Raw genomic sequence first — 54,709 nt, forward strand, 5'->3', positions numbered from 1 at the left:
CCAAGCCAAGGAAGAAGGGTCATGCACGTGCGTCGCAAGCTGGTTGTCGGCAATTGGAAGATGAACGGCAGCCTGGCCCAGCTTTCGGAGCTGAGCGCGATCGCCGCCGCGGCCCGCAAGGCGCAGGGGGCGGACGTCGCCATCTGTCCCCCTTTCACACTGATCGCGCCCGCCCGCGCCCGCGCCGCGGGCCTGCCGATCGGCGGCCAAGATTGTCACGGCAAGGAGAGCGGCGCCCATACCGGCAGCATCTCCGCCGCCATGCTGAAGGAGGTCGGCGCCCGCCTCGTCATCGTCGGCCATAGCGAGCGCCGCGCCGAGCAGGGTGAGAGCGACCAGATCGTCCGCGGCAAGGCCGAGGCCGCGCTCCGCGCCGGGCTCCAGGCGATCGTCTGCGTCGGCGAAAGCGAGGCCGAGCGGGAGAGGGGCGAGGCGCTGAACGTGGTCGGCGCCCAGCTCCAGGGCTCGCTGCCCCAGACCGCGGAAGGGGAGGGCGAACTCGTAATCGCCTATGAGCCCATTTGGGCGATCGGCACCGGCAAGGTCGCCACGCCTGAGGATGTCGCCCAGATGCACGCCGCGATCCGCACCGAGCTCAACCAGCTGCTCGGCCATCGCGGCGCCACCGTTCGCATCCTCTACGGCGGCTCGGTCAAGGCTGACAATGCCGCCGCCTTGTTCGCAGTCGAGGATGTCGACGGCGCCCTCGTCGGCGGCGCCAGCCTCACTGCCGCCGATTTCGTCCCGATCATCGAAGCCGCCGCGCGCGGTTGAACCCCCTCCCTTTCAAGGGAGGGGCTGGGGGTGGATGCGAGCGCAACGCGCGAGCGACAGCGGTTGAACCCGCGCCAGCCTTGCCCTAGATCGCACCCAATCACGTCATCCCGGCGGAAGCCGGGATCTCAGGCCGGAAGAGGCTCAGCCCTGCCCACTGAGATCCCGGCTTCCGCCGGGATGACGATCAAAGAAAGATCGTCATGTTCACCTTCCTCCTGATCGTCCAGACCCTCGTCGCGGCCGCGCTCGTCACCGTGATCCTGATGCAGCGCTCCGAAGGCGGCGGCCTCGGCGTCGGCGGCTCGACGTCGGGCCTGATGACCGCCCGCGGCGCGGCCGACTTCCTGACCCGCGCCACCGCGATCCTCGCCACCCTGTTCGTGGTCCTGTCGATCGCGCTCGCCGGCCTCGCCGCCGTCGACCGCGCGCCGACGACGATCGACCCGAGCCTCGCCCGCCGCCCGGCGCCGACCACCCCGATCGGCCAGCCAGCCCCGGTCCCGGGCGCCGTCAACACCGGCCAGGTCCCGCTCGCCGACGATCCGCTCGCCGGCGCCGCCGCGACCGCGATCAACCAGAGCGCGCCGCAGGACCAGATCCGTCCGACGCCGACCCCGGCGCCCGCCGGCAACACCGCTCAGTAATTCCACCTTTCCGGGCGGAAGGGGCTTGCCCTATCCGCTTGGCCGGTCTTAAGCCTCGACTCCCATGGCGCGGTTCATTTTCATCACCGGCGGCGTGGTGTCTTCGCTCGGAAAAGGCCTTATGGCAGCGTCGCTTGCGGCGCTGCTGCAGGCGCGCGGCTACACCGTTCGCATCCGCAAGTTCGACCCCTATCTGAACGTCGATCCGGGCACGATGTCGCCCTATCAGCATGGCGAGGTCTACGTCACCGACGACGGCGCCGAGACCGATCTCGACCTGGGGCATTACGAGCGCTTCACCGGCGTCCCCGCCCGCCAGAGCGACAACATCACCACCGGCCGCATCTACCGCGACATCATCGCCAAGGAGCGCCGCGGCGACTATCTCGGCGCCACCGTCCAGGTGATCCCGCACGTCACCAACGAGATCAAGGCCTTCGCCCGCGCCGAGACCGACGGCTGCGACTTCATCATCTGCGAGATCGGCGGCACCGTCGGTGACATCGAGAGCCTCCCCTTCATCGAGGCGATCCGCCAGCTCCGCAACGACCTCAGGAACGAGGATCCGGGCACCAACCGCTCGGTCAGCATCCACACCACCCTCATCCCCTACATCGCCGCGGCGGGCGAGCTGAAGACCAAGCCGACCCAGCACAGCGTCCGCGACCTCACCAGCCTTGGCATCCAGCCCGACGTCCTCCTCTGCCGCGTCGACCGCCCGCTCCCCGACGGCGAGCGCGCCAAGATCGCCCAATTCTGCAACGTCCGGAAGGAAGCGGTCATCCCCGCTCTGGACGCGAAGAGCATCTATTCGGTCCCGCTCCAATATCACCGCGAGGGACTCGACGCCGAGGTGCTGCGCGCCTTCGGCATCATGGACGCGCCGGCGCCCGACGTCTCCCGCTGGAACGACATCATGGACCGCCTCGACCATTTCGAGGGCGAGGTGACGATCGGCGTCGTCGGCAAATATGTCGGCCTGCCGGACGCGTACAAGAGCCTCACCGAGGCGCTGATCCACGGCGGCCTCGCCAACCGCGTCAAGGTCCGCATCAACTGGCTCGACGCGGAGCTGTTCAGCGAGAACGGCAGCGACGTCGCGCCGATGCTGGAGCCGGTGCACGGCATCCTCGTCCCCGGCGGCTTCGGCGAGCGCGGCAGCGAGGGCAAGATCGCGTCCGTCACCTTCGCCCGCGAGCGCGGCGTGCCCTTTTTCGGCATCTGCCTCGGCATGCAGATGGCCTGCATCGAGGCGGCCCGCAGCGTCGGCCTCGAAAAAGCGAGCACCACCGAATTCGGCCACACCGACGAGCCCGTCGTCGGCCTTATCACCGAATGGATGAGCCCTGAGGGCTTGCTCCAGAGACGGGATGCCGCAGGCGACCTTGGCGGCACCATGCGCCTCGGCGCCTATGAGGCGAAGCTTACCGGCAACAGCCACGTCGCGTCGATCTACGGCGACACCAGCATCAGCGAACGCCACCGTCACCGCTACGAGGTCAACGCCCATTACAAGGAACCGCTGGAAAAGAGCGGCCTCCTCTTCACCGGCATGAGCCCCGACGGGGCCCTCCCCGAAATTGTCGAGCGCCCCGACCATCCCTGGTTCGTGGGGGTGCAGTTCCACCCGGAACTGAAGTCAAAGCCATTCGACCCGCATCCGCTTTTCGCGAGCTTTATCGAAGCGGCGGTGAAGCAGAGTCGGTTGGTCTAAGATCCTCCCGGTGTCGGGCACGCGGAGCTTCGGATCACCTCGCTCGCAGAAGCGGCATCAATGCTTCGTCTTGCACATTCTGTTCTGCTTTCATGGTAGCGAACTCCACGCCCTGCACGGCTTCATCAAGAGGGCGCGCAAAGCGTCCGTCGATCTGCGGGGCCGTCTGGTAGGTGGTCGGGAGCGCCGTGTAGAACTCATAGGTGAAGGACGTACCGGTCCACGGGGTATAAGCGGCAAGTTCGTCGCGTTATTGAGATTGCCTTTCATTCGACGTCCTCCCCAAGAAGATGCTTCAGGAAGCCGCGGGAGAGCCGCGCTACGTCGCGGTGCACATCCCAATATGGCTTACCCGTCACAGGATCGGTGACCGCGTCCTCGGCAATCATGCTTCGTGCATCGCTTCCCGCGACGATCACGCTGGGCCGGTCGATGAAGGCCTCGTATGCTTTGCTGCCTCTGGTGGCGGTGAGTGTCACCCGATAGCCTTCGGGGCGTTCACCTAGCGAGATCCGCTGGCGAACGAGCATATCGTTCAGGCGGTCCGGGCAGTCCGCACGATCAACGCCAATATGGCCGGCCTCAAGGATTCTGAAGTCGCCGGGATATTTGCCGATCTGGCCCACTGCCTCCTGGGTCCTCAATTCGCGGTCCAAATTCGAACTGGTGATGCCGTTCAGCGCGACGATACGTTCCGGTGAGAGCCGTTCGCCCGACGCTTCGACGATTGGCTTCACTGCAGGATCGAGTGTGGTGATCACGCAAAAACCTGTTGCCGCTCTCACCTCCAGACGGTCGGCCCGCACGACCCGCAGCGCCTCGCCCGCTCCTGCCCCGGGGCGAACGGATCGATCAGGGATTGGCTGTGCGACCGCACATGCAGTCGTCACATGCAAGGCCAGGATTGCCATTATCCGCTGCGCTCTCATTCTTCTCTCCTGGCGAAAGTGGCCGATCGGGGACATGTCTGAATAGATGACCGACGACTAAGCGGCGCTGGTCGAAAGCGCGGTGTGACAGCCCCAGGCTCGAGCAGCCAAATTTCCGGTGACATCCAAGCTCCGAGCACACCGCAATTTCCGGGCGAAATTCCGGAGGCTACGCCGCTGCAGGAAGTGGCTTGACCCTGATGCGCTTCCCAATCACCCGCGCCTGCGCCAGATCGTGCGCCGCCTGCATCCGCATCAGCGTGTCGGCGCGCAGACCCAACGCCTTTTTCGAAGCGGATTGCCATTTCGACGGAGAGGCCGGCATTGCCGTTGAGGAGGTTGCTCATCGCCTGGCGGGTCACGCCCAGCTTCTCGGCCGCGGCGGTGACGCTGAGGCCGTAAGGTTCCACGATCTCAGTCCTGAGCCACGCGTTGGGATGGACGGCGAAGCTCGCATGAAGCTTGGTGGCCATCAATGATAATCCTCTAGGTCCAACGAGGGCCTTTCCATCAATGGTATGTGCTGAGGCAGGTACCTTGCAATGCAGGACGTCGTCTGAAACGTTGGCATGTTCCGATCTTGTTCCAGCGAGGTCAGCCTGTCCGATCGCCGCCAGCTTGTGCCCTCAAAACTCCTCTCGCCGGGGAGGGGCGCTTGCGGAAGGAAATCCCCCGCGATTCCATGTGATTTTCGTCCAGTCGTGACCTTCCGCGCCGTCGTTGACCCCCTCATTGGGAGCAGAGCCGCACACCCGAGGAGGGCCTTCACGATTTTCGCGGGACATCGTGAACTTCATGAACTTCACCTCGCCGCGGCCGCCCTCCCGGAAGAGCGCACCGGCTCCCAAGTCGGGAACGCGAGGGGCTTCAAAGGGTTGGATCGACGTTGCCCCAGCTTCGAAAGTTCGCGTCCATGGTCGATGAGCAGGAAGTCGCTGCCATTCCGCTCGTCGAGGAGCGCGTCCTCGTCGACAAGCGCCAAATCGAGGCCGGCCGCACGCGCATCCGCGTCTCCGTCGCCGAGCGCGAGGAGCAGGTGCCGGTCGAGCTCACCCATGACGAAGTCGAGATCGAGCGGGTGCCGAAGAACGTGGCGCTTGCGAGCCTGCCGAGCGTCCGTCTCGAAGGCACCACCACCATCATCCCGGTCGTTGAGGAAGTGGTGGTGGTCGAGAAACGCCTCGTCCTCGTCGAGGAGATCCACGTCCGCCGCAGGAGCCGCACCGACCGGCACGAGGTCCCCGTCACGCTCCGCGCCGAGCAGGTCGACATCGACCGGGAACCCTCTGCTTCGCCCGCCGCCGCACCTCCACCCTCATAGGGAAGACCGCCACATGACCCGCGTCGTCACCGCGCTTTACGAGTCGCTTCCCCAGGCCGAGCTGGCGCTCGCCCATCTCAACAGCGAAGTGGGGATCGAAGAAGGTGACATCGTCGATGGCAGCGTCGCCGGCCGCACCCGGCTAGCCCGCATGAACATCCCCGCCGAGGAGCGCGCCGCCTGCGAGCGCGAGCTGGGGCAGGGCGGCTTCCTGCTGATCGCCCAGGTCGACGAGGCCCACGACCGCAGTCGCATCGACAAGCTCCTCAAGGCCATCCCGCGCGACGGTCTCGGCAAATCGGATGCGCACAAGCAAGGCGCGGGCGGTTTCTTCGACTTCCTCTTCGGCGAACAGAAGGCGCCCGAGCCCGCCGCGTCGGCGCCCATGCCGGCGCCTGCCGCCCGGCCGGTTTCGTCGCCGCCGCACGGCACGGTCGGCGAGTTCGAGGGCTTCCGTGTCGAGGACCCGAAGGCGCCGCAGCCCGCCGCCGCTCCGGCCGCCGCGAGTGCAAGCGCGCCGCCCGCCGCACCGCCTCCCGAGCCCCGCCTCGGCCCGACCGAAGGCTTCCGCGTCGAAGATCCTGCCGAGAAAGCGCCGGACCCGCCCGAGCCGGAGGAAACGGAGCAGCGCATCCCGATCGTAGAGGAGGAGCTCAGGATCGGCAAGCGCGAGGTGCTGCGCGGCGGCGCCCGCGTCCACGCGCGCATCGAGGAGCATCCGGTGCGCGAGGAGGTGGAACTGCTCGCCGAGCTGACCAGCATCGAGCGCCGTCCGGCGGCGCGACGCCTCAGCGAGCAGGAGCTCGAGGAAGGCGGCCTGCTGCGCGAGCGCGTGATCGAGATCACCGAGATGCGGGAGGAAGCGGTGGTCTCCAAGGAGGCCTTCGTCCGCGAGGAGCTGGTGGTCAAGAAGACCGTCGAGCGCCGCACCGAGATCATCGAGGACACCGTCCGCCGGACCAGGGTCGAAACCGAGCGCCTCCCCGCCGCCGAGGACCGGCCGGCCTTCGGCGGCTTCAGCGCGAGGAGCCGGGACGAGACCGGCGGCCGCTGACGCATCGACTGGCGGGGCGGGGGCGGGGAACCTCTTGAGTTCCCTCCGGTTAACCGTGGCACCCACCGCCTACGGAGTTCCCGCCAAGTGCTCGCCATGGATTACAGGGGCCCTTATCGGGTCCGCACCGAAGAAAAGCCGATGCCGAGGATCGAGCATCCGCGCGACGCCATCGTCAAGGCCACGCGCTCCTGCATCTGCGGGTCGGACCTCCACCTCTATCACGGCATGGTCCCGGATTGCCGCGTCGGCACCACCTTCGGCCACGAATTCACCGGCATCGTCGAGGAACTGGGCGAGGAGGTCACCAATCTCAAGGTTGGCGATCACGTCCTGGTGCCGTTCAACATCGCCTGCGGCCAGTGCCATTTCTGCAAGCAGGGCCTCTACGGCAATTGCCACGAATCCAACCCGATGGCGACCGCGGTGGCCGGCATCTACGGCTATTCGCACACCGCCGGCGGGTATGACGGCGGCCAGGCGCAATATGTCCGCGTCCCCTATGCGGATTTCGGCCCGACCGTCATTCCGGACTGGATGGACCCGGACGACGCCGTCCTCCTCACCGACGTCGTCCCCACCGGCTACCAGGCGGCGGAGATGGGCGGCATCCAGCAGGGCGACACCGTCCTCGTCCTCGGCGCCGGCCCGGTCGGCCTGCTCGCCGCGCGCTCGGCCTGGCTGTTCGGCGCCGGCCGCGTCATCGTCCTCGACCAGTTCGACTATCGCCTCGAATTCGCCCGCACCTACTGCCCGGCCGAGGTCTACAATTTCAAGGAGTTGGACGACGTCGTCACCTTCATGAAGAAGACCACCGACGGCCTCGGCGTCGACGTCGCGATCGATGCGGTCGGCGGCGATGCCAAGGGCAATTTCCTCCAGACCCTGTTCGGCACCAAGATGAAGCTGGAGGCCGGCAACGCCATCGCCGCCCACTGGGCGATCAACTCGGTCAAGAAGGGCGGCATCGTCTCGATCGTCGGCGTCTACGGCCCGACCGGCAACATGGTCCCCTTGGGCAACATCGTGAACAAGGGCCTCACGATCCGCGCCAACCAGGCGGCGGTGAAGCGCCACATCCCCAAGCTCATCGAGCATGTGAAGGAAGGGCGGATCGACCCCAAGGGCATCATCACCCACCGCGTGCCGCTGGAGGATGTCGCCGACGCCTACCACATCTTTGCGGCCAAGCTCGACAATTGCATTAAGCCGGTGCTGCTGCCCAATGGCTGAGGGAAATCACATGACCGACGAACGCACCCGCATCGCCGCCCGCCAGGGCCAGATCGACCCCAGGAGCGTCATCGGCTGGGGCGTCGATGCCAATCCGGAGAACGACCCCACCTACCCCTATCGCGACCGCTCGGTCGACGAGGGGCTGACCAAGGACTGGCAGCGCCCGCCGCAGCAGGAGAGCGAGGTCGAGATCCTCCAGTCGATCGAGCATATCCGTACCCCCGCCGTGTTCGGCACCTCGACGCCGCCTTCGGGCGTCAGCGGCATGATGCGCCGAGCCGCCTTCCGCTGGAGCGAGTCCAACTGGCTTCACTGGCTGCTGCTGATGGGCGCCGATCGGGTGAACGTGGCCGAGGGCGTCGCCCAGGATCTCGCCCGCGGCAAGATCCCGAACATCCCCGCCGAAATGGGCGCCAAGTCCGAATGGCGGCACAACAAAAAAGGCTTTGTCATCAAGACGGCGGTCGTGCTGGGCGCCACCGCCGGCCTGGTCGCGCTGGTGCGGTCGAGGCGGCGGAGCGAGCCGTCTACGCGGGACTTCGAGCGATATGATGAGGCGATGGGCGACCTCGGCGATGCCGGCGGCGCGCCGAGCATCGGAGGGCCGGCGGTTTAGGCGGCAGAGCAGCGGCTTTCCTTCCGCAGGGCGTCGGCTCCACCGCAACTCCCGCGATCGTGACTAGCTCAAGCGGTCCGGATTGGCCGCTTGCCCTCGTCTCTCGCGATGATAAAGCCTCGGCAGCGTAGGACCGACAATCATCAATGCTGTCGGCGATTTATTCCATATCCCTGTCCGCTAGCGTCAAACCAGGCTCGGTTCGATCTTGTCTCGCTAAGAAATATGAGAACCATTCCGAACGTGCTCTGCTCTGCCGTCATACTGGCAGGACTGATGGTAACGGCGCCGGCGCCGGCCCAGAACACCCCCGCCAAGCCTGACTCGCCGGAGGCCGAGCACCTCGAGGATCATGAGGAGGAGGTCGAGGAGATCATCGTCCAGGGCACGCGCACACGCCGCCGCATCCAGGACGAACCGATCCGGGTCGAGGTGATCGTGCGCGAGGAAATCGAGGAAAAGCTCCTCATGCGCCCCGGCAACATCGCCATGCTGGTCAACGAGACGCCGGGCATTCGAGTCCAGGTCACTTCGCCTGCGTTGGGAGCGGCCAATATTCGCGTGCAGGGACTGGAAGGGCGATACACGCAGCTTCTGGCGGACGGGCTTCCGCTCTACGGCGGCCAGGCCTCTTCGCTCGGGCTCCTGCAAATCCCACCGACCGACCTTGGCCAAGTCGAGGTGATCAAGGGTGCCGCCTCGGCCCTATACGGGCCGTCAGCGCTCGGTGGCGTCATCAACCTCGTCTCGCGCCGGCCGAGCGACACGCTGGAAGCCGAGGCCCTGCTGAATGCCACGACCCGCGACGGCCAGGACTTCACAAGCTACGTTTCCGGTCCGCTCGGCGGCCGGTGGGGCGTGTCATTGACTGGCGGCGCGCACCGTCAAGGCCGTGACGATCTGGACGGCGACGGGTGGATCGACATCGCTGCCTACGAACGGTTTACCGCGCGCCCGCGCCTGTTCTGGGAAGGCGCGAACGGCGCTTCCTTGTTCGTCACGCTCGGCGCGCTGACAGAGGACAGGTCGGGCGGGACTCTGCCGGGCCGCACGACACCGGATGGGAGACCGTTCCCGCAGGCCCAGGAAACGGAGCGGCTCGATGCAGGGCTTGGCGCCGAACTTCTGCTGGAAGGGATTGGCACGCTTGGCCTGCGCGCATCGGGCATGACCCAGGACCACCGCCACACCTTCGGCGAAGTGATCGAGGACGACCGGCACAACACGATGTTTGCCGAAGCCACGCTCGCCCGCCGCTCAGGCGCGACCTCCTGGGTCGGCGGTATCGCATTCCAGCGCGATAGCTACCGTTCCGACAGCTTTCCCGCCTTCAACTACAGCTATGCAGTGCCTGGCCTGTTCGCGCAGCTTGAGCATGAGGCTCGGGACAATTTCACGCTTGCCGCGAGCGGCCGGGTCGACTTCCACAGCGCATATGGCACTCAATTCAGCCCGCGCTTATCGGGGCTCTGGCGCCCCGGGCCGTGGACCCTGCGCGCCTCCTACGGCCGCGGCTTCTACGCGCCGACGCCGTTCGTCGAGGAGATAGAAGATGCCGGCCTTTCGCGGCTCGAACCGCCGCAGGGCCTGACGGCGGAAACGGCGGAGAGCGGCTCCCTCGACATCGGTTATGCGCGAGGACCCATCGAGACGAGCCTCACCTTCTTCACCTCAACCATCAATCATGCGACCCGGCTGGTGCCGACCGCGGCCGACCGGGTGCGGCTGGTGAACGTCGAAGGCGACACGAAGGTGCGTGGCTCCGAACTGCTGCTCCGATATCGCCGAGCGCCGTTCACCGTCACTGGAAGCTACGTCTTCATGGACGCCAGCGAGCCGGGTGAAACCGGCAGCGCGCGCCGGCCAACTCCACTCGTGCCACGCCACGCCGCCGGGCTGGTGGCAGTGTGGGAACGCCATGGGCGCGGCCGCATCGGTGTTGAGGCTTACTACACCGGCAAGCAGCCCCTGGAGGACAATCCGTACCGCACAGAGAGTCGTCCATACCTCCACGTCGGCATCCTAGGCGAGCTTGCCGTGGGCCGTGTGCGCCTGTTCGCCAACGCTGAGAACATCCTCGGTGTTCGCCAGACCCGCTATGATCCGCTACTCCTGCCGCAGCGCCTGCCGGACGGGCGCTGGACCGTGGATGTTTGGGCACCGACCGAAGGTTTTATCTTGAACGCCGGACTGCGACTCCGTTTCGGCCGCGAGGAATAACAAGCGGGATCGGTGCCGCCCCGGCTGCCCGCGCCTAGCTGCGATCGACTTCGCGCTTAGCAATGTCCGTCGTCTCGGTACGGGCGACGTTCGTCTGCGAGAATGCCAGGGTCCAGCGCGGCTGGGAGGATCCGCCGACCGCTCAACCCTCCTCCCGCAACCGCGCCGCCAGCTGTTCGATCTCATCCGGGTTGAGCAGCCACGTCCTCGTCTTCTGGCCTTCGCGGGGGACGGGCTGGGTCAGCAGGATGCGGGCCTGCGCCTTCGCGAAGGGCTTGAAGATCGCGAAGTGCATGGCGCACTCGCGGACTGTGCCAATTACCGGCGCCTTGCCGTCGAGGTCGATCAAGGTCGCGGGCTGATCCCAGGGAATGGCGGGCATGTGCGTCTCCGATTGCCGCGCTCCGACACCAGCAAAGCGGCCGGAGATCAAGCCTCGGGCTCGCCGCGTCACGGGTTCGCCGCTTCAGGCCGGGCGGTCGCCCATCTTCTCGCCGAGGCGCACCGGCCGTTCCGGCGCCCAGTCCGGGTTGAAGGCGATCGTGCCCGGCCGGAACAGCATCACGATGGTCGAGCCGAGCAGGAAACGGCCCATTTCCTCGCCTTTCCTCAGCAGGATCTCCTGGTCGCCATATGTCCATGCGGAGACCTTGCCGGTGCGCCGGGGATTGACCACGCCGTGCCACACGGTCGCCATGCTGCCGACGATGGTGGCGCCGACCAGCACCATCACGAACGGGCCGTGCTCCGGCGATTCGAAGACGCACACGACGCGCTCGTTGCGCGCGAACAGGTTCGGCACGCCGCGCGCGGTGACGGGGTTCACCGAGAACAGGGCGCCCGGCACATAGATCATCCGCGTCAGCTGGCCGTCGCAGGGCATGTGCAGGCGGTGATAATCTCTCGGCGAGAGATAGAGGTTGGCGAAGCTGCCGTGGCGGAACTCGGCCGCCAGCGCGGCGTCGCCGCCGACCAGCTCGGTGGTGGTGAAGCGGTGCCCCTTTGCCTGCAGCATGTGATGGTCGTCGATCGCGCCGAGCTGGCTGATCGCGCCGTCCACCGGGGAGACGAAATCGGCGTCCGCCAGCGGGCGGGCGCCGGTCTTGAGCGGGCGGGTGAAGAAGTCGTTGAAGCTCTTGTAGCTGGCGATGTCGGCATTCTCCGCCTCGTCCATGGCGACATTATATTTGCCGACGAACCAGCGGATCAGCCGGGTCGTCATCGCGCCGCCCTGCGCCCCGGCGACGCGGCCGGCGAAACCGGTCAGATGCTGCTTGGGCAGGACGTATTGCAGCAGGACCTTCAGGCGATCTGACATGATGAGCCTCGTGAACTGGATACCCGACCTAGAGGGTAACCAAACGCGCGGCCACCGTCAGAAGGCTCCACGGCTGCGATGCACTTCATGAACGTCCGCAGGGCGGCGCTCGGGAAGGCCGCGGTCGGCAGTCGGCTTCGTCGCGCGGATTTGCGTCTCTGCCGACAGGTCGAAGCGGAACGGGGCTTCGTCGCCCGGCGCTACCCTCTCGGCGCCGCTCGGGCACAATCGCCGCCTCCAACATGGGGTAGACCGCATGCCGATCGAACCGCCGCACGCCCAGGCCGCGCTCCAGGCCTATCTCGCCCATATCGGCTATCGCGGCGAGCCGGAGCCCTGCCTCGCCACGCTCGCCGAATTGAGCCGCCTCCACATGGACGCCTTCGTCTACGAGAATGTCGACGTCCAGCTCGGCCGCCACGTCACGCGGGATCCGCGGGCGGCGTTCGCCAAGATGGTCGGTGAGGGGAGGGGCGGCTGGTGCTTCGAATATAACGGCCTGTTCGCCTGGATGCTGGAGCTCGCCGGCTTTCGCGTGCTCCATCTCGCCGGCGCGGTCATGCGCGAGGCGGCCGGCGACAAGATGGTCGGCAACCATCTCGTGCCGGTCGTGGTGCTCGACCGGCTCTACATGGCAGACGTCGCGATGGGCGTGATGCCGGTGCCGCTCGTCGAGGGGCCGATCGAGCAGGACTGGCGCCGCTACGCGCTCGAGCGGACCCGGGACGGCTGGTGGCGCTTCCGCAACCATAAGGGCGTGCTGCCGCCCTCGTTCGATTTCTCGCTCGATTGCCAGGACGGGGCCCTGCTCGATGCGGGGAGCGATTTCCTGCAGACCGATCCCGCCTCGCCGTTCGTGCGCAACGCGATCGTCCAGCGCTTCCTGCCCGACCGGATCGAAACCCTGGTCGGGCGCAGCCTGAGCGTCATCGACGCCGCCGGCGAGCGCGTCACCGAGCTCCATTGCCGCGACGCTTATGGCCGGGTGCTGCGCGAGAAATTCGGCCTTTATTTGCCGGAGCTGGACGCGCTCTGGTCGCGGGTCAGCCTCGCCTCGGGCGCCGGCTTTCTAGACGGCATGGACGAGGCCGCCTGAGGCGCGGCTTACGGCTGGGCGGCCGCTTCCGGGAGCTTGTCGTCGGAGGCGTTGGCGGAGGCCGTGAGGGCGCCGGTCAGGCATAACGCGGCGACGGCCACGAACAAAAAGGGAAGGTGCTTCAACTGCAACTGCATAACGCCCCCGAACAGGAGAGATAAGTCTCTCTGTAGCCACGGTGAATCACCGGAATCTTGCGATCAATGTGAAAACCCGCGCTAAGCATTCTTCGCTGTCGATTTTGCCCACCTGTTGCGCCGGCGCAACGAATGGCGGCCACGGCGGCTCGCCGGTTGCAATGTAGGACCTCGCCTGTCAGCCTCGCCGCGATCCAAGCTCGAAGAGGTCCGCATGCCCGATCGCCTCCCGCTCCCGCCTTCGGCCGCTCTCGCGCGGCGTGGACGCCTGAGGCGGGGGGCCCCCGAAATTTCATGGGCCCTTAGTGACTTTCGTGACTTTTGCGCCACGCCTGGCGCAGTCGCGCATGACTTCGGATCGCTCGTGCAACGAAAAGGCTCTGCGAAGGTTTGGCCCCGCATGAAGAGCCTCATCCCGGCAGCCTGCGCCTGCCTCCTCGCCATGTCCTTCGTTGCACCCGCCGCCGCCCAGGAGCGGCGCAGCATCGACGCCCGCGTCGGTCTCGGCGTCGAAGTGAAGCCCGATTATCCGGGCGCGGACGAGGTGAGCTTCGGCCCGCTCGTCAATGTCGACATCCGCCGCGGCGACGACGAGTTCGAGTTCGAGGCGCCCGACGAGAGCTTCGGCTTCTCGGTCGTCTCGGCCGGCGGCTTCAAGTTCGGCCCGGCCCTCAACATCGAGGGCAGCCGCAGGCCCAGCGAGGTCGGCGCGGAGGTGGACAAGGTGTCGACCACCTTCGAGGCGGGCGGCTTCGCGCAGATTGCGCTCGGCGAGTCCTTCCGGTTGCGCACCGAGCTGAGGCAGGGGATTGGCGGCCATGACGGCCTGGTCGGCAATGTCGGCGCCGACTTCATCGCCCGCGACGGCGACAAATATGTGTTCTCGCTGGGGCCGCGGCTGCTGTTCAGCGACGGCAAGTATCAGCGCGCTTATTTCGGCGTGACGCCCGAGGTCGCCGTCCGCACTGGTCTGGCGCAATTCCGCCCCGACGGCGGCATCTACGGCGTCGGCGCGACCGCCGGCTTCCTCACCCAGCTCGGCGGACCCTTCGGCCTCTATGCCTATGCGCGCTACGACCGGCTGCTGGAGGACGGCAAGAACTCACCGATCACGCGCGGCTTCGGCTCCGCCGACCAGTTTTCCGGCGGCCTGGCGCTCACCTACACCTTCAGCGTGAGGCGCTGAGCGCCGCAGCTATTTCGAAGCGAACTGGCCTGCTTCCGCTCCGAAATGCGTCTTTGCATGGGCCCGGGCGGCGTTGGCGGTCTTGAAGCTTTCCTCGACCATGGTCGTGGTCACCAGGGGATAGCCCTGGCTGTTGTAGCGCGTCTCGCGGACGGTGAGGCGGACATTGCCCGTCTCGTCCTTGGCGATGAGGAAGGGGCGGATCGCGGCTCGTGACATCTGATGTTCTCCAAAGAAAGGCTCCTCCCCACTAGGACGCGGGAAGGAGCGGGAAGTTGCTAGCCGATCGTTGCGGCGACGATGCGCCGGATTTCGTGATCGGGAAGGATGCCGGAGCGGATCGCTGCGGCGCTGCAATTCGGGTGGGTCGCCATCTGGCGCTCGATCCCGAAGGGCAGGAAAAGCTTCGGCCGGTTCGGCCGGATCGTGTCGATATTCATGATTTCCTTGGGCGGCCTCTTGCCGCCGTCTCAGTGTAGGTGCCGATGCACCGCGGCTCCTTACCGCCGGAAAGTCCGGCGCGGGCCGCCACCGCCCTGGCCGGGCGTCTTCTCGCGGAAGATGATCCGCCCCTTGGAAAGGTCGTAGGGCGTCATCTCGACATGCACGCGGTCGCCGACCACGGAGCGAATGCGGAACTTGCGCATCTTCCCCGCCGTGTAGGCGATGATCCGGTGCTCGTTGTCGAGCATCACGCCGAAGCGTCCGTCGGGCAGGATCTCGTCGATCTGCCCTTCCATGGTGAGAAGTTCTTCCTTGGCCAATTGCGGTCCTTTGCGCTCGGCATCGTTCATCCGGCGCGCGCACATCGCGCGGCGGAGCCAGGCAGCATGTTAGGGAAGGCGGGGCCGGCAAGCGGCCGTCGAAATCCGTCGCAGGCGACGTCAGCCCGACCGATATGGGCGCATCGTCCCTAATTTGCAATGAACGGCCGCTTCCCGAGCCACCCACTGCTTTCGCCCGCGCCGTTACGGGGTTCGTGACGCTCGTCGAACGAAACCGGCTGCTTGTCGAGGAGCCTCTGTGACGGCGCCCGCGCCCCGTGAAGGGTTCGCCGGGGCGTAGCGACGGGAGCTTGATAGCATGCGTTCGAACGACAAGGGCATCGTCCGCTGGCTGGCCGCAGCAATCCTGGCCGCCGCCGCCGTGCCGGCCGCCGCCCAGCGGGCGAGCGAGAATGCGGTGCGCTCCGCCGACGACGCCTTCGGCACCAGCGTCGGCAATGAACGGGTCGGCCTCTATTCCCCGTTCGGCGCGCGCGGCTTCAGTCCCGTTCAGGCCGGCAACGTCCGCATCGAAGGCCTCTATTTCGACTATCAGGCGGATCTGAACGAGCGGCTCATCGCAGGCTCGAACGTTCGCGTCGGCCTCTCGGCGCAATCCTATCCGTTCCCTGCGCCGACGGGTGTCGGCGACTTCTCGCTCCGCAAACCGGGTGACGAGGCGGTGTTGAGCGTGGTCGGCGGCTTTGGCCCGTTCGGCGGCCTGCGGTTCGAGATGGACGGCCAGCTCCCGCTTGGGGAGACGCTCGGCATCGCCGCGGGCGTGGGCGTTAACAAGGAGGAGATGTTCTTCGGCGGCGATCGGACGGTGCTGAACGCCGCCGTCATTTCGCGCTGGCGCCCTACGGAGAACATCGAGATCATGCCGTTCTGGAGCATCGCCGACTTTTCCGGCTCGGAGCCGCAGCCGATCATCTTCACGGCCGGCGATTTCCTGCCGCCCCGGATCGAGCGCCGCGTCTATGTTGGCCAGCCCTGGGCGCGCAGCCGCTTTCGCGGCACCAATTACGGCGTTCTTTCCAGCTTCGGGCTGGACGAGGCGACGACGCTGCGGGCGGGTCTGTTCCGCTCGGATTTCGAGAATGGGCTGAACTTCACCGACCTCGCCCTGAACACCACCGCGGACGGCATCGCAGACCGGCTCCTGATTGCGGAGGCGGACCGGCGCTTCGCATCCACCTCCGGCGAGGTTCGCCTCTCGCGCCGCTTTGACGAGGGCGACCGCCGGCACATTCTCCACCTGGCCGTGCGCGGTCGGGAGCAGAAGAGGCGCTATGGCGGTGGCCAGACGATCTCTCTCGGCCGCGCCCGGATCGACGAGCCCATCTCGTTCGCAGAGCCCGAACTCGAGTTCGGGCCGCAGACCCGGGACCAGGTCCGGCAGTTCACCGCCGGTCTCGGCTATGAGGGGCGGTGGCGCGATCGGGGCGAGCTCAGCCTCGGCCTTCAGAAGACCGACTACCGAAAGGAGGTCGAGACGCCCACGGGAGCGCTGCCGGTCAGCACCGACAGCCCCTGGCTGATGAACGGCACGCTGTCCGTCTATGCCGGCAAGAGCCTGATCTTCTACGCAGGCTACACCAAGGGCCTGGAGGAAAGCCCGGTCGCGCCGGAGGTCGCGCGCAACAAGGATGAGGCGCCGCCGGCCATCATCACCGAACAGATGGATGCGGGGCTGCGCTACGTCATCTCCGACGGTCTTCGCCTGGTCGCAGGCGTCTTCGACGTGAAGAAGCCCTATTATGCGCTCGACAACAGCCTGCTCTTCGCCAACCTCGGCACCGTCCGCCATCGCGGCGTCGAGCTGTCGCTGGCGGGCCAGATTGCGCCGCGGGTCAATGTGGTCGCAGGCACCGTCTTCCTCGACGCCACGCTGAGCGGTGAGGCGGTCGGACAGGGGCTGGTCGGAAAGCGGCCGGTCAACGCTATCGGCCGCGTGAGCAGCGCGGCGCTCGAATATAGCGTGCCATGGGTCGAGGGCCTGTCGGTCGACCTCTATTATGAGAGCACCAGCGACCGGACCGCGAACCGCCAGAATACGCTGGAGGTGCCGGCCCGCTACATCGTGTCGCCAGGCGTCCGCTACCGCTTCAATATCGGCGACAAGCCAGCCTCGTTCCGGGCGCAGGTGGCGAGCGCCAACAACGTCTACGGCTACAATGTGATCGGCGAGGGCGTTTACTATAATGTCCCGCGGCGCTTCTCCATGAGCCTCGTCGCCGACCTCTGAGGCGTTAACAAGGGTGTCGGGCGCACTGGTTCGCACGCAATTTACTAACCTTTGTGTGCGATGCGGGCGCAATGGGCAAAGGATTGCGCGCGTCGGATAGCGAGGGGAAGAAGCGGGGGTCGCCGCGCTTCCGCCTGCTCGCCTGGTCGCTGCTGGTGGCCCTGATCTTCGGCATCACCGATATCGGCAAGCCGATCGAGGACGCCCTGCGCAACGGCCGCGACCTTATCCGCAAGCACGACGCCAGCGGCGAGATCGTCGTCGTGGCGCTCGACGATCGCAGCATCGAGCGGCTGGCGCGCTGGCCCTGGCCGCGCCGCCATCACGCTGCCCTAGTCGACGAACTCAGCCGGCTCGGCGCGCGCCGCATCTTCTTCGACCTCGACTTCGCCGCCGCTTCGGATCCGAAGGAGGACCGGCTGATGGCCGAGGCTCTTGCCCGGCACCGTGGCAAGGTAGTGCTCGCGGTCCAGGCGATCTTCGATCCGGAAACGGGCAAGAAGACCTTCAACTATCCGATCCCCGCTTTCGCGGCCAACGCGGACAAGGCATCGATCACCGTCGACTACGACTTTCGCGGCATCGTCTGGGACATTCCCTACGGGCTCAACACGGGCCTCAAGACCTATCCCTCCTTCGCCGCCCAGCTGGCGGGAAAGAGGGGGCCGATCGAAGCCGGCGTGCCGATCGACTATTCGATCGACTATCGCAGCATCCCGACCGTAAGCGCCGTGGACGTGATCGATCGCAAGCTCGACACCGGATCGCTCGCCGGCAAAACGGTGATCGTCGGGCCGACCGCAATCCAGCTCGGCGATACCTGGTTCGTCCCCGGCGCGGGCCGGCTGGGCGGCGTCTACCTGCACGTGCTCGGCGCGGAGACGCTGAAGGCGGGCGCGCCGCGCGCCATTGGCTGGCTGCTTCCGCTGGTCTTGGCGCTGGCGCTCAGCGCGGCGGCGCTTCTGCCGCGTCGCGCGGCGGCGGCGCTGGCGGTGCTCGGTACCGGCATCGTGGCGGTGCTGACTGTGCCGCTGCTGCTCGAAAACCTCCGCATCTACGCGAATATCGTGCCCTCTCTGCTGCTGCTGACCATCATCGCGGCGCGCGTCAGCTGGCTCGCCTTCCGCCAATCCTATAGCGAGAAGGCGGTCACCCACCCGCTGTCGGGCCTGCCCAATCTCAACGCTCTTCGCGCGGAGAATGGCGGTCTCCAGCGACCGCTGATCGCGGCGCGCATCACCAATTATGCGGAGATCACCTCCTCGCTGCCGGCTGAAATGGAGAAGAGCCTGGTCGAGCAGATCGCGGCCCGCCTGCGGCTGGGGAGCTCCGGACAGACGCTTTACCAGGGCGACGAAGGCGTGTTCGCCTGGTTCGCCGACGACGAGATGGCGGTGACGCTCACCGACCACCTCAACGCCTTGCACTCCCTGTTCAGGAGCCCGATCGTCGTCGACGGCACGCAGCTCGATCTCGTCGTGACCTTCGGCATCGAGCGCGGCAGCGCCCGCTCGGTCGCGAACCGCCTCGGCAGTGCCCTCGTCGTTGCGGACGAGGCTGCGGCCGAGGGGCACAAGTGGAAGGAATATGATGCGGCGCGGCTCAAGGAAGCGCCTTGGCGGCTCTCTCTGCTCAGCCAGCTGGACGCGGCGATCGATGCCGGCGAGCTCTGGGTCGCCTATCAGCCCAAGCTCGACCTCAAGACGCGGCGGACGATCGGCGCCGAAGCTCTGGTGCGCTGGACGCATCCGGAGAAGGGGCCGATCAGCCCAGCCGAGTTCGTGCTCGCCGCCGAACAGAGCGGCCGCATCCAGAAGCTGACCAGCTATGTGCTCGAGCGGGCGGTGCAGGCCGCGGCCGAGATCAACGCCCACGGCATCCCCTTCGGCATCGCCGTCAACCTCTCGGCCCGCCTGATCGACGATCCCCAGCTCCCGGAGAAGATCGGCCGGGTGCTGCGCGCGCACGGTCTCGGGCCTGAGCTGCTGACGCTCGAGATCACGGAGACGGCCGCGCTCGGCACGACCAGCGCCCACCTCGAGAATCTCGCCCGGCTGCGTGAGCTCGGCATCCAGATTTCGGTGGACGATTATGGCACCGGCTTGTCGACCCTGGACTATCTCAAGAAGATCCCGGCAAACGAGATCAAGATCGACAAGAGCTTCGTCCAGGCCATGCATCGCAACCAGGGCGACCGCGTGATCGTCGATTCGACCATCCAGCTCGCCCACTCCCTGGGGCGCCGGGTCGTTGCCGAAGGTGTCGAGGATCGGGAGGCGCTTTACGCCCTCAGCCTCATGGGCTGCGACGTTGCCCAAGGATTTTTCATTGGCAGACCAATACCTTTAGGCTCGTTGATGCGTCAGCTTCTCGACGAGCAGGGGGAAAGGGTTGCTGCTTTGGGTTAATGGCTTGCTAACCTTACCCGTAACGGTTAAAAGATCTCTGTCGACCGCGGCAATCGTGACGCGTGCGAACAGGGGATCGACCGATGGACAAGGATCAGGTCAAGCAGCTCGAGTGGAGCTTCTGGGACTGGCTCTTCGGTGGCAGCGGTAGCGCAGGCGCCGGCGGCAAAGGCTGAAGACAAGGTAAAAACCCCGGCCTAGGCTGGGGTTTTTCGTATCTGCGTCGCTCGACATCACCGCACGCCGGCGGCGCTGCGGCCTTGTTCCATATCTGAGTTCCAGCGCGGACTCTGGTCGTGCGGTGTGTTCAAGCGCGCTGTCGCTTCGCACCCCTCACTCTTTCGCTCATCTGATGGCCTAAGAGCTGGGCCGCAGCGCCTCGGCGCAGCTCCAAAAAACAAGTGCCCGGACATTGCTGCCCGGGCACCCGCGTGACGATCTTTCGATCGTCATCCCCCTTGTAAGATGCTTCGGCCCGCGCGCAGTCCCACCTCGCTTGGCACTGCGGGACCGAAGCCTCCCCGAACCCAGGCCAATAGCCTTCGCTCGTGAGCAAACGGCTAGGCGCGCAGCTTTTTCTTGTCACGGCGAATCCGCCGCGGCGTGGCTTTTGCGGCGTGCCTGTGACGATCCTGCCACAGGGCCGGTTGCCTTGCCGCCATGGCGTCCGTAGAGCGTGGCGACCCCGACCTTTCGACGGATCTCACGCCGAGCCCATGCGCCTGTCCCGCTACTTCCTGCCCGTCACCAAGGAAACGCCCGCCGACGCCCAGATCGTCAGCCACAAGCTGATGCTCCGCGCCGGGCTCATCCGGCAGACCGCCGCCGGCATCTATGCCTGGCTGCCGCTCGGTCTCCGCGTCCTCAACAAGATCGAGCAGGTCGTGCGCGAGGAGCAGGACAGGGCCGGCGCGATCGAGCTCCTCATGCCGACCATTCAGTCGGCCGACCTCTGGCGCCAGTCCGGCCGCTATGACGCCTATGGGCCCGAAATGCTGCGCCTCAAGGACCGGCACGATCGGGAGATGCTCTACGGCCCGACCAATGAGGAGATGATCACCGTTCTCTTCCGCGACGCGGTCAAGAGCTATCGCGACCTGCCGCGCACGCTCTACCACATCCAGTGGAAGTTCCGCGACGAGGTGCGGCCCCGCTTCGGCGTGATGCGAGGCCGCGAGTTCCTGATGAAGGACGCCTACAGCTTCGATCTCGACGAGGAGGGGCTGAGGCGCAGCTACGAGGCGATGTTCGTCGCCTATCTGCGCACCTTCGCTCGGCTCGGCCTGCAGGCGGTGCCGGTCAAGGCGCCGACCGGCCCGATCGGCGGCGACCTCAGCCACGAATTCCATATCCTGGCCGACACCGGCGAAAGCGCAGTCTTCTATGACGCCGCCATCGAGGAAGTGAGCCGCGAGGAGCTGCTCAGCGCCGACGCGTCCACCATCGCACGCCTCACCGGCCTCTACGCGATGGAGGAGGAGGAGCATGCGAAGGTGGCGGACTGCCCCGTGCCTGCCGATCGGCTGCGTACTCGCAGGGGGATCGAGGTCGGCCACATCTTTGCTTTCGGGACGAAATACAGCGCCAGTATGGGCATGTCGGTCCAGACCAAGGACGGCGGACAGGTCCACCCGCAGATGGGCAGCTACGGCATCGGCGTCTCTCGCCTGATGGGCGCGATCATCGAGGCGAGCCACGACGAGAACGGCATCGTGTGGCCGGAAAGCGTCGCTCCGTTCCGTGTCGGCCTCGTCAACATGCGAGCGGACGACGGCAACGTCACCAGCGCGGCCGACGACATATATGCTAAGCTCACCGCCGGCGGCGTCGAGACGCTCTATGACGACCGCGACGAACGCGGCGGCGCCAAGTTCGCGACCATGGACGTGATCGGACTGCCCTGGCAGCTGATCGTCGGCCCCAAGGGCCTCGGGAAAGGCGTCGTCGAACTCAAGCAGCGCGCTACCGGCGAGCGGCAGGAACTGTCGGTCGAGGGCGCTCTGGCGAGGCTCGCTGCATGATCCTCTCCCGCTACGAGCGGATGATCGCCAAGCGCTACCTCCTCCCGGGCAAAGGGGAGGGGTTCATCTTCCTCGTCGCGGGGATCAGCCTGTTCGCGGTCATGCTTGGGGTCGCCGCGCTCATCATCGTGATGAGCGTGATGAACGGCTTCCGCGCCGAGCTGTTCGACAAGATCGTCGGCCTCAACGGGCATGCGGTCGTGCAGGGCTATGGCGGCCGGCTGCCCAACTGGCAGGAGATTGTCCGCCAGGCGCAGGCGACGCCCGGCGTTACCGAGGCCGTGCCGCTGATCGAGCAGCCGCTGATGGCGAGCTATGAAGGCCGGGTGGAAGGCGTGCTGGTGCGCGGGATGCGGCGTCAGGACATCCTCGACAACCCCACCTTGCAGGGCAAGGTACTGTCGGGCTCGCTTGAGGCGCTTCAGCCGGGCGCCGGCAAGGTCGCCATCGGCGTCCGCCTCGCCGAGGCGCTGGGTGCGACGGTCGGCGGCTCCATCACCATCATCAGCCCGCAGGGTCAGACGACGCCGTTCGGCACCGTGCCGCGCATCGTCGATTACGAGGTTGCGGCGATCTTCGAGGTCGGCGTCTACGATTACGACAAGGCCTTCGTCGTCATGCCGATCGAGGACGCCCAGACCCTTCTATTCCTCGGCGACGCGGTCGGCATGGTCGAGATCGAGACCGAGGACGCGGAGCAGGTGGGGGAGATTTTGGCCCCGCTCGCTGCGCAGGTGGCCGGCCAGGCGCAGGTCGCCGACTGGCGCCGGATGAATGCGAGCCTGTTCGAGGCCCTCGCGGTCGAGCGGGTGGCGATGTTCGTCGTTCTCTCGCTGATCATCCTGGTCGCCGTGTTCAACATCCTCTCCTCGCTGATCATGCTGGTCCGCGCCAAAACCCGCGACATCGCCATCTTGCGCACCATGGGGGCGACGCGGCGGGGGCTGATGAAGGTGTTCGTGACTGTCGGCGTTACGATCGGCACGCTTGGCACCATCGCCGGCCTGATCCTGGGGGCGATCTTCCTCTTCTTCCGGCAGGGCGTGGTGAACTTCATCCAGGTGGTGACCGGCCAGAACCTCTGGGACCCCTCGATCCGCTTCCTGACCGAGCTTCCGGCTAAAACCGATCCGTTCGAGGTCATCGCCGTCACGTTGATGGCGCTGGTCCTGACCTTCCTCGCCACGCTCTACCCGGCCTGGAAGGCGGCGAGCACCGATCCGGTGCAGGTACTGCGCTATGAGTGACGTCCTTGTGGTGCGCGGGCTGAAGCGCAGCTTCCGCCAGGGCGAGGCGGTGATCCACGTCCTCAACGGCGTCGACCTGACCGTCGGCAATGGCGAGATCGTGGCGCTGCTCGGCCCCTCGGGTTCGGGGAAGTCGACCTTGCTCCAGGCGGTCGGCCTGCTGGAAGGCGGCTTCGAAGGTTCGATCCGCATCAACGGCGAAGAGGCGGCCCAGCTCGATAATGACGGCCGCACGCGCCTCCGCCGCGACGCACTGGGTTTCGTCTACCAGTTCCATCACCTTCTGCCGGACTTCAACGCGGCCGAAAATGTGATCATCCCGCAGCTCATCCACGGTGCGGACAACCCCGCCGCTCGGGAGCGCGCTGAATCGGTGCTCAGCTCGCTCGGCCTCGCGCACCGTCTCCACCACCGCCCGAGCCAGCTTTCCGGCGGCGAGCAGCAGCGCGTCGCCGTCGCCCGGGCGCTTGCGAACCGTCCCAGCCTCGTGCTCGCCGACGAGCCGACCGGCAATCTCGACGAGAAAACCGCCGACGTCGTCCTCGCCGAATTCCTCCGTCTGGTGCGCGAGGAAGGCAGCGCCGCGCTGGTCGCCACACATAATGAGCGATTGGCTGCAAAGATGGACCGAGTTGTGCGTTTGCATGAGGGCGTGCTGGAGTAGCCCCAGGCGAAGAGCTCCCGCGCCTCCTGTTGTTTACGAGGGCGAGTGCGATGGATAGACGCAAATTGTTCCTGGCCGTGGCGGCCCTGGTGGTCGTCGTGCTGGCGGCGTTCGGGCTGGCAACCAACAGCGACCGCGGCATCACCCGCAACCCGGACAGGGTCGATACGGCCGACGCGGGGGAGACCGCGGGCCCGTCTCTCGACGAGCGCCAGCTCCAGCAGCTGTGCGCGTCGAGCGCCACCGCCGCCCGCCTGAAGCAGGTCGCGTTCGAGGAGGCCTTCCGCGTCCGCAACGCGGATCCCACCAATCTCGATCGGCTCGCCGCGAGCTCGGTCGTGCGCATGGAAAATACCGAAATGCGCAGCTTCGACGACAGCTCGGCCGTGGTCACCTGCGCCGGGCGCTTCGTGCTCGAGCTCCCGCCCGGTGCCGAGCGCGCCTTCAACGGCGAGCGCCGCCTCGTCGCGGACGTCGAATATTCGGCTCAGACCGGAACGGCAGACGGCACGGTCTTCCAGCTGAACGGCGCCGAGCCGCTGATCTACCGTCTCGCCTCCTTCGACATGCAGAACGCGCCGCCCCAGCCAGTGCCGCTGGGCGAGGAGGTCGAGCTGGCAGAGGCCGTTCCTCCCGCGATCGGCGGACCCGAGGACGAGGAGGAGATTGAGGAGCCTCAGGAGGCGCCGACCCCGCGTGCCACCGCGGAGCCGACGCCACGGCCTTCCCCGCGCGCGACGAGCCGTCCCACCCCGAGACCCACACCCCGCGAGACTCAGGCTGCGAAGGAGCGTGAGGAGCCGCCGGCGCGTCGCCGTGCGTCGTCCAATCCAAGTTTCAACTGCCGCTATGCGCGCTCCCGCAGCGAAACGATGGTCTGCGAGAGCTCGCGTCTCGCAGCGAAGGATCGGGCGATGTCGTCGGTTTTCTATTCGGCTCTCGACAATGCCGATCCACGCCAGCGGCGTGAACTGCGCCGCACCCGCGACCGTTTCCTCGCCTATCGTGACCGCTGCCCAAACGAGGCCTGCGTCGCCGAAGCCTATGACGGCCGGATCGAGGAGATACGCGACATCATGCGCGACCTCGAGTGAGGCGGCCGAAAGCTGTGGAAAAGTAAGGCGCTGCGGTTTCCTTGATCGGCCGCAGCGCCCATAACATGGCTATGGCCGCGCCCTACGTCCCGCTCCGGATCTTCTCCTGCTACACGATGCTCGAAGGCGCGATCGAGCCGAAGGCGATCGCCAAGCAGGCCAAGAAGCTCGACTTCCCCGCCGCCGCGCTCACCGACCGCAACGGCCTCTACGCGGCAATGGCCTTCACCGAAGCATGCAAGGGCGAGGGAGTGCAGCCGATCGTCGGAGCCATGCTCGGCGTCGCGAGGCCCGGCACGCCGGAGGGGAAGCCGGCCCTAATCGACTGGCTGGCGCTCTACGCGCAGGACGAAGCCGGTTATCAGAATCTCTGCGCGCTCGTCTCCTCTGCCCATCTCGATCGGCCGCTGGAGGAGGAGCCGCATGTGCCCTTCGACGCGCTCGAAGGGCGGACCGATGGTCTGATCGCGCTCACCGCCGGGGCGGAAGGCGCGCTGGCGCGCCTGCTGGCGGAGGGGCAGAAGGCGCCGGCGCTCGATCTGCTGACGCGGCTCGAAAGGCTGTTCCCCGGCCGTCTCTACATTGAGCTCAGCCGGCGCGGTGAGGAGGTCGAGCAGCGGGCCGAGGCCGAGCTGATCGACCTTGCCTATACGCGCGACCTGCCGCTGGTCGCGACCAACCCCGCCTCCTTCGCGGACGCGCAATTCCACCGCGCCCACGACGCGATGCTCTGCATCGCCCAGTCGAGCCAGATCGATCGCGACGACCGCAGGAAGTCTTCGCCCGAGGCATGGATCAAGCCGCCCGACGAGATGCGAAGGCTATTCGAGGACCTGCCCGAGGCGATCGAGAATACGTCGGTGATCGCCCGGCGCTGCGCGTTCGGCGCGCCGAAGCGGAAGCCCATCCTCCCCAGCGTCGCGGGCGACCTGGAAGGGGAGGCGGAGCAGCTCAGGATCGACGCGCGCGCGGGGCTCGAAGCGCGGCTCGCCGGCTATAACGATCTCGGTGAGGAGGCGCGGAAGGTCTATTTCGACCGGCTCGACTTCGAGGTCGATGTCATCGTCCGGATGGGCTTTCCGGGCTATTTCCTCATCGTCGCCGATTTCATCAAATGGGCCAAGCAGAACGATATCCCCGTGGGCCCGGGCCGCGGCTCGGGAGCGGGTTCCGTCGTCGCCTGGTCGCTGACCATTACCGATCTCGATCCGATCAAGCTCAACCTGCTGTTCGAGCGCTTCCTCAATCCCGAGCGCGTGTCGATGCCGGACTTCGACATCGACTTCTGCGAAACCCGGCGCGGCGAGGTGATCCGCTACGTCCAGCAGCGCTACGGCACCGATAAGGTCGCGCAGATCATCACCTTCGGAAAGCTGAAGGCGAGGGCGGTGCTGAAAGACACAGGGCGCGTGCTCCAGATGAGTTACGGCCAGGTCGATCGTCTCGCCAAGCTCATCCCCAACCATCCGACCGATCCCTGGACGCTCGACCGCGCGCTGAACGGCGTCTCCGAACTCGCCGCCGAATATAAGAACGACAAGGACGTCCGCCGCCTCTTCGATCTGGCGATGAAGCTCGAAGGCCTGCCGCGGCACAGCTCGACGCACGCCGCCGGCGTGGTGATCGGGGACCGGCCGCTCGACCAGCTTGTGCCGCTCTACCGCGACCCGCGCTCGGACATGCCGGTCACCCAGTTCGATATGAAATATGTCGAGGGCGCCGGCCTCGTGAAGTTCGACTTCCTCGGCCTCAAGACGCTGTCGGTGCTGCAGAAGGCCGTGCAAATGCTCAGCAAACGCGGCATCTCGGTCGATCTCGACCGCCTCGCCTGGGACGATCCCAAGGTCTACGAGCTGCTGAAGCGCGGCGACACGGTCGGCGTGTTTCAGCTGGAATCGGAGGGCATGCGCCGCACGCTCGCCGCGGTGAAGCCGACCAGCTTCGAGGACATCATTGCGCTCGTCTCGCTCTACCGGCCGGGCCCGATGGACAACATCCCGATGTTCGGCGCGCGCAAGAACGGCCGCGAACCGATCGAATATCCGCATCCGATGCTCGAGGAGGTGCTGAAGGAGACCTACGGCATCTTCGTCTACCAGGAACAGGTGATGCAGGCCGCGCAGGTGCTCGCCGGCTACAGCCTCGGCGAGGCCGACCTCCTCCGCCGCGCCATGGGCAAGAAGATCAAGGCGGAGATGGACGCGCAGCGCGACCGCTTCGTCACCGGCTGCGCCGCCAATGCCATCGCCAAGCCGAAGGCGAACGAGCTGTTCGACTTGATCGACAAGTTCGCCGGCTACGGCTTCAACAAGAGCCACGCGGCCGCCTACGCGCTGGTCGCGTACCAGACCGCCTGGCTGAAGGCGCATTACCCGGTCGAGTTCTTCGCCGCGTCGATGTGCTACGACATGGCCCAGACCGACAAGCTCGCCATCTTCGTCGAGGACATGCGGCGGATGGACGTCGCCTGCCTGCCGCCCTCGATCAACGCCAGCGAGGCGGAGTTCGCCGTCGAGGACGTGAAGGAGGGAAGGGGGGTCCGCTACGCGCTCGGCGCGCTGAAGGGCGTCGGCGAAAAGGCTATGGAGCAGCTCGTCGAAGAGCGGCGCGGCAACGGAGCCTTCAGGTCGCTTGACGACTTTGCCGACCGCGTCGATCCGCGCCTGCTCAACCGCCGCCAGATTGAGAGCCTGGCGGGCGGCGGCGCGTTCGACGTGGTGGCGCCGAACCGGGCCGCGGTCCATGCCTCGGCCGAGACGATCCTTGCCCATGCCTCCAGCGCCGCCGATGCGCGGACGAGCGGGCAGGGCGGCCTGTTCGGCGGCGAGTCCAACGTCGTGCCGATCCGCATGCCCGCCAACGCGAGCTGGACTCTGGCCCAGCGGATGGCGGCCGAGAAGGAGAGTTTCGGCTTCTATTTCTCCGCGCATCCGGTCGACAATTACCGGCACCTGGCGCAGGCGCACGGCGCGCGGAGCTTCGCCGAGCTTGGCGCTCTCCCCGCGCCGGCCGACGGTGGCCGTTCGGCGGGCGTGATGGCAGGCCTGGTCGAGGAAGCGCGCTGGCGCACCTCCGCCAAGGGCCGGCGCTATTTGATGGCGACGCTCTCCGACGCCTCAGGCCAGTTCATCGCCACCGTGTTCGACGACGCCGTCGCCGCTCAGGTCGAGGAAGCGGCCAAGGCAGGCGGCTGCGGGCTGCTCAACGTCGAGCTCGACCGCCGGCCCGGGGAGGAGGCCCCGCGCGTCACCATCCGCTCGATCCAGTCGTTCGAGAACCTCTCCCGCCGCACCCGCCTTCAGCTCGAGGTGGAGGTGGAGGGGCCCGATGTCGTTCACCGGCTCGCCGAAGCTGTCGCCGACGAGCGTGGCGGCAATGGGCAGCTCCGCCTTCGCGCCCGGCTGGAGCAGGGCGAGGCGCAGCTCATCCTCGGCCGCGATTTCCTGCTCGACGCCGAGATGGCAGCGAGGATCGAGCGCATCGAAGGCGTGACGTCGGTGCGGCTCTCCGTTGCCGAGCCGCCCCGGCTTGCGCTGGTCTCCTGACGCGACATAGACTGCTCCTCAAAAGAGGAGAGGATATGCTTGGCGGGATGCAGGACTGGCCGCTCAGGATCATGCGGCTGCTCGACCATGCGGAGCGGGAGCATGGGCCGCGCGAGATCGTGTCGCGTTACGCTGCCGGCAATGTCGAGCGCACCAACTGGATCGGGATCGCCCGCGACGCGCGGCGGCTGGCCAAGGCGCTGGAACGGCTCGGCATCGGGAAGGGTGACCGGGTCGCCACGCTGGCAATGAACCACGCCCGCCACCTCGTCGCCTGGTACGGCGCGATCGGAATGGGCGGCGTCCTCCACACCATCAATCCGCGCCTGTTCGAGGATCAGCTCGCCTACATCGCCAATCACGCCGAGGATCGCGTGCTCTTCTACGACCGGGCCTTCGCGCCGATCGTCGAGAAGATGAAGCCGCATTGGCGGACGATCGAGCATTATGTCTGCTTCGATCCCGCAGACGGGGCGAGCTTCGAAGACCTCATCGCGACCGAGGATGACGATTATGCCTGGGTGGAAGGCGACGAGCGCGAGCCGGCGATGCTCTGCTACACCAGCGGCACCACCGGAAATCCCAAGGGCGTGCTCTACGAACACCGTTCGACCGTACTCCATGCCATGGCGGAGGTGAGCGCAGACTGCCTCGACCTGTCCGCGCGCGCCGTCGCGCTCCCGATCGTGCCGATGTTCCACGCCGCCGCCTGGGGCCTGCCGTTCGCGGCGCCGATCACCGGGACCAAGCTGGTCTTCTCAGCCGACTACACGCCCAACGTGATGTGCGACCTGATGCGCGAGGAACGGGTGACGCATAGCGCCGGGGTCCCGACCGTGTGGCTGGCGATGATGCAATATGTGGAGGCGACCGACACCGACCTCGGCGACCTGCGGGTCGTGACGATCGGCGGGTCGGCCGCGCCGCGCGCGATGATCCGCTTCTTCATGGATCGCGGCATCCGCGTCGGCCATGCCTGGGGCATGACCGAGATGTCGCCGATCGGCACGGTCGGCTCGCCCCCGGCTCAGTGGGACGATTTCGGCGAGGAGGAGAAGCTCGACTATATTGCGCGGCAGGGGCGGGTGCCGTTCGGCGTCGAGCTGCGCATCGTCGACGACGAGGGCAATGTATTGCCGCGCGACGGCATCGCCTCGGGGCGCCTCCAGGCTCGCGGGCCCTGGATCATCGAACGCTATTTTCAGGATGAGAGCGGCCCGGCCGCCGCCCCGGACGGATGGTTCGACACCGGCGACGTCGCCATACTCCACCCCGACGGCACGATGCAGATCACCGACCGCGCCAAGGACGTCATCAAGTCGGGCGGCGAGTGGATCAGCTCGATCGAGCTGGAGAATGCCGCCGTCGGCTGCCCCGGCGTCGCGGAAGCGGCGGCGGTCGGCGTCTACCATCCGAAATGGGATGAGCGGCCGCTGCTGCTGGTGGTGCGGAAGCCCGGCGCAGAGTGCACGGCCGAGGCCATTCGCCAGCATCTCGGCACCTGCGTCGCCAAATGGTGGCTGCCCGACGAGATCTTGTTCGTCGAAAGCCTGCCCCACACCGCGACCGGCAAGTTGCTCAAGACGGCGCTGAGAGACCAGTACAAGGATCACAAGCTCGCCACCGCGGCTTGACGCCGAGCGCCCTCAGGTTGGCTGCGTCGCAACAATTGTCGGTTTCGTCGACAGAAGTGCCAATCTGACACTTCCCGAACATTAACTATTTGTATCGCTGGAAAAAGGTTTATAAGGCGCTAACCAATTGGGGGGTGCCGGGGGACCGGAGCGCGTGTCGCTCCTTTGATCAGCACCCAACAGACTGAGCGAGCTTCGTCCTTCCCGTGCGAGCTGCTTCATGTTGGTTGGCATCGGGGAGTGAGGGAGCTTTAACATGCTGAGTTTCAAGACGAAGGCCGCCTTTGCGGCCGGCGCAGCGATGGCCTTGGGAATGGCCTCGCCGGTCAGCGCGGCGTCGATCATGGGGCTATACGACACCGGCGTCGACAATTCGAGCAAGGTGCTCGCACCGGGTGCTGCAGAGCAGCATTATGTGATCACGGCGACCAGCAATGGCTCGCTTGCGCTTCCGAATACGCCGACCGTCGCCACCAGCACGTCATGGTCCGCCAACGATGCGATCGGCAGCTCGGGCTCGTCCTGGATTTCGCCGTTCACCAATGCGGCTGGCGTCGCGACCAAGAGCACGAGCTATCCCAGCCTCGAAACCTACGACTATGTGCTGACCTTCAGCCTGGGCTCGCTCAGCGCCGCCAGCGCGATGATCTCGGGCCAGGTGCAGTCGGACAATTTCGTCACCATCCTGCTGAACGACGTTGCACTGCCGACGCAGGCGCAGACGCCGGTCGGGGTTCCGGGCTCGGTGTCCTACTTCCGCAACTTCTCGGCCTTCGGCGCTGACGGCGGCTTCCTCAACGGCGTCAACAAGCTGACCTTCCGCGTCACCGACTATGGCGTCATCAGCGGCCTCAGGGTCAGCGACCTCGTCGGCACCGCGGTTCCGGAGCCGGCCACCTGGGCCATGCTGATCGTCGGCTTCGGTCTCGTCGCCGGCCAGATCCGCCGTCGCCGCCGCAGCGAAGGCACGGCCGCGCTCGCCTGATTGGAAAGCGCGTGAGTTAATGGGAAGGGGCCGGTGTCGATGACGCCGGCCCCTTTTCTTTGTCCGTCTCCAGTCGCTGCCAACAGACCCTAGAAGAGCCGCATCTGCGGACCCTCCGGCGGCCTGAACAGGTCGGTGCGAAGCTGCATCCTCTGCTGGGGGAGGCCGTATCGCTTCACCGCCTTCTCGAAGCGCGTGCGCAGCAGGTCGGCCCAGGGGCCGAAGCCCTGCATGCGGGTGAACCAATTGGGGTCGTTATCCTTGCCGCCGCGGAGCGACTGGATGATGCTCATCACCTTGCCGGCGCGATCCGGGAAATACTCGTCCAGCCAGGCGCGGAAGAGCGGCGCGACCTCGTGGGGCAGGCGCACCGGCAGGTAGAAACAGCCGCCCGCACCGGCCTCGGCCGCAGCCTCGACGATATGCTCCAGCTCATAATCGGTGATGCCCGGCACCACCGGGGCGATCGCGACCCAGACCGGCACGCCAGCCTCGCTCAGCCGTTTCACCGCAGCGAGCCGCTTCCTTGCCGCCGGGGCGCGCGGTTCCAGCGTGCGCGAGATTTCAGGGTTCAGCGACGTTACCGACAGCGCCACGCTGACGATGCCGAGCCGCGCCATCGGCTCCAGCAGGTCGAGGTCGCGCAGCACCCGGTCCGATTTGGTCGTGATCGTCAGCGGGTGGCGCGTCTCCAGCAGGATCTCGACGCAGGAGCGGGTGATACGCCAGCGTCCTTCGATCGGCTGATAGGGATCGGTGTTGGTGCCCATCGCTATCGGTCTGGGGCTGTAGCCCTTCCTGCCGAGCTCTTCGCGCAGCAGCCTTGCCGCATCGGGCTTGGCGAACAGATTCGATTCGAAATCCAGTCCGGGTGAGAGATCGTGAAAGGCATGGGTCGGCCGCGCGAAGCAGTAGATGCAGCCATGCTCGCAGCCCCTGTAGGGATTGATCGAGCGGTCGAAGCCGACATCGGGCGACACGTTGCGGGCAATGATCGTCTTCGGCTTCTCGATCGTCACCGTGGTTCTAAGCGGCGGCGGCTCGTCGTCGACCGTCTCCCGCTCGTCCAGCCAGTTGCCGTCCACCTCCCGAACCGGCAGGTTGAAGCGCGTCGGGGTCCGGTTCTCGGGCGCACCGCGGCCTGCGACTGCATCAGGACGACTCATCCCGGGACATTGCACCGGGTATGAGAACAGATCAAGAACGAATGGCGGTTTACTTCGGTTCGTTCAGCGCCGTCCGCTGCCGCTCGTCGAGGCGGACGGCGGACGCTCCAGGCAAACCGGGGAAGCGCGGCCACATGCCCTGCGCGAGCGCCGTGCGGCTGCCGGAATCCTTCCCGGCCTTCTGCTCATAGATCCAGTAGTTGCGAAGCACGATCGGCACGTAGCCGCGCGTCTCCCAATAGGGGATCGACTCGATGTAGAGGAGCGGGTCGCCCTTATCCATGGCGCGGGCGTTCCACTCGGCGACCGGCGCCGGACCGGCATTATAAGCGGCGATAACCTTGGGCAGCAGCCCGCCGGTGGCGTGATAGTCGCGCAGATATTCGAGGTAGGACTGGCCGAACTCGAGGTTCGACGCCGGTTCCGTCAGCTGCGACGGGCTGAACGGCTCACCCCGGCCGCGTGCCATGTCGCCCGCGGTGCCCGGTCGCACCTGCATCAGGCCGACGGCTCCGGCCGGGCTCACCACCTTGGTGCGGAAGCTCGATTCCTGCAGCGCGTGGGCGAAAGCGAGCGCCTTGTCGACGCGCCAGCCGCGCGCCGGCTGCCAGTCCGGCATCGGATAGCGTGCGGCGAAATTGACGCTCGCGCCGCGCGGCGCGTTATGCGCCAGCCAATACTGGGTCGAGGCGAGATTGAGGTCGTCGGCGAGGTGGAGAAGCGCGTCATGGTCCCGCGGCTCGATCCTCGCCTGATGCTTGATATAGTCCTCGGCTAGGGCATCCTCGCCAAGCTCGGCGAGCGCGATCGCGGCCTTTACGTTCGGCTTCTCGGCGATGCGCCGCCACTCGGCGTCACGGAAATCGTGAAGCCCATCCGGGTTGCGCGCGGCGATGCCGAGTGCCCGCTGCGAGAGCATGCCGTAAAAGGTTTCCTTCAGCCGCGACGCCGTCCTGAGCCGCTGCTGCACCCGTTCCGGACGTCCGCACATCATGTCCGCGCGCGCCGCCCAGTAATTGCCGGCAGCCATCAATTCGACGTCGCCGGACCGCGAACCGACCAGCGCGAAGGCGTCTGCGGCGGCGTTGCAGTCGCGCATCCGCCATGCCGCGAGGCCGGACACCCAAGCGCCCTGGATCGCCCATTCGCCCATGCCGACCCGCGCCCGCTCCGCCAGCCGCCGCGCCGCCGCATCGTCGCCGACGATGTAATAGGACCAGGCGACGCGCTGCTCATATTCGGTGCGGGACTCGGGGATCAGCCGGTCCTGCCATTGGGTGAGGATCGCCTCGGCCTCGGTAGCGCGATTATCGACGATGAGAGGCTGGATGATGGTCTCCAGCTCCGTGGCGAGCGGATCGCCGCTGACCCGCCTCGCGCGTTCCCGCCGCGGCTGGCTGCCGGCCCAGACCAGGTCCGCCGGGCTCGGGATCAGGGGCAGCTCGGTCGCGCCGCGGCGTTCGGCCAGCCGGCCGAGCTGCGCCGCCTGCGGCAGTTCCGGCGCCTGCGCCAGCAGCGGCATCAGCTGGTCCAATGTGACCGTGGGCGATCCCTTGGCAAGGTAGAGCTCCGCACGCGCCGTCGGGTGGAGCGGCCCATTCCCCATTGCGTCGAGACGCGCGGCTGCCGACGCCCAGTTGGAGGCCTTCAGGGCCGCGAAAAACTCGCGATAGTTGCTCCGCTCGGACGGGCTCAGGATGCTCGGTTCGGCGGCGGCGCGGGCGACCTGGCCGGGCGTCGCAGACGCGTCTGCGGCCAGAGCCGGCGCTGCCGGCAGTATGAAGGCTGCGCCGAGCAGTAGGGTGGAAAGCTTGGTCATCCTTGCAGTCCTTGCATCAACAATTGGAGGTCGGCCCAAGCATGCGCCTTGGCCGAGGGCTGCTTGAGCAGAAAATCGGGCGGCAGGGTTACGATCGTCCTAATCGGCCCGGCATGGGTTGCCACCTCGTGCCAGCGCCCGCGCGCCTGCGACATCGCCATGCCCAGCAATGCCTTCGACGGCGCGTCGCCGAACAGGAGCAGCGCTTTCGGCGCGGCGAGGCCGATATGATGGCGCGCCAGCGCCGCGCATTGGCCGGCGGCTTCCCCGGAGAAGCGCCCGTCCGGCGAGCGCAGGCAGGAGAGGGAAGCGAGGTAGATCGAGCTGCGGTCGCGCCCGATCGCGGCAAGCATCCGGTCGAACAGCTGCCCGGCGGCACCGGACAGCAATGTCCCCGCGCTGCAATCCTCGGCAGCTGGCATGTCGGTGAGCATCATCAGGCCGGAGGCGGGGTCGCCGGAGGGGCAGATGCGGCGGGCGCCCGGAGACGCATAAGGAAGCTCTTGGTGATCGCGCAGCCAAGCCTGGAACAGCTCGAGTTGATCCGGCAGCGCCTCGGAAGGCGGCTTTACGGGAGCAGCGGCAGGGGCGGGCTTGCTCTTCGGGCGCAGCCAGTCGCGCGGAGCTTCGTCGATCATCACGTCGACGCCCGCATCGGCCCACCATTGCAGCGCGCTCGCCACAATCGGGGAAATTGGATCGCCTGCCCGCTCCATCCGCCGGCATTGAGTCAGCTTCTGCCGGGCTGGTCAACCGCAAGGCACCCGCTTATCTGCCAGTCGTTGGTCGTTTGCGACCAAGGGACGGCGCCGAAACGGAGAGCATGAATGGCCGAACGGGAATCGATGCCCTACGACGTGGTGATCGTCGGCGCGGGGCCAGCGGGTCTCGCCGCGGGTATCCGCCTGAAGCAGCTCGCCGAAGAGGCCGGCCGCGAGCTTTCGGTCTGCATTCTCGAAAAGGGCTCCGAGGTCGGGGCGCACATATTGTCCGGCGCGGTGATCGATCCGCGGGCGATCGACGAATTGCTGCCCAACTGGCGCGAGCTTGACAGCCCGCTGACCGTGCCGGTGGTCGAGAACCACCATTGGGTGCTGACCGCGACGAAGAAATACGATTTCCCGCACGCGATCATGCCGCCCTTCATGAGCAACAAGGGCACCTACACCGCCTCGCTCGGCAATGTCTGCCGCTGGCTGGCGGGGCAGGCGGAAGCGCTCGGGGTCGAGATCTTCCCCGGCTTCGCCGCGGCCGAAGTCCTGTTCCACGACGACGGATCGGTGAAGGGCGTTGCCACCGGCGACATGGGCGTGGCCCGCGACGGCACCCACAAGCCGGACTACCAGCCCGGCATGGAGCTCCACGGCAAATACACCTTCTTCGCCGAAGGCGCGCGCGGCCACCTCACCAAGGAAGTGAAGCGCATCTTCAATCTGGATGCGAACAGCGAGCCGCAAGTCTATGGCATCGGCCTGAAGGAATTGTGGGACATCGATCCGGACAAGCATGTGCCGGGCCGCGTCATTCACAGCCAGGGTTGGCCACTGGACGATGCCTGGGGCGGCGGCTTCATCTACCATCAGGCGAACAACCAGGTCGCGATCGGCTTCGTCGTCGCCCTGAACTATCGCAACCCGTACCTGTCGCCGTTCGAGGAATTTCAGCGCTTCAAGCAGCATCCTGAGGTGCGCGCGATCCTGGAGGGGGGGCGTCGCATCTCCTACGGCGCCCGCGCGATCAACGAGGGCGGCTACCAGGCCATCCCGAAGCTCGCTTTCCCAGGCGGCGCCCTGATCGGGTGCTCGGCCGGCTTCGTGAACGTGCCGCGCATCAAGGGCAGCCACACGGCGATGAAGTCCGGCATGCTCGCCGCCGAAGCCGCATTCGAGGCGATCGGAGCCGGGCGCGAGGCCGACGCGCTGCAATCCTATGAGGATGCGCTCCATTCCAGCTGGGTCGCGGACGAGCTCAAGACTGTGCGCAATGTCGAGCCGATGGTGGCGAAGTTCGGCGGCACCGCCGGTACTCTCCTCGCCGGCATCGACATGTGGATGCGCACGCTGAAGATCGGGCTGCCCTTCACCCTGCGGCACCATCCGGACAACGAGACTCTCTACCGGCGCGACATGGTGAAGCCCATCGTCTACCCGAAGCCGGACGGGGTGATCAGCTTCGACCGCCTCTCCTCGGTATTCCTGTCGAACACAAATCACGAGGAGGACCAGCCTGTCCACCTGACGCTGAAGGACCCGTCGATTCCGGTCGAGGTGAACCTCGCCGATTATGCCGGGCCGGAGCAAAGATACTGTCCCGCAGGCGTCTACGAATTCGTCGAGGAAGGCGGCAGGACGCGCCTCCAGATCAACGCGCAGAATTGCGTCCACTGCAAGACTTGTGACATCAAGGACCCGACGCAGAACATCAACTGGGTCGTGCCGGAAGGCGGTGGAGGTCCAAATTACCCAAATATGTAAGAGCGTTAGGTCTTGGCTGTTGGCAGGCGCGCTGCTGTTCCCGCTCGCGCCCGCTTCGGCGAATGTCGACGATCTGGCGGAGCTCAGCGCCTATGCCCGCGCCCGCGCTGCCGACAGCTTCGGCGCCTCGCGGGATGCCGCCCGGGATTATGCGGCGGCGCTCAGCTTTTCCCCCGAAAATGCGGTCCTCGCCGCCCGCACGCTCAGTCAGGCGATCGCCTCGGGCGACCGGGCGCTGGCGCTTAGTTCAGCGCGAGTTCTCGAGCGTTCCGATCTGCTCGCGCCGGATGCGCGTCTGCTCCTCCTGACCGAGGCCGTTCGCAACAAGAAGTGGAAGGCCGCCGCCGTTCAGGTCGATGCGATCTCCAGGGACGAGGTCTTCGCATTCATGGGGCCGGTGCTGCGCGCCTGGCTCGCTGTCGAGACGCGCGGGGATCCGCTCGAAATGCTCGCCTCGGCGGGGACGAACCCGCTCGCCGCCAGCTATGCCGCCGAGCATCGCCCGCTGATCCTGCTCGCCATCGGCAAGAAACAGGAAGGCGTCGACGCCTTGCTTAAGGGGACGGAGGCGGCGAGCGGCCGCGCCAACCGTCTGCGCATCGCCGGGGCCGCCCTGCTCGCGCGCAAGGGCGACCGCACCCGCGCGCTCCAGCTGCTCGAAGGAGATGCCGAGCCGATCCTCGTCGCCCGCGGCCTAGTCGAGCGGAAGCAGCCGATCCCCGGTGAAATTGCCGGCGCTCGCGGCGGTATCGCCGAGTTCCTGGTCCGGGTCGCGGTCGATCTGCAGCGCCAGGACGCCAATGAGCTGGCCTTGATCCACGCGCGTCTCGCGAGCTTCCTCGCGCCGGAGAATAGCGAGACGTGGCTGGTCACCGGCGAGCTGCTCGCCGCCCAGAACCAGCATAAGGCTGCCCTCGCGGCGATCGCCAATGTCGCTCCCGAGGATCCGTTCGCAGCCGGGGCGAGCGATGCCCGCATTCGCGCCCTCCTCGCCAGCGAGGACAAGCAGACGGCGCTGGCGGAGGCGGAGTCCACGGTGAAGGCGGAATCCTCGACTTCCGCCGACTGGATCCGGCTCGGCGAACTCTATGGCGAACTCCAGCGCTTCGAGGATTCCGCCCGCGCTTACGGCGAGGCGATCCGGACCGCCCGTCCGGACTCGGCGACGCAGCCGGTCTGGGCGCTGTGGCTGCTGCGCGGCAGCGCGCTCGATCAGGCGGACAAATGGCCCGAGGCCAAGGCGGCGCTGGAGGAGGCCTATAAGCTGGCGCCGAACCAGCCGCTCGTCCTCAATTATCTTGGCTATGCCCAGCTGGAGCGGCGCGAGAATCTGGCCGAGGCGGAACGGCTGATCCAGGAGGCGAGCCGGCTGCAGCCGAACGACGCAGCGATCACCGACTCGCTCGGCTGGACGCACTACATTCGCGGCAACCTGCCCAAAGCGATCGAGCTGCTCGAGACCGCGGTCGCCGGCCAGCCGGCCGATCCGGCGATCAACGAACATCTCGGCGACGCTTATTACACCGCCGGCCGCCGCTACGAGGCGCGCTATGCCTGGAAAGCGGCGCTGCTCGAAGCCGAAGAGGATGCCGCCAAGCGTCTCCGCGCGAAGATCGAAACGGGCCTGACGCCGGATCTCGCCTCCCCCTGATGGAGGAGATTGCCTATGCGAAGGTCAACCTGGCGCTCCACGTCCGCGGCCGGGAGCCGGACGGCTATCATTGCATCGAGACCTTGTTCGCCTTCTGCGAACATGGCGACCGGCTGAGCGTCGGCGAGGGGGAGGGGCTCAGCCTCTCGGTCACCGGTCCTTTCGCCGATGCGCTTACCGGGGAGCAGGACAATCTCGTCCTGCGGGCCGCAACGGCGCTCCAGGAGCGCTACGGCGGCTCGCGCGGAGCTCGCCTGACGCTCGAAAAGAACCTGCCCGTTGCCTCGGGAATCGGCGGCGGATCCGCCGACGCGGCGGCGGCGCTGCGGCTGCTGAACCGGTGGTGGGGTCTGGAGGCGGCCGAGGCCGAGTTGCTCGAGATCGCCACCCCGCTCGGCGCCGACGTGCCCGCCTGCGTCGGCAGCCGCACCGCGCGAGGTGAAGGAAGGGGCGATCTCCTCAACGAGCCCGGCACCGACGTCTGCGGCACACCGATCCTGCTTGCCAATCCGGGTGTTCCGGTTTCGACCGCTGCCGTCTTCCGCACCTGGGATGGGGTCGATCGAGGGCCGCTCGGCTCGCTGACGGATTCGCGCAACGATCTCGAACCGCCGGCGCTCACGCTCGCTCCCGCCATCGACGCGGTCCTCGCCCGCCTGACCGGAGCGCCGGGTGCGTCGCTGGTGCGGATGTCAGGCTCCGGCGCCACCTGCTTCGCGCTGTTCGCCGACGAAGCCGCGCGCGACGCTGCTCGATCCGCCATCGCTGCCGAACGGCCTGACTGGTGGCTCCTCGCCAGCCGCCTCAGGTGAGCGAACTCTGCCGCTTTTTGGGACGACAAGCATGGCGCCGCTGGGCAAGGGAAGCCAATGTTTGAGTTGTCGATCGAGGGCGCGATCGCCCGTCTCCGCCTGTCGCGCCCGGAGCGGCGCAACGCCATTCCGTTGGCCGGCTGGGCTCAGCTTGGCGACCTTGCGCAGGAGGCGCAGGACCGCGGCGCCTCCGTCCTGATCGTTTCGGGCGTTCCTGGCGCCTTCTGTTCGGGCGCGGATGTTTCGGATTTCGATATCTTTGCCGAGGATGCCGAGACCCGCAGTGCCTTTCGCCGCGCGATCCGATCGGGCCTCGATCGGCTCAGCGCCGGCATTCCGAGCATCGCGGTGGTGGAGGGTGCCTGTTACGGCGCCGGCGTCGCAGTCGCGATGGCCTGCGACATCCGCTTCGCCGGGCCCGGCGCGCAGTTCGCGATTACGCCGGCCAAGCTCGGCATCTCGTACCCGCAGGAGGACGTGCACCGCCTCGTCTCCCTGGTCGGCGCGGGTCAGGCGGCGCGGCTGCTGCTCGGCGCGCAGAGCATCGACGGCGCCGAAGCGGCGCGGATCGGCCTCGTCGAACGCTTCCTGCCGGACGGCCTGGACGCAGAGGTTCTGGCGGCCGCCGCGGCCATTGCCTCCAACGATGCCGCCAGCTTGGCGACGCTGAAGCGCGGCATTGCTCTCGCGGCGCAAGCGGTGGCGCATGACGACGCTCAGGACCGCCGCTTCGACGACCTGCTCGGCTCCGATGCCCTCGCCACCCGTCTTGTGGCGCACAGGAGCCGTCGCCGCTAGACACTTGCCTGACCCCGGTCGTTTGACCAGAACGAGCGCATGAGACGCGCCGTGGCCTTCGCCCTCCTCCTGCTCGCCGGCTGTTCCGACGCTGAATCGGTCGAGGAGCGGGTGGCGCGGGCCAAGAGCTCGGACAATGGCATCGACTGCGCGCTGGCGGGCGCGGCGGCTTTCGAGCGGGCTTGCATCGTCGAGCGCGGGGAGGATGGCAGCCTCACCATCCGCCATCCCGACGGAGGCTTTCGCCGCCTGACGATCGCCGACGACGGCCGGGGGGTGATCACTGCCGACGGAGCGGCTGCGGCCGAGGTCCAGGTCATCGCCGACAATCGCATCGAGGTCACGATCGGCGAGGATCGCTATCGATTGCCTGCCACCGTGGGGGCGCGCCCGCCCTCCGCGCCGTGAGCGGCGACGTCATCCTCACCGCCGCCGAAATGCGTGCGGCGGAGGCGAGAGCGATCGCCGCCGGCACGCCTGTCGAGACCTTGATGGAGCGCGCGGGCATGGCGGCTGCCGAGGCTGCCCGGCGCTTCGCCGGCCCGCTTCCGACTTTGGTCCTGTGCGGTCCCGGCAACAATGGCGGCGACGGCTATGTGATCGCGCGCGGTCTTCGCGAGCACGGCGTCGACGTCCGCGTCGCGGCGCTTGCCGAGCCGGCTTCGGCAGCCGCGCAATGGGCGAGGGGGCTTTGGAAGGGGCCGGTAGAGGCGCTCCAGGAGGCGGAGCCCGCCCCGATGATGGTCGACGCGCTGTTCGGCACCGGCCTCGCCCGGCCGCTTGATCGGGCAATTTCCGACCAGCTAGGCAGGCTCGCCGAAGCGGCGGCGGTGCGGGTGGCCGTCGACCTGCCGAGCGGCGTCGCCACCGATGACGGCGCGATCCTCTCGCCGGTCCCGGATTATGACCTCACCATCACCTTCGCGACGCTCAAGCCCGCGCACCTGCTCCAGCCGGCCGCGCGCCACATGGGCCGAATCGCGGTCGCCGACATCGGCATAGCGGCCGAGAGCGACCTTCGCGGCATCAGCCGGCCACGCCTTGCCGCCCCCGGCCCCGACGATCACAAATATAGCCGCGGCTATGTCGCCGTCCTTGCCGGCATCATTCCCGGCGCAAGCGCCCTCACGGTCGCCGCTGCCGCGCGAGCGGGGGCGGGCTATGTTCGCTTGGTCGGTAACCGGCCGCTTGCGAACGTGCCGGCAGCGGTGGTGCAAGGCTCCGACGAGTTTCCGCTACGGGACGAGCGGATCGGCGCGCTGGCGATCGGCCCCGGCCTCGGCCGCGACGCTTCGGCCGCCGCCCTCCTGGAACAGGCCTTGGCCTCAGGCAGCAAGCTCGTGCTCGATGCGGACGCGCTGGTGCTCATGGCGGACCACAAGGTCGCGCTCGAACTTGCTGAAGAACCTGTCCTGACGCCCCATGCGGGCGAGTTCAGCCGCCTGTTCGGAGCGCTCGACGGAAGCAAGGTCGAGCAGGCCCGCGAAGCCGCGCGGCGGGCAAGGGCCGTCATCGTCTACAAGGGTGCCGACACAATCGTGGCAGCGCCGGACGGTCGGGCCGCGATTGCCGCCGCCTCGTCGCACTGGCTGGCAAGCGCCGGAACGGGCGACGTGCTCACCGGGATCATCGCCGCGATGCGAGCACGCGGCCTCGGCGCGTACGAGGCGGCTTGCGCCGGCGTCTGGCTGCACGGCCGCGCCGCTGCCCGGCTCGGTGCCGGCCTCGTCGCCGACGATCTTGTCGAATGTCTCCCTGCCGCTCTGGCCGAATGCTGTGATTGAGTCTGAGCAGATCGTCCGCATTGCGGCCCGAGGCGACGGGGTCACGGCGAGCGGCCGCCACGTGGCGTTGGCCGCGCCTGGCGACACAGTCGCGGCGGACGGGGCACTGATCGCTGGACCGCACCGGCAGGTGCCGCCATGCCGCCACTTCCCGGAATGCGGAGGCTGCCAGCTTCAGCATCTCGACGACGAGGCATTCGGCCGCTTCCTGCAGGACCGCATTGCCTCAGCGCTGGCAGCGCAGGATCTGTCGGCGGACATCCTCCCGCCGCACATCTCGCCGCCGAACAGCCGCCGGCGCGCCGCTCTGCGGGCGGAGCGGCGGGGAAACCAGATCCTGCTCGGCTTCAATGCCGAGGCTTCGCATCGCATCATCGACATGCGCGAATGCCATATCCTGCGGCCGGAGCTGTTCGCGCTGGTGGATCCGCTGCGGCGATTGCTTCGAAGCCTCCTCGGCCCGCGCGCAGGCGGGGAGGTGCGGATGACGCTCACCGATCAAGGTGTCGACGTGCTGCTCGACAAGGTCGAGGCGAACGATCTCGACGCGACGGAGGCGCTGGCGGCGTTCGCGCAGAGTCACGGCCTCGCACGGCTGGCGATCGACGACGGCTATGGCCCACAGACACGCTGGGAGCCGGAGCCGGTCACCGTGACATTGGGCGCCGTCCCGGTGCCGCTCCCGCACGGGGCCTTCCTGCAAGCCACGGCGGAGGGCGAGGCGGCGCTCGTGGCGGCGGTGCGTGATGCGCTCGGGCCGGCGCGGATCGTCGCCGACCTGTTCGCCGGCCTCGGCACCTTCGCGCTGGCGCTGGAGGGGCGCATCCTTGCCGCGGAAGCTTCCCGCGATGCGGCGCTCGCGCTCAAGGCGGCCGCGAACCGGGCGCAGCGGCAGGTGTTCGTCGATCATCGCGATCTCTTCCGCCGGCCGCTGGACGTGAAGGAGCTGAACCGGTTCGAGGCCGTGATCCTCGACCCACCTCGCGCCGGAGCCCGCGAGCAGGTCGCCTCGCTCGCCAAAGCAGCGGTGCCGTTTCTCGCCTACGTTTCCTGTAATCCCAGCACCTTCGCGCGCGATGCGAAGACCCTGATCGAAGGCGGCTATCGGCTCCACTGGGTGAAGCCGGTGGGGCAGTTCCGCTGGTCCACCCATGTCGAGCTTGCCGCTGCCTTCACGCGCTGAGGGTTCGAATCGGCTGCGAAATCTGCTATAAGCAGGGCGTAAACAGGGAGATCCGCATGCGTCTCGTCATCCTTGCCGCCGCGCTCGCACTCCCGGCCGGCTCGAGCTTCGCTCAGCCGCCCGCCGCCGCAGCCGCGCATAACCCCAACAAGTTCGCCGGGTCGCGCCTCGACTGCATGGCCAATGATGTCCGTCATGCGACGCTCGGCGAGCAGGGAAGGTTCAACCGCCTCGGCGACCTCCCGCCGGGCGACCTGCAGCTCGCCGTCGTCCGCCAGGTCGAGGGCTGCCAGCAGCCGGTGATCGTCCGCCAGGGCTACGGCGCCATGGCTCAGCCGGGGCGCCGCCGCTAGCGGTGCAGCAGCGCCAGCCCCGCGTGAAGGGTGAGCGCGACCAGCACCAGGGAGGCGAGCGAGAAGATCGCGAACCGCACCCGCACCAAATTCCAGGTCGCCTGCACGATGCTGTGCACCACCCGCAGCGCGACATAGGCCCAGGCGAGGACGAGGTTCATACCGCCGCCGAAGTCCATCAGCGCAAGGGTGAGGCAGATCGCGTAAAATAGCGTCGGCTGCTCGGTCAGATGATTGTAATTGTGCGCCTTCCACTGGACACGCGCGTCAAGCATCTGCTCGAGCTGACCGCCCGTGCCACCGCGCCAGGTGGCAAGGTCGATGCCCGACCGCCCGATCGCCGGCAGCCGCGTCGCGTACATCCACAGCATCATCAGCAAGGTCCAGGCGACGAGCGCCACCACGGGCGCGAGGATCGGACTGTGCATGGCTGGACTCCCCCTTGAGATGCAGGGAAGGTGCTCCAGTTGCGGTACCGTTTCAATGGAGAGGAAGATGCTGGGGCCGGTGATCGAGACGGAGCGCCTGATCCTGCGGCCGCCTTTGGCCGAGGATTTCGAAGGCTGGGCCGAACTGATGGGCGACGCCCAAAGCTCCCAATATATCGGCGGTCCCGTCGCCCGCGCCGCCGCCTGGCGCGGCCTTGCTACCATGGCCGGCTCCTGGTCGCTCAAGGGCTTCGGCATGTTCTCGATGATCGAGCGTGAAAGCGGCCGCTGGATCGGCCGCACCGGCCCGTGGCAGCCGGAGGAATGGCCCGGCACCGAAGTCGGCTGGGGCATCCTCAAATCCGCCTGGGGCCGCGGCTACGCCTATGAGGCGGCGGTGGCATCGGTCGACTGGGCTTTCGACACGCTTGGCTGGACCGAGGTCATCCACTGCATTGATCCGGCGAACACGCCCTCGCAGGCACTTGCCGAACGCCTCGGCTCCGGGAACCGCGGCCGCGGCAAGCTTCCGCCGCCCTTCGACAGCTACGAGGTCGATATCTGGGGCCAGACCAGACAGGAGTGGCGGGCGCGAGGGAGGAGGCCATAGCCGCCGGCGTCCTTCTCCGCGGCCTTCTAAGCGATTGCGAAATATGCTCTTATGGCTCTTCGATTAGGGCTGCCGAGTCGGCGCCCGGCATAAGGGGATGAACATGGGTGCGAAGCCTTTTGTGAAAGCGTCGGTCGCCTTGGGGATGAGTTTCGCCGCTCTGTCGGCGACGACCGCGCTTGCGGGGCAGACCGGCGGATCCGCGGACGGCGCCGGGGAGCGCAAGTCTGCCGCGAAGGACGCCGGCAAGAAGGTTTGCCGGAACCTCATCATCAGCGGGTCGCGCCTCAGCACCCGCTCCTGCCGGACGCAGGCGGACTGGGACAAGGCGGCACTCGACGCTCAGGACAGCGCCCTGCAGCAGCAAACCGGTCCCGGCGCGCGGCCTGAGGGGGGCCAGGCGGGGGCGAGCGCCCCTCGATAATCGACCAGATGGCGCCGCCGGCAGAAGCGGCAGCGCCACTTTTTGTCAGGATCTTGCCTGAACGGTGGAAAGTCCGCGGTAAAGCGCGACGGAGACCAGCGCTCGCAAACCCTGCAGATCGATCTTCAGCTTCTCGCCCTCGTTGGTGCAGGCATTGACGTGGGTCGCGATCCGGTTGGCCGCCGCCATCTCGGCAGGGCTGCCCAGGTCGCTCAGCGCGAGGTCGCGAGCCGCGGCCGGATCGCGCGCCGCCAGGCACAGGGCGAAATCCTCGGAGACGTTAAGCGGCGCCAGGGTCGACAGCACCGTCTTGAGGCGCGCGAAATCCGCTCGCTCGATGTCGGTGCGGACGAAATGCTCGGCCAGATTGCCGACCATGCCGGCCGGCCGGAAAGTGAACTCGCCTTCGGTCCCCGGCACGCAATTGTCCCTGCCCCCGAGCGCTTCGGAGGCAGCGCGCGATTGCGCTTCGCTGAGATAGGGGTGCGACAGCGTCTCGCGCGCCCAGCGCGGCCGCGCCTTGGCAAGGCAGACCGAAAGGTCCCGGAAGACCTTTCTGGTGTGGGCGGAGTCGACGCTTTCGATCGGCACTGCCTCCGGAGCCGGCTGGGCTTGGACCGATACAGCGGCGGCCGCGAGCAGCGCCGCAAGATAAAGCTTGGCCATGGGCAATCTCCCGCTTCGATTCTGCGTGCATGATGCGCGTTTGTTGGCCGAAACGAAAGTGGTTGAGAATCAGCGTCGAGTCGATGCGACAGGAGCTTCAGCTGCAAGCCTAGCGCCGGAGCGCCTGATACATCACGTAGACGTCGACATAGCCGACCGCCGGATGGTGGAAGGCGCCGGGCAGGGTCCCGACGATGTCGAAACCGAGATGCTGCCAGAGGCGCACTGCCCGCGCGTTGGTGCTGACGACATAATTGAACTGCATCGCGCGGAAGCCACCCTCGCGCGCCCAGTCGAGCGAGGCGCGGGCCATGGCCGACGCGACCCCGCGGCCGACGGCATCCGGGTGCGTCATATAGCCGGCATTGGCGATGTGGCTCCCCGGTCCAGGCTGGTTGGCGCGGACGAAGTAGGTGCCGAGGACGCGACCGTCCTCCTCCGCGACGAATGCTTCGCGGTCCGGCGCGCACCAGTAAGCCAGCGCTTCCTCGCGGCTCCAGTCGCGAGGCAGGGCGTAAGTCTCGCCGGCGCGGATCGCCGGCTCAATGACGTCCCAGATGCCGTCCTTGTCGGCTTCGGTTGCCCGCCTGATCTCCATCATGCCCCCATAGCAAAAACCCCCGCCGGTGAGGGCGGGGGTTCGTGTTGCTCAGTCTTTATGGAACAGCTTGGAGAAGCGGCGCTTGGCGCGCTCCCGCCAGTGGCCCCGGTGATAAGCGTCGGAAGCCAGCAGCGGCATGACACTGGTCGCCTCGGCGAACACCATCTGCTCCATCGCCGTCGAAACCTTGCCCCAGCTCGCCGCTTCCTGGAGCGTCGACGAAGAGCAGGCGCCGTCGCGCACGTCGGCGACGGTGATCTGCACAGCATACTTATGCACATCGACTTCCTTGCCGAGGATCTCGGCGCAGACGACCGTGTCCTGGATGAAGTTCTTCGGCACGCCGCCGCCGATCATCAGCAAGCCGGTCTGGCCCGCCGCGATCTTGATGTCGGTCAGCTCGCGGAAGTCCGCGATGCTGTCGAGTGTCATGTACGGCTTGCCTTCCTTCATCCGGTCGACCTGGTGCTTGACCAGGCCGAAGCCAGCCGAGCTGTCGGTGAAGGCCGGGCAGAAGATCGGCACGTCATGCTCGTAGGCGAGCTTGACGAGGCTGTTCTCCTTCTTGCCGTGCGTCATCAGCCACTTGCCCATCTCGCGGATGAACTCGCGCGAGCTGTAGGGGCGGGCTTCGAGGCTGTTGGCGATCTCGCCGATCGTGTGATCGGTCTCCTGCAGCTTCTCCTCATCGATATAGGTATCGTAGATCCGGTCGATGTAGAGCGAGCGCAGCGTGTCGTCGTCAGGGATCTCAAGCGCTTGATAGTGCTTGTGGCCAAGCGCTTCGAAGAAATCCATGTCGACGATCGTGGCGCCGGTGGCGACAATGCCGTCCACCATGTTGTTGCGCACCAGGTCGGCATAGAGGTCCATGCAGCCGCCGGCCGAGGTCGAGCCCGCCACGACCAGGAAGATCGAGCAGTCCGGATCGGACAGCATGGTGTTGTAGATCTCCGCCGCCCGGCCGAGGTCGCGGCTGGTGAAGCTCATCTTCTTCATCGCGTCCACGATCGGGCGCGCGTCGAAGCTCTTGATGTCGATATGCTCGACGACGTTGGCGAGCAGCTCCTGCTTGCGGGTATCGTTGATCTTGGTCTGGTCGTTCACTCTCGTTCTCCAATATCCGCGACACGCCGGCGAGCCGGGTCCTTCGGAGACACTAGGGATATGGACGGGACCCGGGCTCCCGAAGGCCACGCAGGTCACCGTCCATCTACATAAACGCGGCTTGCTTAGAGCTGAACCACGTTATTCCGCGCCACTTCACGGCTCGTCCCGCCGTAGAGGCTCGCCATCGGCTCGTCATCGACGACGGCCTTCTGGTCGGAGCCGAAGCCGTTGAAGCCGGTGCGCATCGCGCAGCCATAGGCGCCGAGCATGCCGATCTCGATATAGTCGCCCGCCTGAACGTCGGCCGGGAGCATGAACGGCCCCGCCATATGGTCGAGATCGTCGCAGGTCGGCCCGTAGAAGCTGAAGCCCATGTCCCGGGTCTCCGACTCGGGCTCGCGCACCAGCTTCACCGGGAAGCGCCAGCCGACATGCGCCGCATCGAAGAGGGCACCGTAGGCGCCATCGTTGATGTAGAGCTCGTCGCCGCGGCGCTTCTCGACCCGCACCAGCACGCTCGCATATTCCGCGCACAGCGCCCGGCCGGGCTCGCACCACAGCTCTGCCGAGTAGGAAATCGGCAGGCTTTCGAAGGCGTTGTGGATCACTTCGAAATAGGTTTCGAGCGGCGGCGGCTCCATGCCGGGATAGGATGAAGGGAAGCCACCGCCGACATCGACAATGTCGACCGTGACCGCCGCCTCGACGATCGCTGCACGGACGCGCGCCATCGCCTCGCCATAAGCGGCCGGAGTCATTGCCTGGCTGCCGACATGGAAGCAGATGCCGAGCGCGTCCGCCGCCTGGCGAGTCGCCATCAGCAGGTCCTTCACCTCATGCGCTTCCACCCCGAACTTCGAAGCGAGACTCAGCTTCGAATGGTCGGAGGAGACGCGGATGCGCACGCAGAGGTTGAGATCGGTCGCGCCGCGGGTCGCCCGCACGATCTTCTCGAGCTCGTCCATCGTGTCGAGCGAGAAGGTGCGCACGCCATGCGTGAAATAGGCTTCCTCGATCGCCTCCTCGGCCTTCACGGGGTGCATGAAGCAAAGCGTCGCCTCCGGCAGCGTCCGGGCGACGAGGCGCACCTCGGCGATCGACGCCACGTCGTAATGCGTGATGCCGCTGTCCCACAGGATCTCAAGCAGGTCCGGGGAGGGATTCGCCTTCACCGCATAGATCGAGCGGCCCGGAAACTTCTCGACGAAGAAGCGGGCGGCACGGCGTGCAGCGTGCGGACGAAGAAGCGTAACCGGCTGGACCGGTCGAGCCTTGGCGATGCCGGCGACCACATTGTCGCCGGAGGGGGCGGCAGCTAGCCCCAGCGCGTTATGATGGCTGTGCAATTCAAGGGACCTCCAATGGGGTAGTTGGCGACAAAGGCTGCCTTGCGGTTATTGGAAGTCCCCTTGGGGCAGCGGGGCGCGATATATGGGCCACCGACCCCCCTGTAAAGACCTGTGAAAAGCTGATGTAATTTAGCGACTTAGCACCGGCACAAGCGGTGCAAATGTTGCGCCGAACGGAGAATCCATGATCAAGAGAAACCCCAGCAGGCAGGGAGTCGAGGCCGCCGCCGCCCGGATTCGCGCCGACGTGACCCGCACCCCGCTTCTGCCGCTCGAGATTGGCGGCCAAAGCCTCTGGGCCAAGGCCGAATGCCTGCAGCAGGGCGGCAGCTTCAAGCTGCGCGGCGCGACCAACCGCCTGCTGCTGCTGAGCGAGGAGGAGCGCAGGCGCGGCGTTGTCGCCTTCTCGTCAGGCAATCATGCCCAAGGCGTCGCGCTCGCCGCCCGGCGCCTCGGCATCGCCGCCACCATCGTCATGCCCGCCGACGCGCCCGCCGTGAAGCGCGAGGCGACGCTCGCCGCCGGCGCCCGCATCGTGCCCTATGACCGCCGAACCGAGAGCCGCGAGGAGATCGGCGCCCGCCTGGCGCGGGAGAGCGGCGCGACGCTCGTCCCGTCCTTTGACGATGTCGACATCATCGAAGGGCAGGGGAGCGTCGGCGTGGAGCTACGCGATCAGCTGGGTGTCGCCCCGGACAAGGTGATCGTGCCCTGCGGTGGCGGCGGCCTCTCGGCCGGCATCGCGCTTGCGCTGCCCGAGACGGAGGTCGTGATCGCCGAGCCGGAAGGCTGGGACGACATGGCGCGCTCGATCGAAGCCGGCGAGCCGGTGTCCGTCGCCGACGACGCGCCGCCCACGCGCTGCGACGCGCTTCAGACCAAGCTCGTCTCGCCGCTGACGCTCGGCGCGCTGCGCCAGCAGGGCGCCCGCGGGCTATGGGTGAGCGAAGCGGAGGTCGCCGCGGCCATGGCCTACGCCTTCCGCCATCTCCGCCTCGTCGTCGAGCCGGGCGGCGCAGTCGCGCTCGCCGCCGCGCTGACCAGCAAGGCAGGGCTGCTCACGGAGCGCAGCGTGGTGGTGCTATCGGGCGGGAATGTGGATCCGCAGCTTTACGCCGCAATCCTGGAAGCTCAGGCTGCCGAGGAGGAGCGATAATCCTGCGGGTCGACATGGGCCGGCGAGGCGGCCTCGACCTGGCGGGTCAGCGCCTCGAGCTGGAGTGCGATCGTCCGCAGCTCGGCCGCATAGATTTCGGCATCCTTGCTGGGTTTGGCGAACTGCGCCGCTTCCAGCAAAGTGTCGAGCATCAGCGAAATGCTCGGCAGGATCGTCTCTTCGATCCGCTCGAATGCCTCGTCGAGGCTATGCTTCTGGTCTGCCGAGCCCATGATGCGAATCTAAAGGCTCAAGGTAAACGAACGGTAAAGACCGGCTGCTTTCTCAAATGTTGCCGGCGTGGCAGAGGGGCGCGATGCTCACCGGCCTTTCCGCGACCCTGCTTTCCATCATGGTCATCGCCGCCTTCGCGCTGGCCGGCGGAGGCCTCTACATGCTCACCAAGCGGCGGGACACGAAGAAGGGCGTGCTGATGCTGGTCGCGGCTCTGGTGATTCTCGGCAACGTGGTGATCTGGACGGCGCCGATCACCTGATCGTGCAGGAGGGATCCAGGCGGAAGTCGAGATAATCGTCCACCGACTTCATCAGCTGCGGCATCTCGTTGACGAAGAAATGGTTCGCGCCCGGAATGGTGTCATGGTGGATGGTGATGTGACGCTGGGTGCGGAGCTTGTCGACCAGCTTCTGGACCGCATTCGGCGTCACCACCTCGTCCGCCTCGCCCTGGATGATGATGCCGGAGGAGGGGCAGGGGGCGAGGAAGGTGAAATCATACATGTTCGCCGGCGGCGCGATCGAGATGAAGCCGCGCACCTCCGGCCGCCGCATGAGGAGCTGCATGCCGATCCACGCGCCGAAGCTGACCCCCGCCACCCAGGTCTGCTCCGCCTCGGGATGGATCTGCTGCACCCAGTCGAGCGCCGAAGCCGCATCGCTGAGCTCGCCGACGCCATTGTCGAAAATGCCCTGGCTCTTGCCGACACCGCGAAAGTTGAAGCGCAGGGTCGCGAAACCGCGCCGCACGAACGTCTTGTAGAGCGCCTGCACGATGTGATTGTTCATCGTGCCCGACGCCTGCGGGTGCGGGTGGAGGATCAGCGCGACCGGAGCGCGAGGGCGGGGACCGGGCTGGAAACGCCCTTCAAGGCGGCCTTCCGGCCCTGGAAAAATGACTTCGGGCATTGCACCTGCGGCGGGAAATGAATGGGTGTTGCGCGTGGTTTCGCGCGGCGGCACCTATATAGAGGCTCGCGTCCGCTTAGCAATCGCAAGGAAAACCGGCTTGTCCCGCGCCTATCTCGACCATGCCGCGACGACGCCGCTGCTGCCGGCGGCGCGCGAGGCGATGGCCGAGGCGCTGGCGCGGTGGCACAATCCCAGTTCGCCCCATGCGGAGGGCCGGTCCGCCAAGGCGGCGCTGGAGGATGCGCGGCGGCGAATTGCCGATGCGCTCGGCTGGACCGGCTCGATCATCTTCACCAGCGGCGCCAGCGAGGCTCTGGCGATAGCGCTGTCCCGCGGCCATGGCGGAACCCGCTTCGTCTCCGCGGTCGAGCATGACGCCGTCTTTCGTGCGGCTCCGGACGCGGTGCGTCTGCCGGTCGATCGCGACGGCCTGGTCGATCTTTCGCCGATAGGCGGCGAGCGGCCGCTGGTCGCTATCCAGCACGCCAATAACGAAACGGGGATCCTGCAGCCGCTGGAGGAGGTCGCCGCGCATGTCCGCGCCCGCGGCGGCCTGCTGCTTGCCGATTGCGCCCAGACCGCCGGGAAGCTGCCGCTCCCGGATGCGGACATGATCGCGCTCTCCGCCCACAAGTTCGGCGGTCCTCCGGGCGTCGGCGCGCTGCTGCTTCGCGAACTCTCGCTCATCGAACCGGTCGGCGGCCAGGAGCAGGGCTATCGCGCCGGAACCGAGAACTTGCCCGGCATCATCGGCATGGCAGCCGCCCTCGAGGCCGGTCCAGCGTGGATGGCCGAGGCAGCCGCCCTCCGTCAGCGCCTCGAAAAGCGGATCGCCGAAGCGGGCGGCGGTGTCGTCGGCCAGTTCACGCACCGCATTCCCACGATCGGCGCCTATTTCATGTCCGGCGCGCCTGCCAACGCCCAGCTGATCCAGTTCGACATGAACGGCATCGCCGTCTCGGCAGGCAGCGCCTGCTCGTCCGGCAGCCTCAAGCCCAGCCATGTCCTGGCAGCCATGGGTTGGGACGGAGCCAGCGCGGCAGAGGTCATCCGCGTCAGCTTCGGCCGCTCCACGACCGAGGCCGAGGTCGACCGCTTCGCCGCCCTCTGGACCGAAATGGCGGCAAGGCGCCGCGCCGCATGATCTACTTGGATTATCAGGCGACCACCCCCCTCGCGCCCGAAGTCGCGGCCGCCATGCGCCCGTGGATCGACACCAATTTCGGCAACCCCCATTCACCCCACCGCCTCGGCCGCGAAGCCGCCGCCGCCATCGAGGTGGCGCGGGAGCGGGTCGTCCGCGCCCTGACGACTCCCCTCCCGGACTTCCGGGAGGGGCCGGGGGTGGGCTCTTCGGCCAGGCAAGGTGCTCAAGAAGGCCCACCCCGAACCCCTGCCGGAAATCCGGAAGGGGGAGAGAAGGGGGGCTTCTACTTCACCTCCGGCGCCACCGAAGCCGCCAATTGGGCCCTCAAGGGAGCTGCGGCCCGTTTGCCCCCGGACAAGCGCAAGATCGTCACCCTCGCCACCGAGCATGCCTGCGTGTTCGACACCATCGAGTGGCTGGGCGGCCAGGGCTTCGAAGCCGATTTCCTCCCGGTCCAGCCGGACGGCCTCGTCGACCTCGACCTCGCCGCCGAGCGCATTGACGACCGCACCGGCCTCGTCGCCGCTATGCTCGTCAACAATGAGATCGGCGTCATCCAGCCGGTCGAGCAGATCGCCGAACTCGCCCACCGCCGCGGCGCGCTGTTCTTCTGCGATGCGGTGCAGGCGCTCGGCCGCATCGCCATCCCGCTCCACGCCTGCGACATGGTCGCCGTCTCCGCGCACAAAGTCCACGGCCCCAAGGGCATTGGTGGCCTGTGGCTGCGCGACGGCCTCCAGATCGACCCGCTCCTCCACGGCGGTGGCCAGGAAGGCGGCCTCCGCTCCGGCACCTTGTCGCCAGCCCTCTGTGTCGGCTTGGGCGAGGCCGCTCGCCTGCTGGTCGAGCGTCGTGACGCGGATCACGAGCATGTCGATCGACTATGGGAGGTCGCGCGGCGCGCCACGCAGGGCTGGACCCTCAATGGCTCGTTCGAGCATCGCTACCGGGGCAATCTCAACATCCGGGCCGAGGGCATCGACTCTGCCCGCCTGATCTCCGAGGTCCGCCAGGTCGCCTTCTCCGCCGGCTCCGCCTGCGCCAGCGGCTCGGGCCGCCCCAGCCATGTCCTGCAGGCGATCGGCCTCGCGGACCGGGAGGCGCGTTCCAGCATCCGCCTCGGCTTCGGCCGCTACACCAGCGAAGAGGAACTGACGCGCGCCCTCGGTCTCATCCTTGATGCAGCCGCTCGCCAGCGCAGCTTCGCCGCATGACACTCGTCCGCTTCATCTCTGCCGACGGCGCTGAGGTGCGCGAGGTCGATGCCCCGCCCGGCGAGCGCCTGCTCGACGTCGCCCAGGCGGAGGGCCAGCCGCTCGAAGGCACCTGCGAGGGTCAGATGGCCTGCTCGACCTGCCACATCATCGTCAAGCCTGAAGATTTCGCGAAGCTCCCCCGCGCCAGCGAGGAGGAGGAGGACATGCTGGACCTGGCGGCTCACGTCACCCGCCATTCCCGTCTCGCCTGCCAGATCTGGCTCACCGAGGAACTGGCGACCCTTACCGTCCGCATCCCCGGCGCCGCTCACAACATGCAGGGACGCTGAGTTCAGGGGGTCTCGGCCGCCGCCTCCAGGGGCTCCTCAGGTCCACCCATGGCGGTCTCGAACGTCTGCCCGGTGACCATCGCATAGGCCGCCTCCGGCGACGGCGCGTCATCGACGATCACCACCGTCGCCCCGAGATCGGTGATCCCATAGAGCTTGGCCGCGAACGTCTTCGGCAGGCGGACGCAGCCGTGCGACGCCGGCTCGCCCGGAATGGCGCCGGCGTGCAACGCGATGCCGTCCCAGGTCAGCCGCTGCATGAACGGCATCGGCGCATTGTCGTAGAGGTTGGAGAAATGCTTCTCGCGCTTTTGCAGGATGCTGAAGCGCCCGGTCGGCGTGTCGTAGCCCGGCATGCCGGTAGAGACGGTGGTCGCCCCTATGAGGGTGCCGCCGCGATAGACATAGGCGATCTGCAGCGGCAGGCTGACGACCACCTCTACCGGTCCTTCCGGCGCCAGTTCGGGCCGCCAGACCCAATGGCCGGGCTTGAGGCTGTCGATGCGCTCTTCGATCGGGACAGACGGTGCCGCCGGCTTGGCGGCGAGGGGGTGAGCTGTCGCGAAACACAGTGCCAAAGCAACAAAGGTTCCGCGCACGAACACAGGCGTGCGGACCATCACGGATACTCTCTTTCTCTTCTTGGAAGACGGAAAGCTCGGTGCCCACAAGGCCCGCTCCTTCCGTTCTTCCCAACCTAATCCTGTAACGCAGGGGAACGGAATCAGTGCCGGAACTGGCTCAGGCTGGTCACTGGAGGTGATGGGATCGAAGCGCTTGTGCTGCTGGCCAGTCTGACCCATCTGAGACAGGCTCCCGATCCGCCACTATGCGGCGGTCTCGCACTGCCACCATCTCCTTGTTCAGGACCGCCAGGTTTTTCGTCATTGCAGCCGGCTCTCCACCCCTACGTTCCGGCCAGCCCCGAGGCCCCTTCACTACGCCGTCGCGCAGCGGCGATGGCACTGGCGATCGCTGCCAACCTCCTTATCCTCATCGCCCTGCTGACGCTGAACGCACCGCCTGCGCCTCCCAGGTTCAAAGGCGGGCCGATCCTGCTGGACCTCAGCCCAGAAATAGCGGCGGCTCCCGACGCCGAGCCCAGCGAGGCGCCGGTCAAGCCAAAGCCAGTCCCGCGGAGCGATCCGCCTCCGCCGCTGCCGACCGTCGAGCCCCCGCCCTTGCCGAGCGAGAACCCGCTGCCGTTCATCGCCATCACTCGCGAAGAGTTCGCTGCCAGCGACCTCGCGAGGTTCGAGGGCTCCAGCGCCGCAGGAGCAGCCGGCGAAAAGTCGGCTTCGACGGCAGGAGATTCGCAAAGGGTCGGCACCGCGCCCGATGGCGAGCCCCTCTACAATGCGGAATGGTATCGCCGGCCGACGCCCGCAGAGCTCAGCCCATACCTGCCGGCGCGCATGCCCAAGGAAGGCTGGGGCCTCGTCGCCTGCAAGACGGCGGCACGCTTTCAGGTGGAGGATTGCGTGGAACTCGACTCTTCGCCTCCGGGCAGCCGGCTCGCCGGCGCCGTCCGCCAGGCGGCGTGGCAATTCCGGGTCCGTCCGCCGCGGATCGGCGGAAAGGAACTGATCGGCACCTGGGTCCGCATTCGCATCGAGTATAGTGAAA

General features: G+C 67.1%; 54 protein-coding genes (1 of these 54 cut by a window edge). 35 read left to right on the plus strand and 19 right to left on the minus strand.

All coding sequences use genetic code 11. From position 1 onward, the window contains the following. Positions 1-21 precede the first annotated feature (21 nt). The 3 genes from tpiA to pyrG all read left to right on the plus strand — a co-directional run bounded on the left by tpiA (position 22) and on the right by pyrG (position 3,135). Positions 22-774 (plus strand): triose-phosphate isomerase, encoded by a 753-nt coding sequence (tpiA, locus tag AC5JBD_RS13525; protein WP_495722341.1) that lies wholly within the window; start codon positions 22-24, stop codon positions 772-774. Positions 775-977: 203 nt separating this feature from the next. After that, positions 978-1,421, plus strand: a complete 444-nt coding sequence (secG, locus tag AC5JBD_RS13530) for a preprotein translocase subunit SecG (RefSeq protein WP_495722342.1) — start codon at positions 978-980, stop codon at positions 1,419-1,421. A gap of 64 nt (positions 1,422-1,485) precedes the next feature. Further along, positions 1,486-3,135, plus strand: a complete 1,650-nt coding sequence (pyrG, locus tag AC5JBD_RS13535; protein ID WP_495722343.1) for a CTP synthase — start codon at positions 1,486-1,488, stop codon at positions 3,133-3,135. A 266-nt stretch (positions 3,136-3,401) separates the two neighbouring features. Here pyrG and AC5JBD_RS13540 read toward each other — a convergent pair whose 3' ends face one another. Further along, entirely contained in the window at positions 3,402-4,046 is a 645-nt protein-coding gene (locus AC5JBD_RS13540; protein WP_495722344.1) for a hypothetical protein, read from the minus strand. A 14-nt stretch (positions 4,047-4,060) separates the two neighbouring features. Continuing rightward, positions 4,061-4,537, minus strand: a complete 477-nt coding sequence (locus tag AC5JBD_RS13545) for a helix-turn-helix transcriptional regulator (protein ID WP_495722345.1) — start codon at positions 4,535-4,537, stop codon at positions 4,061-4,063. A gap of 440 nt (positions 4,538-4,977) precedes the next feature. On the opposite strand from AC5JBD_RS13545, the gene AC5JBD_RS13550 reads away from it, so the two are divergent. From AC5JBD_RS13550 to AC5JBD_RS13570, 5 genes are all read left to right on the plus strand, one after another. Further along, complete coding sequence (locus AC5JBD_RS13550; RefSeq protein ID WP_495722346.1) at positions 4,978-5,385, plus strand: YsnF/AvaK domain-containing protein; 408 nt, start codon at positions 4,978-4,980, stop codon at positions 5,383-5,385. Positions 5,386-5,398: 13 nt separating this feature from the next. Beyond that, on the plus strand, positions 5,399-6,439 hold the full coding sequence (locus tag AC5JBD_RS13555) for a YsnF/AvaK domain-containing protein (RefSeq protein ID WP_495722347.1): 1,041 nt from the start codon (positions 5,399-5,401) through the stop codon (positions 6,437-6,439). A 141-nt stretch (positions 6,440-6,580) separates the two neighbouring features. Then, the gene (locus AC5JBD_RS13560; protein ID WP_495722348.1) at positions 6,581-7,672 is read left to right on the plus strand and encodes a zinc-dependent alcohol dehydrogenase; all 1,092 of its coding nucleotides are present in this window, start codon (positions 6,581-6,583) and stop codon (positions 7,670-7,672) included. Positions 7,673-7,682: 10 nt separating this feature from the next. After that, a complete protein-coding gene (locus AC5JBD_RS13565; protein WP_495722349.1) occupies positions 7,683-8,291 on the plus strand; it encodes a hypothetical protein in 609 nt (202 codons plus the stop codon). Between the two features lie 225 nt (positions 8,292-8,516). After that, entirely contained in the window at positions 8,517-10,511 is a 1,995-nt protein-coding gene (locus AC5JBD_RS13570; protein WP_495722350.1) for a TonB-dependent receptor plug domain-containing protein, read from the plus strand. 142 nt (positions 10,512-10,653) lie between these two features. Here AC5JBD_RS13570 and AC5JBD_RS13575 read toward each other — a convergent pair whose 3' ends face one another. Both AC5JBD_RS13575 and asd read right to left on the minus strand, forming a co-directional pair. Further along, a complete protein-coding gene (locus tag AC5JBD_RS13575; protein WP_495722750.1) occupies positions 10,654-10,893 on the minus strand; it encodes a hypothetical protein in 240 nt (79 codons plus the stop codon). A gap of 84 nt (positions 10,894-10,977) precedes the next feature. Next, positions 10,978-11,829 carry an archaetidylserine decarboxylase gene (gene asd, locus AC5JBD_RS13580; protein ID WP_495722351.1) on the minus strand — a complete coding sequence of 284 codons (852 nt, stop codon included), beginning with the start codon at positions 11,827-11,829 and terminating at the stop codon, positions 10,978-10,980. Positions 11,830-12,085: 256 nt separating this feature from the next. On the opposite strand from asd, the gene AC5JBD_RS13585 reads away from it, so the two are divergent. Next, positions 12,086-12,925 (plus strand): arylamine N-acetyltransferase family protein, encoded by an 840-nt coding sequence (locus AC5JBD_RS13585; protein WP_495722352.1) that lies wholly within the window; start codon positions 12,086-12,088, stop codon positions 12,923-12,925. An 8-nt stretch (positions 12,926-12,933) separates the two neighbouring features. Here AC5JBD_RS13585 and AC5JBD_RS13590 read toward each other — a convergent pair whose 3' ends face one another. Next, complete coding sequence (locus AC5JBD_RS13590; protein WP_495722353.1) at positions 12,934-13,062, minus strand: hypothetical protein; 129 nt, start codon at positions 13,060-13,062, stop codon at positions 12,934-12,936. Positions 13,063-13,462: 400 nt separating this feature from the next. Between AC5JBD_RS13590 and AC5JBD_RS13595 the strand changes: the two genes are divergently transcribed. Then, the gene (locus tag AC5JBD_RS13595) at positions 13,463-14,248 is read left to right on the plus strand and encodes a MipA/OmpV family protein (RefSeq protein ID WP_495722354.1); all 786 of its coding nucleotides are present in this window, start codon (positions 13,463-13,465) and stop codon (positions 14,246-14,248) included. Between the two features lie 9 nt (positions 14,249-14,257). On the opposite strand, the gene AC5JBD_RS13600 is transcribed toward AC5JBD_RS13595, so the two are convergent. The 3 genes from AC5JBD_RS13600 to infA are packed head-to-tail and all read right to left on the minus strand — an operon-like array spanning position 14,258 to position 15,012. Further along, positions 14,258-14,467, minus strand: a complete 210-nt coding sequence (locus tag AC5JBD_RS13600) for a hypothetical protein (protein ID WP_495722355.1) — start codon at positions 14,465-14,467, stop codon at positions 14,258-14,260. Between the two features lie 59 nt (positions 14,468-14,526). After that, a complete protein-coding gene (locus AC5JBD_RS13605) occupies positions 14,527-14,688 on the minus strand; it encodes a hypothetical protein (RefSeq protein ID WP_495722356.1) in 162 nt (53 codons plus the stop codon). A gap of 60 nt (positions 14,689-14,748) precedes the next feature. Beyond that, complete coding sequence (gene infA / locus AC5JBD_RS13610) at positions 14,749-15,012, minus strand: translation initiation factor IF-1 (RefSeq protein ID WP_495722751.1); 264 nt, start codon at positions 15,010-15,012, stop codon at positions 14,749-14,751. A gap of 319 nt (positions 15,013-15,331) precedes the next feature. On the opposite strand from infA, the gene AC5JBD_RS13615 reads away from it, so the two are divergent. The 9 genes from AC5JBD_RS13615 to AC5JBD_RS13655 all read left to right on the plus strand — a co-directional run bounded on the left by AC5JBD_RS13615 (position 15,332) and on the right by AC5JBD_RS13655 (position 30,858). Further along, positions 15,332-17,260 carry a TonB-dependent receptor domain-containing protein gene (locus AC5JBD_RS13615; RefSeq protein ID WP_495722357.1) on the plus strand — a complete coding sequence of 643 codons (1,929 nt, stop codon included), beginning with the start codon at positions 15,332-15,334 and terminating at the stop codon, positions 17,258-17,260. 71 nt (positions 17,261-17,331) lie between these two features. Then, a complete protein-coding gene (locus AC5JBD_RS13620) occupies positions 17,332-19,668 on the plus strand; it encodes an EAL domain-containing protein (protein ID WP_495722358.1) in 2,337 nt (778 codons plus the stop codon). A 716-nt stretch (positions 19,669-20,384) separates the two neighbouring features. Continuing rightward, entirely contained in the window at positions 20,385-21,689 is a 1,305-nt protein-coding gene (proS, locus tag AC5JBD_RS13625) for a proline--tRNA ligase (RefSeq protein ID WP_495722359.1), read from the plus strand. Continuing rightward, the gene (locus tag AC5JBD_RS13630; RefSeq protein WP_495722360.1) at positions 21,686-22,936 is read left to right on the plus strand and encodes a lipoprotein-releasing ABC transporter permease subunit; all 1,251 of its coding nucleotides are present in this window, start codon (positions 21,686-21,688) and stop codon (positions 22,934-22,936) included. Before proS ends, AC5JBD_RS13630 begins: the two co-directional genes overlap by 4 nt. Beyond that, complete coding sequence (locus AC5JBD_RS13635; RefSeq protein WP_495722361.1) at positions 22,929-23,600, plus strand: ABC transporter ATP-binding protein; 672 nt, start codon at positions 22,929-22,931, stop codon at positions 23,598-23,600. Before AC5JBD_RS13630 ends, AC5JBD_RS13635 begins: the two co-directional genes overlap by 8 nt. Positions 23,601-23,650: 50 nt before the next feature. Beyond that, complete coding sequence (locus tag AC5JBD_RS13640; RefSeq protein ID WP_495722362.1) at positions 23,651-24,694, plus strand: lysozyme inhibitor LprI family protein; 1,044 nt, start codon at positions 23,651-23,653, stop codon at positions 24,692-24,694. Between the two features lie 71 nt (positions 24,695-24,765). Further along, on the plus strand, positions 24,766-28,239 hold the full coding sequence (gene dnaE / locus AC5JBD_RS13645) for a DNA polymerase III subunit alpha (protein ID WP_495722363.1): 3,474 nt from the start codon (positions 24,766-24,768) through the stop codon (positions 28,237-28,239). A gap of 35 nt (positions 28,240-28,274) precedes the next feature. Next, entirely contained in the window at positions 28,275-29,873 is a 1,599-nt protein-coding gene (locus tag AC5JBD_RS13650) for a long-chain fatty acid--CoA ligase (RefSeq protein WP_495722364.1), read from the plus strand. A 256-nt stretch (positions 29,874-30,129) separates the two neighbouring features. Continuing rightward, complete coding sequence (locus tag AC5JBD_RS13655) at positions 30,130-30,858, plus strand: PEPxxWA-CTERM sorting domain-containing protein (protein ID WP_495722365.1); 729 nt, start codon at positions 30,130-30,132, stop codon at positions 30,856-30,858. A gap of 89 nt (positions 30,859-30,947) precedes the next feature. Here AC5JBD_RS13655 and AC5JBD_RS13660 read toward each other — a convergent pair whose 3' ends face one another. The 3 genes from AC5JBD_RS13660 to AC5JBD_RS13670 are packed head-to-tail and all read right to left on the minus strand — an operon-like array spanning position 30,948 to position 34,559. Then, positions 30,948-32,024: a PA0069 family radical SAM protein gene (locus AC5JBD_RS13660; protein ID WP_495722366.1), complete on the minus strand. Its 1,077-nt coding sequence runs from the start codon at positions 32,022-32,024 to the stop codon at positions 30,948-30,950. Between the two features lie 49 nt (positions 32,025-32,073). Further along, positions 32,074-33,843, minus strand: a complete 1,770-nt coding sequence (locus AC5JBD_RS13665; protein ID WP_495722367.1) for a lytic transglycosylase domain-containing protein — start codon at positions 33,841-33,843, stop codon at positions 32,074-32,076. Further along, positions 33,840-34,559, minus strand: a complete 720-nt coding sequence (locus AC5JBD_RS13670) for a uracil-DNA glycosylase (protein WP_495722368.1) — start codon at positions 34,557-34,559, stop codon at positions 33,840-33,842. The genes AC5JBD_RS13665 and AC5JBD_RS13670 overlap by 4 nt, the downstream gene beginning before the upstream one ends. Positions 34,560-34,670: 111 nt before the next feature. On the opposite strand from AC5JBD_RS13670, the gene AC5JBD_RS13675 reads away from it, so the two are divergent. Genes AC5JBD_RS13675 through AC5JBD_RS13710 form a run of 8 tightly spaced genes read left to right on the plus strand, consistent with a single transcriptional unit; the run spans position 34,671 to position 42,898 of the window. Further along, on the plus strand, positions 34,671-36,317 hold the full coding sequence (locus AC5JBD_RS13675; RefSeq protein ID WP_495722369.1) for an electron transfer flavoprotein-ubiquinone oxidoreductase: 1,647 nt from the start codon (positions 34,671-34,673) through the stop codon (positions 36,315-36,317). Between the two features lie 19 nt (positions 36,318-36,336). Beyond that, on the plus strand, positions 36,337-37,968 hold the full coding sequence (locus AC5JBD_RS13680) for a tetratricopeptide repeat protein (protein WP_495722370.1): 1,632 nt from the start codon (positions 36,337-36,339) through the stop codon (positions 37,966-37,968). Then, the gene (locus AC5JBD_RS13685; protein ID WP_495722371.1) at positions 37,968-38,780 is read left to right on the plus strand and encodes a 4-(cytidine 5'-diphospho)-2-C-methyl-D-erythritol kinase; all 813 of its coding nucleotides are present in this window, start codon (positions 37,968-37,970) and stop codon (positions 38,778-38,780) included. The genes AC5JBD_RS13680 and AC5JBD_RS13685 overlap by 1 nt, the downstream gene beginning before the upstream one ends. A 57-nt stretch (positions 38,781-38,837) precedes the next feature. Beyond that, positions 38,838-39,578 (plus strand): enoyl-CoA hydratase/isomerase family protein, encoded by a 741-nt coding sequence (locus tag AC5JBD_RS13690; RefSeq protein ID WP_495722372.1) that lies wholly within the window; start codon positions 38,838-38,840, stop codon positions 39,576-39,578. A gap of 39 nt (positions 39,579-39,617) precedes the next feature. After that, positions 39,618-39,986, plus strand: coding sequence for a hypothetical protein (locus AC5JBD_RS13695; RefSeq protein ID WP_495722373.1), 369 nt, complete (start codon positions 39,618-39,620; stop codon positions 39,984-39,986). Next, entirely contained in the window at positions 39,983-41,362 is a 1,380-nt protein-coding gene (locus AC5JBD_RS13700; RefSeq protein ID WP_495722374.1) for an NAD(P)H-hydrate dehydratase, read from the plus strand. Before AC5JBD_RS13695 ends, AC5JBD_RS13700 begins: the two co-directional genes overlap by 4 nt. After that, entirely contained in the window at positions 41,358-42,545 is a 1,188-nt protein-coding gene (locus AC5JBD_RS13705; protein ID WP_495722752.1) for a class I SAM-dependent RNA methyltransferase, read from the plus strand. The genes AC5JBD_RS13700 and AC5JBD_RS13705 overlap by 5 nt, the downstream gene beginning before the upstream one ends. A gap of 56 nt (positions 42,546-42,601) precedes the next feature. After that, on the plus strand, positions 42,602-42,898 hold the full coding sequence (locus AC5JBD_RS13710) for a hypothetical protein (protein ID WP_495722375.1): 297 nt from the start codon (positions 42,602-42,604) through the stop codon (positions 42,896-42,898). Here the strand turns inward: AC5JBD_RS13710 and AC5JBD_RS13715 are convergent. Beyond that, on the minus strand, positions 42,895-43,326 hold the full coding sequence (locus tag AC5JBD_RS13715; protein WP_495722376.1) for an MAPEG family protein: 432 nt from the start codon (positions 43,324-43,326) through the stop codon (positions 42,895-42,897). The two genes, AC5JBD_RS13710 and AC5JBD_RS13715, sit on opposite strands and share 4 nt — an antisense overlap. A gap of 55 nt (positions 43,327-43,381) precedes the next feature. Here AC5JBD_RS13715 and AC5JBD_RS13720 point away from each other — a divergent pair, with 55 nt between their 5' ends. Beyond that, on the plus strand, positions 43,382-43,936 hold the full coding sequence (locus AC5JBD_RS13720) for a GNAT family N-acetyltransferase (RefSeq protein WP_495722377.1): 555 nt from the start codon (positions 43,382-43,384) through the stop codon (positions 43,934-43,936). Positions 43,937-44,039: 103 nt separating this feature from the next. Beyond that, on the plus strand, positions 44,040-44,360 hold the full coding sequence (locus tag AC5JBD_RS13725; RefSeq protein WP_495722378.1) for a hypothetical protein: 321 nt from the start codon (positions 44,040-44,042) through the stop codon (positions 44,358-44,360). Positions 44,361-44,405: 45 nt separating this feature from the next. Here AC5JBD_RS13725 and AC5JBD_RS13730 read toward each other — a convergent pair whose 3' ends face one another. The 4 genes from AC5JBD_RS13730 to AC5JBD_RS13745 form a co-directional block, all read right to left on the minus strand. Further along, entirely contained in the window at positions 44,406-45,026 is a 621-nt protein-coding gene (locus AC5JBD_RS13730) for a hypothetical protein (RefSeq protein ID WP_495722379.1), read from the minus strand. A 109-nt stretch (positions 45,027-45,135) separates the two neighbouring features. Then, positions 45,136-45,627, minus strand: a complete 492-nt coding sequence (locus AC5JBD_RS13735) for a GNAT family N-acetyltransferase (RefSeq protein WP_495722380.1) — start codon at positions 45,625-45,627, stop codon at positions 45,136-45,138. Positions 45,628-45,675: 48 nt separating this feature from the next. Further along, complete coding sequence (locus AC5JBD_RS13740; RefSeq protein WP_495722381.1) at positions 45,676-46,734, minus strand: 1,9-bis(guanidino)-5-aza-nonane synthase; 1,059 nt, start codon at positions 46,732-46,734, stop codon at positions 45,676-45,678. 125 nt (positions 46,735-46,859) lie between these two features. Beyond that, positions 46,860-48,083 carry a type III PLP-dependent enzyme gene (locus tag AC5JBD_RS13745; protein ID WP_495722382.1) on the minus strand — a complete coding sequence of 408 codons (1,224 nt, stop codon included), beginning with the start codon at positions 48,081-48,083 and terminating at the stop codon, positions 46,860-46,862. Positions 48,084-48,270: 187 nt separating this feature from the next. On the opposite strand from AC5JBD_RS13745, the gene AC5JBD_RS13750 reads away from it, so the two are divergent. Further along, positions 48,271-49,242 (plus strand): threonine ammonia-lyase, encoded by a 972-nt coding sequence (locus AC5JBD_RS13750; RefSeq protein WP_495722383.1) that lies wholly within the window; start codon positions 48,271-48,273, stop codon positions 49,240-49,242. Here the strand turns inward: AC5JBD_RS13750 and AC5JBD_RS13755 are convergent. Next, positions 49,218-49,475, minus strand: a complete 258-nt coding sequence (locus AC5JBD_RS13755) for a hypothetical protein (RefSeq protein ID WP_495722384.1) — start codon at positions 49,473-49,475, stop codon at positions 49,218-49,220. The two genes, AC5JBD_RS13750 and AC5JBD_RS13755, sit on opposite strands and share 25 nt — an antisense overlap. A gap of 83 nt (positions 49,476-49,558) precedes the next feature. Here AC5JBD_RS13755 and AC5JBD_RS13760 point away from each other — a divergent pair, with 83 nt between their 5' ends. Beyond that, the gene (locus tag AC5JBD_RS13760) at positions 49,559-49,738 is read left to right on the plus strand and encodes a hypothetical protein (RefSeq protein WP_495722385.1); all 180 of its coding nucleotides are present in this window, start codon (positions 49,559-49,561) and stop codon (positions 49,736-49,738) included. Here the strand turns inward: AC5JBD_RS13760 and AC5JBD_RS13765 are convergent. After that, positions 49,731-50,387 (minus strand): alpha/beta hydrolase, encoded by a 657-nt coding sequence (locus AC5JBD_RS13765; protein WP_495722386.1) that lies wholly within the window; start codon positions 50,385-50,387, stop codon positions 49,731-49,733. The genes AC5JBD_RS13760 and AC5JBD_RS13765 overlap by 8 nt on opposite strands. Positions 50,388-50,487: 100 nt before the next feature. Here AC5JBD_RS13765 and AC5JBD_RS13770 point away from each other — a divergent pair, with 100 nt between their 5' ends. From AC5JBD_RS13770 to AC5JBD_RS13780, 3 genes are read left to right on the plus strand one after another with little or no spacing between them, the layout of a single operon-like run. Beyond that, the gene (locus tag AC5JBD_RS13770; RefSeq protein WP_495722387.1) at positions 50,488-51,534 is read left to right on the plus strand and encodes a cysteine desulfurase family protein; all 1,047 of its coding nucleotides are present in this window, start codon (positions 50,488-50,490) and stop codon (positions 51,532-51,534) included. Continuing rightward, positions 51,531-52,751: a cysteine desulfurase family protein gene (locus tag AC5JBD_RS13775; RefSeq protein WP_495722388.1), complete on the plus strand. Its 1,221-nt coding sequence runs from the start codon at positions 51,531-51,533 to the stop codon at positions 52,749-52,751. The genes AC5JBD_RS13770 and AC5JBD_RS13775 overlap by 4 nt, the downstream gene beginning before the upstream one ends. Next, positions 52,748-53,083 (plus strand): 2Fe-2S iron-sulfur cluster-binding protein, encoded by a 336-nt coding sequence (locus AC5JBD_RS13780; protein ID WP_495722389.1) that lies wholly within the window; start codon positions 52,748-52,750, stop codon positions 53,081-53,083. Before AC5JBD_RS13775 ends, AC5JBD_RS13780 begins: the two co-directional genes overlap by 4 nt. A 2-nt stretch (positions 53,084-53,085) precedes the next feature. Here AC5JBD_RS13780 and AC5JBD_RS13785 read toward each other — a convergent pair whose 3' ends face one another. Further along, positions 53,086-53,703 carry a L,D-transpeptidase family protein gene (locus tag AC5JBD_RS13785; protein WP_495722390.1) on the minus strand — a complete coding sequence of 206 codons (618 nt, stop codon included), beginning with the start codon at positions 53,701-53,703 and terminating at the stop codon, positions 53,086-53,088. A gap of 339 nt (positions 53,704-54,042) precedes the next feature. Here AC5JBD_RS13785 and AC5JBD_RS13790 point away from each other — a divergent pair, with 339 nt between their 5' ends. Continuing rightward, positions 54,043-54,709: the 5' portion of a hypothetical protein gene (locus AC5JBD_RS13790; RefSeq protein ID WP_495722391.1), read on the plus strand. It continues 14 nt past the right edge of the window; the window shows 667 of its 681 coding nt (coding positions 1-667); the start codon lies at positions 54,043-54,045; the stop codon falls past the right edge of the window.

Source organism: Allosphingosinicella sp., assembly GCF_059502505.1.

Coding starts and splice junctions, on each gene's coding strand:
- tpiA (WP_495722341.1), top strand. CDS start 22: ATGCACGTGCGTCGCAAGCTGGTTGTCGGCAATTGGAAGATGAACGGC.
- secG (WP_495722342.1), top strand. CDS start 978: ATGTTCACCTTCCTCCTGATCGTCCAGACCCTCGTCGCGGCCGCGCTC.
- pyrG (WP_495722343.1), top strand. CDS start 1,486: ATGGCGCGGTTCATTTTCATCACCGGCGGCGTGGTGTCTTCGCTCGGA.
- AC5JBD_RS13540 (WP_495722344.1), bottom strand. CDS start 4,046: ATGGCAATCCTGGCCTTGCATGTGACGACTGCATGTGCGGTCGCACAG.
- AC5JBD_RS13545 (WP_495722345.1), bottom strand. CDS start 4,537: ATGGCCACCAAGCTTCATGCGAGCTTCGCCGTCCATCCCAACGCGTGG.
- AC5JBD_RS13550 (WP_495722346.1), top strand. CDS start 4,978: ATGGTCGATGAGCAGGAAGTCGCTGCCATTCCGCTCGTCGAGGAGCGC.
- AC5JBD_RS13555 (WP_495722347.1), top strand. CDS start 5,399: ATGACCCGCGTCGTCACCGCGCTTTACGAGTCGCTTCCCCAGGCCGAG.
- AC5JBD_RS13560 (WP_495722348.1), top strand. CDS start 6,581: ATGCCGAGGATCGAGCATCCGCGCGACGCCATCGTCAAGGCCACGCGC.
- AC5JBD_RS13565 (WP_495722349.1), top strand. CDS start 7,683: ATGACCGACGAACGCACCCGCATCGCCGCCCGCCAGGGCCAGATCGAC.
- AC5JBD_RS13570 (WP_495722350.1), top strand. CDS start 8,517: ATGAGAACCATTCCGAACGTGCTCTGCTCTGCCGTCATACTGGCAGGA.
- AC5JBD_RS13575 (WP_495722750.1), bottom strand. CDS start 10,893: ATGCCCGCCATTCCCTGGGATCAGCCCGCGACCTTGATCGACCTCGAC.
- asd (WP_495722351.1), bottom strand. CDS start 11,829: ATGTCAGATCGCCTGAAGGTCCTGCTGCAATACGTCCTGCCCAAGCAG.
- AC5JBD_RS13585 (WP_495722352.1), top strand. CDS start 12,086: ATGCCGATCGAACCGCCGCACGCCCAGGCCGCGCTCCAGGCCTATCTC.
- AC5JBD_RS13590 (WP_495722353.1), bottom strand. CDS start 13,062: ATGCAGTTGCAGTTGAAGCACCTTCCCTTTTTGTTCGTGGCCGTCGCC.
- AC5JBD_RS13595 (WP_495722354.1), top strand. CDS start 13,463: ATGAAGAGCCTCATCCCGGCAGCCTGCGCCTGCCTCCTCGCCATGTCC.
- AC5JBD_RS13600 (WP_495722355.1), bottom strand. CDS start 14,467: ATGTCACGAGCCGCGATCCGCCCCTTCCTCATCGCCAAGGACGAGACG.
- AC5JBD_RS13605 (WP_495722356.1), bottom strand. CDS start 14,688: ATGAATATCGACACGATCCGGCCGAACCGGCCGAAGCTTTTCCTGCCC.
- AC5JBD_RS13615 (WP_495722357.1), top strand. CDS start 15,332: ATGCGTTCGAACGACAAGGGCATCGTCCGCTGGCTGGCCGCAGCAATC.
- AC5JBD_RS13620 (WP_495722358.1), top strand. CDS start 17,332: ATGGGCAAAGGATTGCGCGCGTCGGATAGCGAGGGGAAGAAGCGGGGG.
- proS (WP_495722359.1), top strand. CDS start 20,385: ATGCGCCTGTCCCGCTACTTCCTGCCCGTCACCAAGGAAACGCCCGCC.
- AC5JBD_RS13630 (WP_495722360.1), top strand. CDS start 21,686: ATGATCCTCTCCCGCTACGAGCGGATGATCGCCAAGCGCTACCTCCTC.
- AC5JBD_RS13635 (WP_495722361.1), top strand. CDS start 22,929: ATGAGTGACGTCCTTGTGGTGCGCGGGCTGAAGCGCAGCTTCCGCCAG.
- AC5JBD_RS13640 (WP_495722362.1), top strand. CDS start 23,651: ATGGATAGACGCAAATTGTTCCTGGCCGTGGCGGCCCTGGTGGTCGTC.
- dnaE (WP_495722363.1), top strand. CDS start 24,766: ATGGCCGCGCCCTACGTCCCGCTCCGGATCTTCTCCTGCTACACGATG.
- AC5JBD_RS13650 (WP_495722364.1), top strand. CDS start 28,275: ATGCTTGGCGGGATGCAGGACTGGCCGCTCAGGATCATGCGGCTGCTC.
- AC5JBD_RS13655 (WP_495722365.1), top strand. CDS start 30,130: ATGCTGAGTTTCAAGACGAAGGCCGCCTTTGCGGCCGGCGCAGCGATG.
- AC5JBD_RS13660 (WP_495722366.1), bottom strand. CDS start 32,024: ATGAGTCGTCCTGATGCAGTCGCAGGCCGCGGTGCGCCCGAGAACCGG.
- AC5JBD_RS13665 (WP_495722367.1), bottom strand. CDS start 33,843: ATGACCAAGCTTTCCACCCTACTGCTCGGCGCAGCCTTCATACTGCCG.
- AC5JBD_RS13670 (WP_495722368.1), bottom strand. CDS start 34,559: ATGGAGCGGGCAGGCGATCCAATTTCCCCGATTGTGGCGAGCGCGCTG.
- AC5JBD_RS13675 (WP_495722369.1), top strand. CDS start 34,671: ATGGCCGAACGGGAATCGATGCCCTACGACGTGGTGATCGTCGGCGCG.
- AC5JBD_RS13685 (WP_495722371.1), top strand. CDS start 37,968: ATGGAGGAGATTGCCTATGCGAAGGTCAACCTGGCGCTCCACGTCCGC.
- AC5JBD_RS13690 (WP_495722372.1), top strand. CDS start 38,838: ATGTTTGAGTTGTCGATCGAGGGCGCGATCGCCCGTCTCCGCCTGTCG.
- AC5JBD_RS13695 (WP_495722373.1), top strand. CDS start 39,618: ATGAGACGCGCCGTGGCCTTCGCCCTCCTCCTGCTCGCCGGCTGTTCC.
- AC5JBD_RS13710 (WP_495722375.1), top strand. CDS start 42,602: ATGCGTCTCGTCATCCTTGCCGCCGCGCTCGCACTCCCGGCCGGCTCG.
- AC5JBD_RS13715 (WP_495722376.1), bottom strand. CDS start 43,326: ATGCACAGTCCGATCCTCGCGCCCGTGGTGGCGCTCGTCGCCTGGACC.
- AC5JBD_RS13720 (WP_495722377.1), top strand. CDS start 43,382: ATGGAGAGGAAGATGCTGGGGCCGGTGATCGAGACGGAGCGCCTGATC.
- AC5JBD_RS13725 (WP_495722378.1), top strand. CDS start 44,040: ATGGGTGCGAAGCCTTTTGTGAAAGCGTCGGTCGCCTTGGGGATGAGT.
- AC5JBD_RS13730 (WP_495722379.1), bottom strand. CDS start 45,026: ATGGCCAAGCTTTATCTTGCGGCGCTGCTCGCGGCCGCCGCTGTATCG.
- AC5JBD_RS13735 (WP_495722380.1), bottom strand. CDS start 45,627: ATGATGGAGATCAGGCGGGCAACCGAAGCCGACAAGGACGGCATCTGG.
- AC5JBD_RS13750 (WP_495722383.1), top strand. CDS start 48,271: ATGATCAAGAGAAACCCCAGCAGGCAGGGAGTCGAGGCCGCCGCCGCC.
- AC5JBD_RS13755 (WP_495722384.1), bottom strand. CDS start 49,475: ATGGGCTCGGCAGACCAGAAGCATAGCCTCGACGAGGCATTCGAGCGG.
- AC5JBD_RS13760 (WP_495722385.1), top strand. CDS start 49,559: ATGCTCACCGGCCTTTCCGCGACCCTGCTTTCCATCATGGTCATCGCC.
- AC5JBD_RS13765 (WP_495722386.1), bottom strand. CDS start 50,387: ATGCCCGAAGTCATTTTTCCAGGGCCGGAAGGCCGCCTTGAAGGGCGT.
- AC5JBD_RS13775 (WP_495722388.1), top strand. CDS start 51,531: ATGATCTACTTGGATTATCAGGCGACCACCCCCCTCGCGCCCGAAGTC.
- AC5JBD_RS13780 (WP_495722389.1), top strand. CDS start 52,748: ATGACACTCGTCCGCTTCATCTCTGCCGACGGCGCTGAGGTGCGCGAG.
- AC5JBD_RS13785 (WP_495722390.1), bottom strand. CDS start 53,703: ATGGTCCGCACGCCTGTGTTCGTGCGCGGAACCTTTGTTGCTTTGGCA.